General features: G+C 59.7%; 55 protein-coding genes and 1 pseudogene (1 of these 56 running past the window's edge). 16 read left to right on the top strand and 40 right to left on the bottom strand.

All coding sequences use genetic code 11. The features are described 5' to 3' along the window. Both VE23_RS00670 and VE23_RS00665 read left to right on the top strand, forming a co-directional pair. A protein-coding gene (locus VE23_RS00670) for a PAS domain-containing hybrid sensor histidine kinase/response regulator (RefSeq protein WP_049867068.1) crosses the window boundary here: on the top strand, window positions 1-2904 show its 3' portion. The gene continues 165 nt to the left of window position 1, outside the view; 2904 of the gene's 3069 nt are visible here — the last part of the coding sequence; its start codon lies off the left edge, out of view; the stop codon is at window positions 2902-2904. A 242-nt stretch (window positions 2905-3146) separates the two neighbouring features. Beyond that, window positions 3147-3482, top strand: coding sequence for a helix-turn-helix domain-containing protein (locus VE23_RS00665; protein WP_094248001.1), 336 nt, complete (start codon window positions 3147-3149; stop codon window positions 3480-3482). Window positions 3483-3545: 63 nt separating this feature from the next. Here VE23_RS00665 and VE23_RS27215 read toward each other — a convergent pair whose 3' ends face one another. The 11 genes and pseudogenes from VE23_RS27215 to VE23_RS00615 form a co-directional block, all read right to left on the bottom strand. Further along, entirely contained in the window at window positions 3546-4067 is a 522-nt protein-coding gene (locus VE23_RS27215; RefSeq protein WP_232313175.1) for an antibiotic biosynthesis monooxygenase, read from the bottom strand. A 6-nt stretch (window positions 4068-4073) separates the two neighbouring features. Then, window positions 4074-4451, bottom strand: a pseudogene (locus tag VE23_RS27210) (ankyrin repeat domain-containing protein); the annotation flags it as partial. 52 nt (window positions 4452-4503) lie between these two features. Beyond that, window positions 4504-5295 (bottom strand): ABC transporter ATP-binding protein, encoded by a 792-nt coding sequence (locus VE23_RS00655; RefSeq protein WP_048748308.1) that lies wholly within the window; start codon window positions 5293-5295, stop codon window positions 4504-4506. Then, complete coding sequence (locus VE23_RS00650; protein WP_232313173.1) at window positions 5292-6320, bottom strand: FecCD family ABC transporter permease; 1029 nt, start codon at window positions 6318-6320, stop codon at window positions 5292-5294. Before VE23_RS00650 ends, VE23_RS00655 begins: the two co-directional genes overlap by 4 nt. Further along, the gene (locus tag VE23_RS25550) at window positions 6320-7594 is read right to left on the bottom strand and encodes an ABC transporter substrate-binding protein (protein ID WP_049867067.1); all 1275 of its coding nucleotides are present in this window, start codon (window positions 7592-7594) and stop codon (window positions 6320-6322) included. The genes VE23_RS00650 and VE23_RS25550 overlap by 1 nt, the downstream gene beginning before the upstream one ends. Window positions 7595-7779: 185 nt before the next feature. Beyond that, window positions 7780-8682, bottom strand: a complete 903-nt coding sequence (locus VE23_RS00640; RefSeq protein ID WP_021879893.1) for a carbohydrate ABC transporter permease — start codon at window positions 8680-8682, stop codon at window positions 7780-7782. A 13-nt stretch (window positions 8683-8695) separates the two neighbouring features. Then, on the bottom strand, window positions 8696-9613 hold the full coding sequence (locus VE23_RS00635) for an ABC transporter permease (protein ID WP_373864558.1): 918 nt from the start codon (window positions 9611-9613) through the stop codon (window positions 8696-8698). 156 nt (window positions 9614-9769) lie between these two features. After that, complete coding sequence (locus VE23_RS00630; protein WP_021879895.1) at window positions 9770-11476, bottom strand: hypothetical protein; 1707 nt, start codon at window positions 11474-11476, stop codon at window positions 9770-9772. Between the two features lie 100 nt (window positions 11477-11576). Then, window positions 11577-13142, bottom strand: coding sequence for a response regulator transcription factor (locus VE23_RS00625; protein WP_049867066.1), 1566 nt, complete (start codon window positions 13140-13142; stop codon window positions 11577-11579). Continuing rightward, the gene (locus tag VE23_RS00620) at window positions 13120-14922 is read right to left on the bottom strand and encodes a sensor histidine kinase (RefSeq protein WP_048748304.1); all 1803 of its coding nucleotides are present in this window, start codon (window positions 14920-14922) and stop codon (window positions 13120-13122) included. The genes VE23_RS00625 and VE23_RS00620 overlap by 23 nt, the downstream gene beginning before the upstream one ends. Continuing rightward, window positions 14919-16493 carry a response regulator transcription factor gene (locus VE23_RS00615; RefSeq protein WP_048748317.1) on the bottom strand — a complete coding sequence of 525 codons (1575 nt, stop codon included), beginning with the start codon at window positions 16491-16493 and terminating at the stop codon, window positions 14919-14921. Before VE23_RS00615 ends, VE23_RS00620 begins: the two co-directional genes overlap by 4 nt. A gap of 234 nt (window positions 16494-16727) precedes the next feature. On the opposite strand from VE23_RS00615, the gene VE23_RS00610 reads away from it, so the two are divergent. Continuing rightward, the gene (locus tag VE23_RS00610) at window positions 16728-17264 is read left to right on the top strand and encodes a nucleoside 2-deoxyribosyltransferase (RefSeq protein WP_048748303.1); all 537 of its coding nucleotides are present in this window, start codon (window positions 16728-16730) and stop codon (window positions 17262-17264) included. Window positions 17265-17537: 273 nt separating this feature from the next. Here the strand turns inward: VE23_RS00610 and VE23_RS00605 are convergent, their stop codons facing one another. Then, complete coding sequence (locus VE23_RS00605) at window positions 17538-20663, bottom strand: beta-galactosidase (RefSeq protein ID WP_048748302.1); 3126 nt, start codon at window positions 20661-20663, stop codon at window positions 17538-17540. Window positions 20664-20762: 99 nt separating this feature from the next. Between VE23_RS00605 and VE23_RS00600 the strand changes: the two genes are divergently transcribed. Continuing rightward, window positions 20763-21869, top strand: coding sequence for a LacI family DNA-binding transcriptional regulator (locus tag VE23_RS00600; protein WP_069202408.1), 1107 nt, complete (start codon window positions 20763-20765; stop codon window positions 21867-21869). Window positions 21870-22115: 246 nt separating this feature from the next. Then, a complete protein-coding gene (locus VE23_RS00595; protein WP_048748300.1) occupies window positions 22116-23330 on the top strand; it encodes an MFS transporter in 1215 nt (404 codons plus the stop codon). Between the two features lie 176 nt (window positions 23331-23506). On the opposite strand, the gene VE23_RS00590 is transcribed toward VE23_RS00595, so the two are convergent. Beyond that, window positions 23507-24139, bottom strand: a complete 633-nt coding sequence (locus VE23_RS00590) for an O-methyltransferase (protein WP_049867065.1) — start codon at window positions 24137-24139, stop codon at window positions 23507-23509. 122 nt (window positions 24140-24261) lie between these two features. Here VE23_RS00590 and VE23_RS00585 point away from each other — a divergent pair, with 122 nt between their 5' ends. Further along, complete coding sequence (locus VE23_RS00585; protein WP_049867064.1) at window positions 24262-25431, top strand: THUMP domain-containing class I SAM-dependent RNA methyltransferase; 1170 nt, start codon at window positions 24262-24264, stop codon at window positions 25429-25431. Between the two features lie 115 nt (window positions 25432-25546). Here the strand turns inward: VE23_RS00585 and VE23_RS00580 are convergent, their stop codons facing one another. From VE23_RS00580 to VE23_RS00570, 3 genes are all read right to left on the bottom strand, one after another. Then, a complete protein-coding gene (locus VE23_RS00580) occupies window positions 25547-25816 on the bottom strand; it encodes a DUF1450 domain-containing protein (RefSeq protein WP_021880733.1) in 270 nt (89 codons plus the stop codon). Next, the gene (locus tag VE23_RS00575; RefSeq protein ID WP_021880732.1) at window positions 25806-26108 is read right to left on the bottom strand and encodes a HesB/YadR/YfhF-family protein; all 303 of its coding nucleotides are present in this window, start codon (window positions 26106-26108) and stop codon (window positions 25806-25808) included. Before VE23_RS00575 ends, VE23_RS00580 begins: the two co-directional genes overlap by 11 nt. Before the next feature lie 106 nt (window positions 26109-26214). Further along, window positions 26215-26448, bottom strand: a complete 234-nt coding sequence (locus VE23_RS00570) for a hypothetical protein (protein WP_021880731.1) — start codon at window positions 26446-26448, stop codon at window positions 26215-26217. Between the two features lie 299 nt (window positions 26449-26747). Between VE23_RS00570 and VE23_RS00565 the strand changes: the two genes are divergently transcribed. Further along, window positions 26748-27188, top strand: coding sequence for a GNAT family N-acetyltransferase (locus VE23_RS00565; protein WP_048748297.1), 441 nt, complete (start codon window positions 26748-26750; stop codon window positions 27186-27188). A 202-nt stretch (window positions 27189-27390) separates the two neighbouring features. Here VE23_RS00565 and VE23_RS00560 read toward each other — a convergent pair whose 3' ends face one another. From VE23_RS00560 to VE23_RS00540, 5 genes are all read right to left on the bottom strand, one after another. Next, window positions 27391-28287 (bottom strand): M14 family metallopeptidase, encoded by an 897-nt coding sequence (locus tag VE23_RS00560; RefSeq protein ID WP_048748296.1) that lies wholly within the window; start codon window positions 28285-28287, stop codon window positions 27391-27393. A 224-nt stretch (window positions 28288-28511) separates the two neighbouring features. Beyond that, window positions 28512-29321, bottom strand: coding sequence for a glutamate racemase (racE, locus tag VE23_RS00555; RefSeq protein WP_048748315.1), 810 nt, complete (start codon window positions 29319-29321; stop codon window positions 28512-28514). An 86-nt stretch (window positions 29322-29407) separates the two neighbouring features. Further along, complete coding sequence (locus tag VE23_RS00550; protein ID WP_021880727.1) at window positions 29408-30559, bottom strand: sensor histidine kinase; 1152 nt, start codon at window positions 30557-30559, stop codon at window positions 29408-29410. Beyond that, window positions 30556-31230, bottom strand: coding sequence for a response regulator transcription factor (locus tag VE23_RS00545; RefSeq protein WP_021880726.1), 675 nt, complete (start codon window positions 31228-31230; stop codon window positions 30556-30558). The genes VE23_RS00550 and VE23_RS00545 overlap by 4 nt, the downstream gene beginning before the upstream one ends. Window positions 31231-31524: 294 nt before the next feature. Further along, a complete protein-coding gene (locus tag VE23_RS00540; protein ID WP_048748294.1) occupies window positions 31525-32826 on the bottom strand; it encodes an alpha-glucosidase/alpha-galactosidase in 1302 nt (433 codons plus the stop codon). A 210-nt stretch (window positions 32827-33036) separates the two neighbouring features. On the opposite strand from VE23_RS00540, the gene VE23_RS00535 reads away from it, so the two are divergent. Next, window positions 33037-33903 (top strand): AraC family transcriptional regulator, encoded by an 867-nt coding sequence (locus tag VE23_RS00535; protein WP_049867063.1) that lies wholly within the window; start codon window positions 33037-33039, stop codon window positions 33901-33903. 122 nt (window positions 33904-34025) lie between these two features. Here the strand turns inward: VE23_RS00535 and pyk are convergent, their stop codons facing one another. Next, a complete protein-coding gene (gene pyk, locus VE23_RS00530; RefSeq protein WP_049869587.1) occupies window positions 34026-35444 on the bottom strand; it encodes a pyruvate kinase in 1419 nt (472 codons plus the stop codon). A 114-nt stretch (window positions 35445-35558) separates the two neighbouring features. On the opposite strand from pyk, the gene VE23_RS00525 reads away from it, so the two are divergent. Then, a complete protein-coding gene (locus VE23_RS00525) occupies window positions 35559-36338 on the top strand; it encodes a helix-turn-helix transcriptional regulator (protein WP_049867062.1) in 780 nt (259 codons plus the stop codon). A gap of 17 nt (window positions 36339-36355) precedes the next feature. On the opposite strand, the gene VE23_RS26870 is transcribed toward VE23_RS00525, so the two are convergent. From VE23_RS26870 to VE23_RS00505, 5 genes are all read right to left on the bottom strand, one after another. Then, window positions 36356-36766, bottom strand: coding sequence for a YtxH domain-containing protein (locus VE23_RS26870; protein WP_048748150.1), 411 nt, complete (start codon window positions 36764-36766; stop codon window positions 36356-36358). A gap of 1 nt (window position 36767) precedes the next feature. Next, window positions 36768-37280 (bottom strand): hypothetical protein, encoded by a 513-nt coding sequence (locus VE23_RS26865; protein ID WP_021880372.1) that lies wholly within the window; start codon window positions 37278-37280, stop codon window positions 36768-36770. Between the two features lie 145 nt (window positions 37281-37425). Next, on the bottom strand, window positions 37426-37845 hold the full coding sequence (locus VE23_RS00510; RefSeq protein WP_021880371.1) for a DUF86 domain-containing protein: 420 nt from the start codon (window positions 37843-37845) through the stop codon (window positions 37426-37428). A gap of 12 nt (window positions 37846-37857) precedes the next feature. Next, entirely contained in the window at window positions 37858-37983 is a 126-nt protein-coding gene (locus VE23_RS27575) for a hypothetical protein (protein WP_021880370.1), read from the bottom strand. A 47-nt stretch (window positions 37984-38030) separates the two neighbouring features. Then, on the bottom strand, window positions 38031-38318 hold the full coding sequence (locus VE23_RS00505) for a Dabb family protein (protein WP_021880369.1): 288 nt from the start codon (window positions 38316-38318) through the stop codon (window positions 38031-38033). A gap of 132 nt (window positions 38319-38450) precedes the next feature. Here VE23_RS00505 and VE23_RS00500 point away from each other — a divergent pair, with 132 nt between their 5' ends. Next, complete coding sequence (locus tag VE23_RS00500; RefSeq protein WP_021880368.1) at window positions 38451-38705, top strand: hypothetical protein; 255 nt, start codon at window positions 38451-38453, stop codon at window positions 38703-38705. Window positions 38706-38782: 77 nt separating this feature from the next. Here the strand turns inward: VE23_RS00500 and VE23_RS00495 are convergent, their stop codons facing one another. The 9 genes from VE23_RS00495 to VE23_RS26860 all read right to left on the bottom strand — a co-directional run bounded on the left by VE23_RS00495 (window position 38783) and on the right by VE23_RS26860 (window position 47001). Beyond that, window positions 38783-39463: an ABC transporter ATP-binding protein gene (locus VE23_RS00495; RefSeq protein ID WP_021880367.1), complete on the bottom strand. Its 681-nt coding sequence runs from the start codon at window positions 39461-39463 to the stop codon at window positions 38783-38785. After that, window positions 39460-40554, bottom strand: coding sequence for an ABC transporter permease (locus VE23_RS00490; protein WP_049867061.1), 1095 nt, complete (start codon window positions 40552-40554; stop codon window positions 39460-39462). Before VE23_RS00490 ends, VE23_RS00495 begins: the two co-directional genes overlap by 4 nt. A gap of 249 nt (window positions 40555-40803) precedes the next feature. Next, window positions 40804-41184, bottom strand: coding sequence for a cytochrome c oxidase subunit II (locus tag VE23_RS00485; RefSeq protein ID WP_048748152.1), 381 nt, complete (start codon window positions 41182-41184; stop codon window positions 40804-40806). Window positions 41185-41341: 157 nt separating this feature from the next. Further along, on the bottom strand, window positions 41342-41734 hold the full coding sequence (locus VE23_RS00480; protein ID WP_049867060.1) for a phage holin family protein: 393 nt from the start codon (window positions 41732-41734) through the stop codon (window positions 41342-41344). A 93-nt stretch (window positions 41735-41827) separates the two neighbouring features. Continuing rightward, on the bottom strand, window positions 41828-42982 hold the full coding sequence (locus VE23_RS00475; RefSeq protein WP_049867059.1) for a Ger(x)C family spore germination protein: 1155 nt from the start codon (window positions 42980-42982) through the stop codon (window positions 41828-41830). Further along, a complete protein-coding gene (locus tag VE23_RS00470) occupies window positions 42982-44475 on the bottom strand; it encodes a spore germination protein (RefSeq protein ID WP_084781199.1) in 1494 nt (497 codons plus the stop codon). Before VE23_RS00470 ends, VE23_RS00475 begins: the two co-directional genes overlap by 1 nt. After that, window positions 44472-45602 carry a GerAB/ArcD/ProY family transporter gene (locus VE23_RS00465; protein ID WP_049867058.1) on the bottom strand — a complete coding sequence of 377 codons (1131 nt, stop codon included), beginning with the start codon at window positions 45600-45602 and terminating at the stop codon, window positions 44472-44474. Before VE23_RS00465 ends, VE23_RS00470 begins: the two co-directional genes overlap by 4 nt. A gap of 368 nt (window positions 45603-45970) precedes the next feature. Continuing rightward, a complete protein-coding gene (locus VE23_RS00460; protein ID WP_049867057.1) occupies window positions 45971-46720 on the bottom strand; it encodes an SDR family NAD(P)-dependent oxidoreductase in 750 nt (249 codons plus the stop codon). 134 nt (window positions 46721-46854) lie between these two features. Beyond that, entirely contained in the window at window positions 46855-47001 is a 147-nt protein-coding gene (locus VE23_RS26860; protein ID WP_164762954.1) for a hypothetical protein, read from the bottom strand. 235 nt (window positions 47002-47236) lie between these two features. Here VE23_RS26860 and fabV point away from each other — a divergent pair, with 235 nt between their 5' ends. Beyond that, complete coding sequence (gene fabV / locus VE23_RS00455; RefSeq protein ID WP_048748156.1) at window positions 47237-48427, top strand: enoyl-ACP reductase FabV; 1191 nt, start codon at window positions 47237-47239, stop codon at window positions 48425-48427. 36 nt (window positions 48428-48463) lie between these two features. Here the strand turns inward: fabV and VE23_RS00450 are convergent, their stop codons facing one another. Beyond that, entirely contained in the window at window positions 48464-50206 is a 1743-nt protein-coding gene (locus VE23_RS00450; RefSeq protein ID WP_049867056.1) for a methyl-accepting chemotaxis protein, read from the bottom strand. Window positions 50207-50453: 247 nt separating this feature from the next. Between VE23_RS00450 and VE23_RS00445 the strand changes: the two genes are divergently transcribed. The 3 genes from VE23_RS00445 (at window position 50454) to VE23_RS00435 (ending at window position 53529) form a co-directional block, all read left to right on the top strand. Beyond that, on the top strand, window positions 50454-51452 hold the full coding sequence (locus VE23_RS00445) for an ABC transporter substrate-binding protein (RefSeq protein WP_049867055.1): 999 nt from the start codon (window positions 50454-50456) through the stop codon (window positions 51450-51452). 62 nt (window positions 51453-51514) lie between these two features. After that, window positions 51515-52525: a FecCD family ABC transporter permease gene (locus VE23_RS00440; RefSeq protein ID WP_049867054.1), complete on the top strand. Its 1011-nt coding sequence runs from the start codon at window positions 51515-51517 to the stop codon at window positions 52523-52525. After that, window positions 52522-53529 (top strand): FecCD family ABC transporter permease, encoded by a 1008-nt coding sequence (locus VE23_RS00435; RefSeq protein ID WP_048748160.1) that lies wholly within the window; start codon window positions 52522-52524, stop codon window positions 53527-53529. The genes VE23_RS00440 and VE23_RS00435 overlap by 4 nt, the downstream gene beginning before the upstream one ends. Window positions 53530-53599: 70 nt before the next feature. Here the strand turns inward: VE23_RS00435 and VE23_RS00430 are convergent, their stop codons facing one another. Genes VE23_RS00430 through VE23_RS27200 form a run of 3 tightly spaced genes read right to left on the bottom strand, consistent with a single transcriptional unit; the run spans window position 53600 to window position 55695 of the window. Next, the gene (locus tag VE23_RS00430; protein ID WP_049867053.1) at window positions 53600-54271 is read right to left on the bottom strand and encodes an MBL fold metallo-hydrolase; all 672 of its coding nucleotides are present in this window, start codon (window positions 54269-54271) and stop codon (window positions 53600-53602) included. After that, window positions 54268-54690 (bottom strand): MFS transporter, encoded by a 423-nt coding sequence (locus tag VE23_RS27205; protein WP_232316757.1) that lies wholly within the window; start codon window positions 54688-54690, stop codon window positions 54268-54270. The genes VE23_RS00430 and VE23_RS27205 overlap by 4 nt, the downstream gene beginning before the upstream one ends. Before the next feature lie 3 nt (window positions 54691-54693). Further along, window positions 54694-55695, bottom strand: a complete 1002-nt coding sequence (locus tag VE23_RS27200) for an MFS transporter (RefSeq protein WP_232316756.1) — start codon at window positions 55693-55695, stop codon at window positions 54694-54696. 217 nt (window positions 55696-55912) lie between these two features. On the opposite strand from VE23_RS27200, the gene VE23_RS00420 reads away from it, so the two are divergent. Both VE23_RS00420 and VE23_RS27195 read left to right on the top strand, forming a co-directional pair. Then, on the top strand, window positions 55913-56530 hold the full coding sequence (locus VE23_RS00420) for a TetR/AcrR family transcriptional regulator (protein ID WP_049867052.1): 618 nt from the start codon (window positions 55913-55915) through the stop codon (window positions 56528-56530). A gap of 83 nt (window positions 56531-56613) precedes the next feature. Beyond that, window positions 56614-57142 (top strand): MFS transporter (locus VE23_RS27195; protein WP_232316754.1); only part of this gene is annotated, 529 nt, incomplete at its 3' end.

The raw sequence follows: 57142 nt of genomic DNA, 5'->3' as shown, positions 1-57142 counted from the left end.
GGTCAAGGCCCCTTCCTCGGAGGCGGCGATGATCCGGAAAGCCTCCAGCGGCTGCTCAAGGCCGAATCCCCTTTGCGGCACGGGCTGACTCTGCTGAAGGCCGACGGCGCAGCCGTCCGGATCGACTGCCTGCTCACCCTGCTGGAGGAGGATGGCCATGCTACCATCATGGTCCAGGCCTTTCCCGATTCCCTGCAGGAATTCCCCATCGCCCTCGACGAGGACCTGTACGAGCTGATCGTCGAGAATACTCGGGATCTCGTGAGCTGCAGCACGCCGGACGGAACGATCCTTTATATCGCTCCTTCCTGCAAGGAGATTCTCGGGTATGAGGTCCATGAGATGATCGGACGCAACCGCAGGGAGTTCTACCACGAGCGGGAAGCCCGGGAGATGGCCAACGGAGATATGTTTGACGTGAACCGCAGCTTCGTGCGCCGGACCCGGCACAAGGACGGGCGCTTCATCTGGATGGAGTCCTACTTCAAGGTTCTCGACCTGCCGGATGGGAGGCAGCGCATCCTGACTTATGCGCGGGATGTGTCGGCCATGAAGCGCTATGAGGAAATGCTTCAGACCGTATTCGATATGGCGCGGATCGGAGCCTGGCAATGGGATGTCATCTCCAACCAGATGTCGTTCTCCGAGGAAACCCGGGCGATGTACGAGGGCAGGCTGCCGTTGTCGGCGCCCGCAAGCGACGCCATCATCGATGCGCTCAACATCGAATCCGACGCCTCCGAGGATATCAAGCAGTTTCTCCGCCTCGGCGCCAGCAATCCCGGCACGCCCCGGGAATGGGAATATCCGGTATCGCTGCCGGACGGTTCGATCCGCTACGTCTACTCCCAATGCGTCCCGCGGGTGGACGAATCCGGACGGCCGTACCATTATACAGGCTTCGTGCAGGATGTCACCGAGCAGAAGCTGTTGGAGAAGCGTCTGCAGGAAAGCGAGCAGCAATACAAATCCCTGTTCGAAAACAGTCCGCAGGCCGTATACTCCATGAATTTGCAGGGAGATTATCTGACAGCCAACGCCAACCTCGAAAAGCTGACCGGTTACTCGATGGAAGAGCTGATCGGCAACTATTGGGGGCCGCTTGTGCCGGAAGAGTATCTCGACAAGACTCTGCATCACTTCGGCTTGGCCTGCCAGGGAGAGCCTCAATCATACGATCTGAAAATACGGCACAAGGAAGGCCATGAGCTCGAGATCAACACCATCAACATTCCGATCATCGTGGACGGCGAGGTCGTCGGCGTCTACGGGCTGTCCCAGGACATCACCGAGCGGAAGCGCCATCTGGAGCAGATCGAGAAGCTCGGCTATCAATATACGCTGATTCTCAATGCCGTCTCCGAGGGAATTCTGGGCGTGGATGTGGATGGAGCCTCGGTATTCATGAATCCGGCTGCCGCCGCCATGCTCGGGCTGAGCCACCCCGATATCGCCGGCAGGTCCTACCTCGACATGATCGAGCAGACGAGGGCCGACGGAACTCCGTATCGCAGCGAGCATTCCCCGATCCACCAGGCGATCCGGGGCGGGCAGCCTTACCGCAGCCAGGAGACGGTGCTGTGGCGCCGGGACGGCTCCAGCTTCCTTGCCGAATGCAGCGTGACTCCGATCCTCGACCGCGGCGAGCATAAAGGCTCTGTCATCGTCTTCCGCGATATTACCGGGGAAAAGGAAATCATCCGCGCCAAGGAATCGGCGGAAGAAGCCGACCGGGCCAAATCGGAATTCCTTGCCATCATGAGCCATGAGCTGCGGACGCCGATGAATGGAATCATGGGCATGGCCGATCTCCTTGCCAGCACGGAGCTGGACGAGGAGCAGAACGGATATGCGCAAACCATCATCGAGAGCGGCGATGCGCTCCTGCGCATTCTCAACGAAGTGCTGGACTTCAGCAAGATCGAAGCCGGCAAAATGGAGCTGGATCTGGAGCCGTTCCAGATTCGGGAGACCGTCGCGGACGTTGCGGATCTGTTCCGAGCCAGCGCGCGAGCCAAGGGCATTTCGCTTGAGCTCGGCTTCCCTGCCGAATTGCCGTCCCTCGTCATCGGAGATTCGGGACGAATCCGCCAGGTGCTCGCCAATCTCATCGGCAACGCCGTCAAATTCACCGACGAGGGCTCCGTCACCGTGTCGGTTTCGCTGCAAGCTTCGGATCAGGCGTCCTGCATGGTGGAATTCAGCGTCAGGGATACCGGAATCGGCATCCCGCTGGACAAGCAGAGCCTGCTGTTCCAATCGTTCTCCCAGCTGCATCCGGCGATCAACCGCAAGTACGGGGGAACGGGGCTTGGACTTGCAATCTGCCGCAAGCTCGTGGAGCTGATGAGCGGGTCGATCGGAGTCGAGAGCGTTCAAGACGAAGGCTCGGTATTCAGCTTCGTTCTCCGCTTCGCTCTTCCTCAGACTGAGGACTCCGAGCTCTTGCAGACGGAACATTCCGGAGCGCCTCATCCGGAGACGCCGCTGGCCGCGAACTCTTATCCCGGCATCAAGGCGCTGGTCGTCGACGACAACTCCGTCAACCGCTCGCTGCTGAGGACGATTCTATCCAAGATGGGCTGTCTCGCCGATACGGCGGGCAACGGCGCCGAAGCGTTGTCCATCCTGGAGCGCCAAAGATACGATATCGTGTTCATGGATTTGCAGATGCCGGTCATGGACGGCCTTGAAGCGGCGTCCGCCATCCGCCGCCGGCTGCCCCTCGGCAGGCAGCCGGCCATCGCCGCCGTGACCGCCTTCGCCCAGGAATCCGACAAGAAGATCTGCGCGGATGCGGGGATGGACGACTTCATCAGCAAGCCGGTGTTCGCTTCCGAAGTCGCGCGCGTGCTCAGCCGGCTGGCGGCAGGCGAGATCGGCTCACGCGCCGGCGACGAATAGCGGCTTATCCATACCGTACAATCCCCTATGCATAGCTCCGCCCGCCGGCATTCAGCACAGCCCGGGCAGAGCTTGCACAGGGGATTTTCATTTGGCTGTGCCGAAAATCGCGCATTCAGGAAGGCATGCCTATCCCGGGCATCCCCCCATTCCGAATAGGATTGAACGATAGGTTCAGTTGGAATCGGGATACATGTAAGACCGTTTCAAAGGTTGTTATAGTTTGGTAGGGTGATGGAATAGTGGCATATGACTACTCGATTATTGGCAAGCGCATCAAGAAAGCCCGTGAGCAGAAGGGGATGACCCAAGAGGCTCTTGCCGAGCATCTGGATGTATCGAATGCTTACATAAGCAAAATCGAACGCGGCAAAACCCCGCTCAATCTCGACCGACTATCCGAGCTTTGCGTCGTCCTGGAGGAAACTCCGGAGTATCTGCTGAGCGGAGCCAACAGCAGCTCGCAAGATTTTCTCCGCCACGAGATCATGGATATGCTCGAAGGCTGCTCCCCCGAGAAAATCAGGTTGATCTCGCAGGTCATCCGGCCGATCATCCAGTATAAAGAAGATAAGTAACAGCAAAAAAACAGACCCGGATCGGAATCCGCGTCTGTTTTTTTGTTTCGGCCTCGTTCAGGCTCAGACAGAAGCATCTGCAGCGGCTGACGCAGGCAGATGGGAAGCGGCCACACGATAAATCGTCACTTTATTGCCGATTACCGGACCTTGAGCTGCCGATCCAAGTGCTCCTCCCTGTCCGTGGGACTGGCCGTGAGCATGACCTTGAGCTTGGCCGTGGGACTGGCCGTGAGCATGACCTTGAGCTTGGCCGTGGGAAGGGCCGTTGGCCGGAGCCTGCTCTCCGCCACCGGATTCTCCGTCCCGGCGCGAGTGCGCGCCGCGGAAGGAGTCGCTGGACGCCCAGGCTTCGAAGTCCGCCTTGCTCTCCCATGTCGTGCATACCCGGATTTCCTCGTCTCCATCCGCAGCTTTCCCGTGCAGCACATCCATGCGGATGAACCCTTTGAACGTATGCACCTGCTTCGGCTTGGCGAAACGTTCAAGAACAGCCTCTCCGAACCCAGCCTTCACCTTGATCACATTTTCGACAAGGATGGCTCCTGCTTCGGCTTCAGGCTCTTCGGAAGCAGCATTCAGCATCGACTTCAGGAAGTCTGCCGTCGCCGCCGCCTGCTCGCCGCCCATCAGCGCATGCTGCAGAAGCGTGATGCCATGCGGGCCTGCCGCATGCAGCTGGGCCGGATATTTCTCCAATGCCGCCTTGACGAGCGCGAGCTCGCCCAGCATGGCCGCTGCGAACAGATCGATCCGGGCTCCCTTTTCCAGCAGCCACTCCAGAATGTCTCTCCTACCGGTATGGGCAGCGGCTCCGACCGCCGTCTCCCAATCTCCTCCGCCCCAATTCATCGCCGCATGCAGCAGGTTCGGCTCCTGCTCAAGCAAAGCCTTCACCTGGTCAAACTCTCCATGCGCCGATGCTACAAACGCTCTTACGAGAGATGGATCCAATGCCGGTTCCTTCATTTACGACTCCTCCTGTTAGATAATTATATAGCGGCGATAGAGCCGCAAGCCGTTATGCCTTTTGCCTGACCGTCCGCACCGGCTGAAAGCTGGGAATCCCGTCTTCGGTGCGGATCCGCCCGGACACTCCGAAAATATCGCGGAAAAACTCTTCCCGGAACAGCTCGCCAGGAGTCCCTTCCGCGGCGATCTTGCCCTTCTTCACCGCCAGCAGGCGGTCGCAATAACGCGCTGCCTGATTGAGATCATGCAGCACCATGACGACGGTCGTGCCTCTCTCCTTGTTCAGCTTGCGCACCAGCTCCATCAGATCGAGCTGATGGGCGATGTCCAGATAGGTGCCGGGCTCATCGAGCAGCAAGATGTCCGGCGTCTGGCAGAGCGCCATCGCCAGCCAGGCGCGCTGGCGTTCTCCGCCCGACAACGCCGGGAGCGGACGATGCTGAAGCTCCTGCAGCGAAGCGGCTGCGATCGCCCAGTCGACGACATCCTCGTGAGCGGAAGAGCTTCCGTCCTGAAACCATTTCAGATGCGGATGCCGGCCTTTCCTGACCAGCTCCCGGACCGTGATGTCAAGCGAAGCATCCTGGTTCTGTGCCAGCATCGACAGCTTTCGGGCGGTTTCCTTCGGGTTCAGGGAATCCAATTCCGCGCCGTCCAGCAGCACGCTCCCTCCATGGGGCTTGACCAGTCTGGCGAGCATGCGCAGCACGGTCGACTTGCCGGAACCGTTCGGACCGACGATGCCGAGCCATTCCCCGGTCCGGATCTCGAAGTCGACGGCGTCGACGGCAGGCTGGCTGCGGTATCCGTAGCTCAGTCCGCGGCTTAGAATCACATTCATCGTTTCGCCCCCTTGCGCAGAAGGTAGAGGAAGAACGGAGCTCCGAGCAGTGCCAGCAGGATGCCGACCGGAAACTCGATCGGATCGAACCAGCTGCGCGCAGCCGTATCCGCCAAAGTGACGAGAGCGGCGCCGCCGACGGCGGATACAGGCAGCAAAATCCGGTAGTCGCCGCCGATGAGCAGACGTGCGATATGCGGCACGACAAGGCCGACAAAGCCGACCATGCCGGCCGTGCTGATGGCGGCGCCGGCCAGGAAAGCGGCGCAAGCCACGATCAGCAGCCGGTACACCTCGACGCGGACGCCGAGCAGCTTGGCGGCATCGTCTCCGAGCGCCAGCAGGTTGGCGGGCTTGATCAGCATCATCGCCGCTGCGATGCCGAGCAGCGCATAAGGAAACAGCGTGTCGACATGCGGCCAGCTTCTCCCGTTCAAGCTGCCCGACATCCAGGGCAGCACGGACTGCACCTTTTCACTGTTGAGGATCATCAGGGCGGACATTGCCGCTCCGAGCAGGGAATTGACGGCAACGCCGGCCAGAATCAGCCTCACCGGAGAAGCCCCTCCCTTCCATGCCAGCAAATAAACGACGGCGGATGCGGCCAGAGCTCCGACAAAAGCGGCGGCAGGCAGCAGCGCGATCTGCGCCGGAAACAGAATCATGATGGCGATCGCAGCCAGACCGCCGCCGGAAGAGACGCCGATTATGCCGGGGTCGGCAAGCGGATTCCGGAATACCCCCTGCAGCAAGGCTCCAGCAGTTCCAAGGCAGCAGCCGACCATCATCCCGGTCAGCACCCTCGGCAGCCTCAGATTCCATACGATCTGATAGGCTTCCGTATCCGCCGGATGGAGCAGCACGCTCCACACTTCCCGGATCGGAATATGGATGGCACCGATAACCAGGCCTGACAGCGCGGCCAGCGCCAGCAATGCGGATACGGCGCTGAGCACGGCGGCATTCCGCGCCCAAGCGGGGTTTCGGGAGCGCCTGAGCTCTCCCGGAGTCATTACCGCCGCCATCAGTCCACCTGCAGAAGCAGGTTGTTGATCGTCTCGATCGCTTTAGGCGCGCGGATGCCCGGATTGGCTGCGAACAGATCCTGCGGCAGCACCTCGAAGCGGTCGTTTTTCACAGCCGGCAGCGACTTCCAGGCCGCATTGCCTTCGAATTGCTTCTTGAAGCCGGCTTTCACTTCAGCGGCGTCGCCATGCGTGATCAGCAGGATCAGCTCCGGATTGGAGGCGACGATGCGCTCCATGCTCAGCTCTGCGTATTGGGGCATCGTGTCCATCTTAGGGAACTTGGAAGCGACGTTCTCTCCACCCGCAAGCTCCAGGAAGCTGCCGGGATAGCTCGTCGGCAGGGCGACGACAAAGCTGCCGGGAGCGCCGTACACTATGAGCGTTTTCGGCTTGGACGCCGGCTTTTTCAGGCTGCCGACGGATCTGTCCATGCCGGCCGTAATTTCCTCCGCCTTGCTCTCTTTGCCGAGCAGCTTGCCGTAGAGGCGGACGGAAGCTTTGATGTCCTCGAACGTGTTCTGCGAATTGAACAGCACCTGGGCGCCCAGCTTCTCGATCGTCGCCTGCTGGCTTTTCAGCGCAGGGCTGGCGATGACGAGATCCGGCTTCACCGATGCCAGCTTCTCGAAGAGAATGCCGTGCGTGCTGCCGACTTCTACGGCCGAGGCCGCTGCCGGAGGATTGACGGCGCCGAGCGCGGTCGGACGGCCGACTACGGCTCCGCCCAGCGCGTAGATCATTTCCGTATCCGCCGACGAGAGGGTGACGATCCGCTTCGGCTTCGCCTTCAGCGTGAAGCTGCCTGTGCTCGTTTTGAGCGTCAAGGTGCTGCTGATGGCGGCCGTGCGGCTGCCTTGATTCCAGCTCACCCACTTGCCGAATGCCTCGGACAGCAGGCGGAGCGGCACGAAGGTGCGTCCGTTCTGGATGACAGGGGCGGCGTCGAGAGCCACTTTCGAGCCGTTTATGTATGCGGTGGAAGAGCCTGCGGTCAGCTTGACGTTCACGCCCCTGCCGGAAGCCGTAACGGTTTTCGACGAGGCGTCCCACTGCGCGCTTCCTCCGAGGGATTTTACGATCGAGCTGTACGGCACCAGCGTCCTGCCGCTGGTGACGATCGGACTTGCATCGAGGCTGAGCTGCTTGCCGTCCAGAGCCACCTTGATGGCGGCGGGCGCCGCAGATACTTGAGCTGGAGCCGCAACTCCGGCTCCGGCGGATAGAAGCAGCGCCGAAGCCGCTGTTGTCAGCACCCATTTTTTATAAACCATGTAAACCCCTCCTGATTAATAATGAGAATCAATATCAATTACTACCCTATAATATTGATAACGATTATCATTGTCAATAGAAAGAGAGCAAAAAAAGAGCCGTAGAAGGCTCTTTATCTTGTTCCTCATGCCGCCGAACCCGCCGTCTACCTGCGGAGCCCTTCTCGGACCATCCGCTCTCTTCGCTACTCCTTCACGCCGCCGATTTGAAGTCCTTGCACGAAATACTTCTGCAGGAACGGATAGACCACCAGGATCGGAAGGGACGCGACGATGGTTATCGAAGCCCGAATCGACATGGGCGTCACCATATTGTGCACGGCCCCCTTATCCGCTCCGTTGGCGACGGAAGCACTGCTGTTCGAGAACATCGAAGAGGAAAGCAGCTTCATCAGCTCGTACTGCAGCGTACTGAGATTTTGCTTGGATGAAGCATACAGGAAGGTATCGAACCAAGCGTTCCACTGGCCGACCGCCACGAATAGCGCGACAGTAGCCAGAACCGGCTGGCAGAGCGGCAGGACGATCGAGATGAACGTCCGGAAATCGCCCGCCCCGTCCATTTTCGCCGATTCGATGAGCCCCTCGGGAAGCGTCTGGATATAGGTCCGGATGACGATCATGTTGAAGGCGCTGATCAGGCCGGGGATGATGTAGACCAGGAAATGGTTGAGCAGATGAAGGTCCTTGATCAAGAAATACGATGGAATGAGGCCCGCGTTGAAATACATCGTCAGCACGACGATGATCGTGATCGGCTTGGCGAAGACGTATTCCTTGCGGCTGACCGCGTAAGCCAAAATGGAAGTCAGAAACAGGTTGAGGACGACGGCGATGACGGTCCGCGCGACCGAAATCCAAAATGCATGATAGATGGCTCCGCCTGCGAATACGGCCTTGTAGTTCTGGCTCGTCCATACCCTCGGCCACAGATAGATGCCCCCCCGAATCGTATCGTTGCCGGCATTGAACGATATGGCCAGCGTATTCAAGAACGGGTAAAGGGTTACGATCGCCAGCAAGATCATGACGATGGCATTGAACGAATGGAAGGCGGCCGGCTCCAGCCGCGGCGATCTTGTTCTCATCGGGCTGTCCTCCTCAGATCAATCGGTTTTCGCCGAACCGCTTGGCGAGCATGTTGGCGGAGAAAAGTAAAACGATGCTGACGACCGTCTTGAATATGCCTGCTGCCGTCGCAAGCGAGTAATTGCCGATTTGCAGCCCGTATTTGAGTACGAAGATGTCGATCGTCTGGGACCAGTCGACGACGACTCCGTTGCCCAGCAGGTACTGCACCTCGAAGCCGGCGTCCAGAATCCAGCCCAGGTTCATGATAAGCAGGATGATGATGATCGGCCTGATGCCCGGAAGCGTGACATGCAGCATTTTTCTATAGCGGTTGGCCCCATCTATTTCGGCCGCTTCGTATAGGGATGGATCAATGGACGTAATAGCGGCCAAATAGATGATCGCGTTCCAGCCTATCTCCTTCCACACATGGGAAGCACCGACAATTCCCCAGAAGTAGTGCGGCTTGCTCAGCCACATGATCGGCTCCTGAATGAATCCAAGCTTCATCAGGAGGACGTTGACAATGCCTCCGTCGACCGAGAGCGTCGTCGCGACGATGCCGGTGACGATGATCCAGGAAAGAAAATGAGGCAGATAGGAAATGGTCTGGATCGTCCGCTTGAACCAGCGGGTCTTGACCTCGTTGAGCAGGACTGCAAAGGCGATTGCGGTCACGAAACCAAGCACCATGTTGATGACGCTCATGGCGATCGTATTGCGCAGCACGAGCAGAAAGGTATCGTCTCCGAACAAAAACTTGAACTGGTCGAAGCCTACCCAGGCCTGCTCCCCGAAGCTCTTGGCCGGACTATAGTTCTGAAACGCCATCGTCCAGCCCCAGATAGGGTAATACGAAAATAAAAAAACGTAGGCCAGTATGGGCAGCGACATCCACATAAGCTGCTTTTGATCGCGCAGCCGCCTGAAGCGGGAAGCCCGGAGCATGGGCGCCGTTTCGGCATGGTTCAATTGCATGTGTCCTTCCGGAATTTCTTCCATTTCTCCGCACCTCCGATGCTGCCTCGGCCTGACGAGGATTAGCGATGGCAGCCGGCGGCTTACGCGCCGCCGGTTGCCACAGCCTTTCCTGCCTTGGCTGGGCTAGTTGCTGGCCCAGTTTTTCATGCGCCACTGTATCTGTTCGTTGATTCTGTCCTCGTAAGCCTTCACATTGATTTTTTTGTAAGCGTCCACATAATCGTCCCAAGCACGGTCGAATTTATCCGTCTTGGACATGATGGCGATCGGCAGGTACTTGAGGGAAGCATCCGTCATCTGCTTGTTTGCGACCGCAGCCGGCGATCCGTCGATCAGGTCGATCTGCCATGCCGGATAGTAGACCGGATTCGGGGGAGGAGGAGAGAAGAAATCCATCCAAGTCTTGAAGCCGTAAGCATCGAGCAGCTCTTTGTCCTCGGCCTTCAGCGAATCGTAGTATTCGCCAGGCTGGTTGCCCGCGCTGGTGGCGTTGCCATCGGAGAAGGTGCCTTCAATCTTGGGCAGAGCGCCGAACAGCCCGTCGGCACGATTGGCCAGCTTCCAGGTCGGGTCTTCCTGCTGCTTGCGCTGTTCAGGCGTACGATAGAACTTGCCGTCGTCTCCGACTTTGTAATCCACGTCTTTCTCGCCCCATGACAGCGTTTTCTGCCAATCCTCACTCATGAGAGCGTCCAGGAACTTGATGATCCGCACCGGATCCTTGGCGTCCTTGCTGATTCCGAATCCGTTGTTGAGATTGGGAAGCGCGCTGTCCCGATAGTACTCTTTGATACTGGAATCATACGTGAGCGGGAATCCCACATAAGTGCTGCCGATCTTGCCCTGCGAGACCAGCGTATCCTCGGCGGTCTGGAAGTTCCAATGCTGGTCGAACATGCCGAGCACGCGGCCCGAGGCGATTTTGGCCAAATATTGGTCATAATTTTGCACGAAAGCCTCTTTATCCATCAGGCCCTCGTTGAACAGACTGTTCAAATCCTTGTAATAGCGCTTGGAAATGTCTTTGTCGGCGAATACCATCGCGACTCCGTCATCCACGACAACGCCGCCGTCGTTCGGATGTCCTGTCAGATGCTCCGGCGGATTGAGGAGCGGGAACGTTCGCCAGTCGTATGCCAGCGTCGTATAGCCGATCGTCGGATTGCCGTCGATCTTGGGATGTTTGGCCGCATAATCGCGGATAAGCTTGAAATATTCATCCGGCGTTTTCGGAGTGGGGTATCCCGCTTCCTTGAGCACATCCTTCTGAATCCAGAAGGCCGGACCCGAGTAGTAGGTGCCAAGATCCTGTCCTGAAACAATGCCGTAGTTAGGCAGCCAATAGATATGGCCGTCGCTGGAATCCTTCATCTTGTTCCAGGCGCTGGCGTAGTGCTTCTTCAGGTTCGGAGCATACTGCTCGATAAGATCCTCCAGCGGAATGACCGCTTTGGCCGCAACCAGCTTCGTATCGGCCGTAATCAGATCCGGGTATTCGCCGCCAGCAATCATGACGCCGATCTTCTGCTGCGCGTCTCCTACCAGAAATTCCATGTTGATCTTGACGTTGAGCTCCTCCTGAATCTTCTTGTAAATCCGGTTGTCCGGAGCAGGCGCCTGGTTGGGTGTCACGATGAACATGGAGATGTCCAGCGGCTTCGCATTGTCCGTGGCCGCAGGCGGCGAAGCGGAATCCGTTCCGCCATTAGCGGAAGTCGAGGCCTGGTTCGTTCCGCCCCCGTTTGATTCGCTGCAGCCGGCGAGCGCCAGGCTCATGGCAAGGACGATCGCAGCCGTTCCTCGCAGAGCATTGGTTGGGATTACCCCCATCTATTTCTCCTCCTTCGGAAATCTTGAATCCTTGCTTCTTCAGTATGGAGAAATGTATGCGGTTACATAATAAGTAAAATTAAGCATTGCCCCCCCAGAATTAAAGGCGTCCATCTCCGGCAAGTCCGTTATTCCGCTCCCGGCTCCTGAACTCAGCCGGCTTCATCCCTAGCCGCTTCTCGAATTGCTTGAGGAATTGCTGATACCCCCTGTATCCGACCGATTCCGCGATCGACGACAGCGGCTCATCCGTTCCCTGAAGTCTATTTACAGCCTCATTGATGCGCAAATCATGGATGAAATCAAGGATTCCGATGCCGAACTTGCGGGAGAAGGATTGTCCCAAGTAGACAGGATTGACAAACAAGCGCTCGGCGATTTCCTTGATCGTGCTGGGCTCGGCATAATGAAGGCGCAGATAATCCGCCGCTTTCCGGATGGCGCCCCCGCTCCGGCGATCCAGAAGGGAAGCACAGGCGCTCTGGCATTGCAGGCAGAACTCCACCAGCAAAACCCCCGCATCCGATAGGTTCAGCCCTTTCCTGAGCTTTTGATCCATGCCCCAATTCAATAGAAGCTCATCGGAATCCCCTCCCATTTCCTTGTAGAGCGAGGCGCAGCGAAGCACGACCTGAATCAGGAAGATCGAAATCAGCTCCGGAGCGATCCGATCGGATTCAAAGGTCCGCAACGCGCCCAGTATTGAATCGGACAGCGCTTCTCCGCGGCCGCTCTCCACGATGTCGACGATGCCATCGGCCAGTTTCAGAATCTCGGGATCGAAGGTAAGGGTCCGATCGCGGATCTCGTCATAATACACGATATCCGTTTTTCCGAAGAACAAAAAGCGCTCGGCTTCCGCTGCTCCTGCCGCAGATTCCACAAGCTCCTCCAGCCGCTTCACGCCGCAGCCAACCGCAATTCTCGGCCGCCCTTCCGATCGTTCCCGCAATAAGGCCAGCAGCCGATCTGCAAAAGACCGGACGGCAGGCTCAGCCGGATGGCGCCAGCCGAGCACGAGGCCGAACGCATCCGGGTCTCGATCGATCAACCGGCAGAATGGGGTGCTCTCGGCAAGGTTCCGAGCCGTCTCGCGAGCGCAGCCTCTATCCGCTTCGTCGGCATCGACGTGGATGTACGTCCATCCCTCCGCCTCTCCCGCCCAGGAGGATGCCACTGATTTCGCCTCGTCCACTGCTTCTTCGTCGCCTCCGAAGACCAGCACGGACAGAGAATGGTCGACGGCATAGCGGCCCGCGCTCTCCTGAATCCGGACTTGCCGCTCCTTGTCCCGGATCATGCTCAGCACGCCGTCGAGCACCTCGCGGGCTTCGCGGTCGAGGATCGGCTTGACCAGATAGGACGTAACGCCGAGATGCAGCGCTCTCCTGGCGTAGTGAAAATCGTTGTAGCCGCTTGTCAGAACGAATTGAGTGTCCGTATTCCCCCGCTGCCGGGTCTGTTCGATCATCTCCAATCCATCCATCAGCGGCATCCGGATATCCGTCACAACGAGGTCCGGCGGATCGCGGCTTATATGTTCAAATGCATCCTGCCCTGTATGATAGATGCCCGCTACCCGGAAACCGAAGCCTTCCCAATCGATCATAAGCATGAACCCCTCGGCAGCGATCGGCTCGTCATCAACCAAAAGGACGGTGTACACGGCTTATGCCCTCCTCTTCATTCGAAAGCAGCCTGGAAAGCGGAATATGGAAGCCGGCGTCCGTCCCGAGGCCGGGAGAGCTCTCCAGAATAAAGCGGACATTCGCATGATAGAACAGCTCCAGACGGCGGTAGACATTCCTGATTCCAATGCGGCCGTCCATCGCATTGTCGACGCGGACATTCTCCATCAGCCGCTTAAGCTTGTCTTCTTCCATGCCGATGCCGTTGTCTCTCACGTGCACTTCCAGAGCGAGCTCGGTCAGCTTGGCGGCGATCGAGATGGTCCGCGCTTCTTTCCTCGCCTGCAGCCCATGCTTGCAAGCATTCTCCACCAGCGGCTGAATGCTCATCCGCGGAATGAGAAGATCCATCGCTTCCGGATCGATATGGAACGAGTAGTTGAACAGGTCGCCGAAACGGAACTTCTCGATCTGCAAATACATCGAGGTGAACTCGAGCTCTTCCCGGAGAGGCACGAGCCCGTCAGCTCCGCTGAGCAGCTGACGCATAAGCACGGACAGGTTCTTGATGATTCCGGTTACCCCCGTATAGCCGTTCTTGACGCATACAATCAACAGAGCGTTCAGCGTGTTGAACAAAAAATGGGGATTCATCTGGCTTTGCAGCATGGAAAGCTCTGTTCGGACCGTTTCCAGCTCCATGTTTTTCTGCCGGATTTCCAGCTTATAGACGTCGTTGATCAGAGAGGTTATTTTCTCAATCATGACATTGAACGTCCGGATCAAGCCCCCGATCTCGTCGCGCCCTTCCTGGATGTCAATAAGATCGAATCGCTCGTTGCGCACCTTCTCCATATGCCTGGACAGTTTCTTCACACGGTAATGATAAGAGCGGAAAAGGATGAAAATGAGCAGTGACGGGATAAGGGTGCTCAGCACGGCCAGCCAGACAATAGAAATAAAAGCATCATGAAGAAGGCTGTCGATCCGATGCGTATCCGCCACGCCGACAAGCCTCCAGTTCTTTACATAACTGAAGTCTCCAATCGCGTGGTTCATGGTGTAGCCGGCGGCCGGCCGGGCCGAATCGGCTCCTTCGGCCTCCAACCCCGGACTGGAGGCGACTGTACGCCCTTTTTCATCCAGCAGGCGCAGCTTCAGGCTGTCGATTTCCCGGTTCAGAATGCTTTCGATCTTCTCTATATTGAGGTCGATGCGCACGAATTTCATATATTTGCTGTAGGAGGAGAAGGTGTTCATTCGGCTGACCACACTGATTCTCTGACCCGGATTAAAACCGCTTTTCTCGTCATAAGCGACTGTGAGGATGTTGACTCTGGACCGATTCAGCTGCTCCAGCCACGGGAGATCCTTCGAAATGCTTTCAATGACTTGATAATTGGTTCCGCTCTGGATGGACAAGTTGTTCGTATAGACGCGGACCTGCAGGATGTTGTCGGACTTGTAGCGCGTCATCCGGTCGCGGAGAAAGCTGTTGTACACTTTATAGTATTCAATCGGGGATTCGTACTCTCGGTCGAGCGCCTCGTAGATCGAATCGTCGCTTGCAATCGACCGGTCGAGCGCGACGCTTTCCTCGATCATGCCCAGCAGCTCGCCGGATGCCCGCTCCATCGATTTTCTCAGGTTTTCCTTCTCGCGGAGCTGGATGTCTTCCGAATTGCGGTAATAGAAGAACACGTTGATCGACATGATTGGTACCAGCACGCACAGCAGATAAATCAGCAGGAATTTGAGCTTCAAGGGAATATCGTTGATTCTGTAGAAGATTCTGAGCCTGTCGATTCTGCCCTTCATCTCGACCACCTGCTCTTGTAAGCGGAAGGAAGCTCTCCCGCAATCGCCTTAAATTTGGCGGTAAAAGTGTCCGTGTCGCGATAGCCGAGGGATTTGGCTATGCTGGCCATTTTCAGATCCGTTCGCCGAAGCAGCCGCTGGGCTTCCTCGATCCGCAGCCGGTGAACGTAGTCATGGAAGTACAATCCGGCCTCTCTCTTGAATTGCTGGCCGAAATAGACCGGATGAAATCCCAAAGCCCCGGCTACTTCCTGCAGCTTGATCCGGGATCGGAACTCCCGCTTCAGCATGGCTACGGCTTCCTCGACCGCCTTGCGCGCATCGCTTGTTGTCGGCTTGGCCGCTGCGAGATCATGGGCGATTATGGCGCAAATCCGCTTGAGCGCAGCATCCGCCTCCTCTGCCGGGATCAGCTCAGGACGTTCGCGCAAAAGCAGGCTCTGCTCTGCTGCTGCGCGGCCTGCGATCGGTTTCACGGCTGCTTCTCCAAATGCGCGGAGCAGCTCTCCCCGCACATGATCCAGAACCATTCTCCTCCAGCCTCCCCGCAAGCCCGCTTGCGCCAGCAAATCGCTCAGCCTGTCAACGGAGCTGTCGATAGCTTTGAAATCGGCGGCTTGGATGGACCGGACCAGCGAGTCGGTTCGAATCGTGACCTCCTCCAGCGTGCACGGCCCGGGCTGGAAGCAGCCTGCGTGACGGAACACCCCTTGACGTTGTCCGGGGAGCCTTCTTCCGCGCATGTTCTCGATCTGCCTGTAAAGCTCGGGCAGCAAGGACAGCTCCGCGGCTCCGCTGCAAAACAGCGCCGTCTGCCGGAGCAAGTCCTCCAGACCGGTGGAAGCATCCGCCAAAAGGCTTTCGAAACCCTCCTCCTCCGTCTCGGGTCCGATGATGAGCAGACCGATCCGTCCAGGCCCGACTCTGAAGCTCCAGGCTCCGAGCTTGTTCTTCCGGAACGCTTCGGCGATCGGTTTCAGCCGGTTCTCCAGCGCGGTCCCAATTCCCGTATTGTCGCGAGGACCGGCCGCATCTTCGGCGACAATCAGGCGGCACCGGCTGTGCTTTTCCGCTCCCAGAAGACGGCTTGCTTCCTCCAGCGCATCGGCCGCTCCGCCTCCGAGCAGCCGGACGATGATGGAGGCGGCAGCCGCGGCCGTGTCCTTGTCCCTGGCCGCTTCCCTTCTTCTCTCTTCCTCCAGAGGCGGTGCGAGCTCGGCCAGCAGACGGTGGATCTCGTCCGGAAGCAGCGGCTTCAGCAGATAGTGTTCCACTTGATAACGCATGGCCTGCTGCGCATAGCTGAATTCAGAATACCCGCTGACGATGACGGTTTTGACGCGGATCCCCTTGTCCTCCTGGAGCGTGCGGATCAGCTCCAGACCGTCCATCAAGGGCATCCGAATATCGGTCACCAACAGATCGATCTTCCCGCTCTCCACAAAAGAGAGCGCTTCCAATCCATCTTCGGCCATTCCGCACAGCTCGTAGCCGTGCCCGGTCCAATCCACGATCGACCGCCACCCATCCAGCATCATCGGCTCATCATCCACAACCAGAACCTTGAACACGGCTGCCACCTGCCTGTCCTAATTTATCCTACGGCATCAGGAGACTTCATCAGTCAGCTCATTATAACCACGGGGAAAATAAAATCACAATCCATCTCTTTAACGAGCAGGCATTCATAGGCATGGAAATCCGCCCCATCTCTTGCCTGCCCCGCCTTTCCAGCCAACTGTCTTCTCTTGAGAGAGGAATTTCCCTTATAATTGAACCAGAAAAATAGAGGAGAGATGATTCCGATGGCAAACTCAGAGGCGGCAATTCCAAAAGCATACCTGGCAGGCTTCGAGGTGTTCCGGCCCGATGCGGCCGAGGAAGGCAGGCGGCTGAAGGCGCTCTGCTCCGAATACGGCTTCCAGGGCATCTTCCCGCTCGACAAGGACATCAAGCCGCTTCCTTCGCGCTCGGCAACGGCGCAAGCCATCTTCGAGGGCAACGTCCGGCTTGTGCGGCAGGCGGATCTCGTCATCGCCAACCTGAATCCGTTCCGGGGTCAGGAGCCCGACGCCGGCACGGTCTTTGAATGCGGGCTTGCATACGCCCTGGGCAAGCCTCTGTACGCCCATCTGCTGGACGCACGGACGATGGAGGACAAGCTCCGGGAGGATACGGATTCCGACACCGGCTTGTACCGCGACGGCATGTCCATCGAAGCGTTCGGACTGCCGGTAAATCTGATGCTGGGCGTCCCCGCCGCCATAGCGGAGGGGACGCTTGAGGACGCGTTGAAGCTGGCCGCCGCGGACTTTCGGAGCCAAGCCGCATCTTCGCAGTAACGGAGGAGCCGATGCCTGACGGGCGCGGATGAGCCTTCCTCCACAGCGTTTCCCGGCCGGTTCAGCCGTTTAAGAATGCCTTTGTACGCAAAAGAGCCTCTGCCAGCTGAACCGGCGGAGGCTCTTTCCGTATAGCGATGTTGTTCATGGGACGGACAATACCTTGCTGTCCGTTACGTTGCCGCTTATCCGCAGGCTTGCAGCCAGGCGGCCGCCAGGCGTTCGGCAGCGGTCCGGTTGCAGCCGGCAGCCGGCAACTCTAGCGGGTCCGTCTCAGCCGTTTTGCGCCTGGATTTCGACCTGATCCGGACGGTAGACGCTGACGATGCGGCCTTCCCGGTCCGCCGCGAACAGCACCGAGCGCTCGGCTTCCAGCGTGAAGGAATAGCGGCTGCCCGTAACGGGGTCCTTGATGGCGATCTTGGCGTCCAGAGCATATTCCGATACGAAAATATAGACGGCGCCATGGGCGAAATCGAGCTTGCGTCCGTATACGCCCGCGAGCTCTCCTCCCTGCTCCCATTCCAGCTCGGCCGATACTCCCGCAGCTTCGAGAGCGCGGTCGTACACGGCCTCGAGAGCGATATAGCTCTCGGCCAGCTCCAGCGGAAGCGGACACCAGAGGAGGCGTCCATTGCCGATCGCGATCTCATGAAGCTGGGAGGCCGCCTGTACGGGACGTCCGTCTTCATCCAGCAGCGTCTGCTTGTTTAGCTTGGCGATGGCGTCGCCGGCGAAGCCGATCTGCAGCAGCTCGCCGTCCAGCTCCAGCGCTTCCTCGCGGCGGATGTTGGCCAGAACGGCCGGGCCGGTGAGCGCTTCGGCGCGGCTGCTGCGATGCCAGTAGGCATCCAGGTTCAGCGGGCCGGTGACGAGCAGCGTGCCTCCCGTCGTCTCCGCCCAGCGGGTAAGATCGCGGAAAGCCTCGTCGCTGAGCGCATGTGCCGACGGCATCAGAATCAGCTTCGGCTGCTCGTAGGCCGCATCCTTCAGCACATGCAGGTCATACTCCCCTAAGGAGCGGAACGGCACATTCATGCGGTGGGCGAGCGAGCGCGTCAGGCGCGAAGTGATGTCCTCGGCCAGCGAGCGGTTGGAGAAGTCGTTGCTGTACGGATAGACGACCGCGACCTCCTCCAGCTTGCGGTCCTCGAACAGATGGCCCGCTTCGCGGATGAAGCGTCCGAAGTCGTAGGACACATCGGCCTCCGGCTTCTCGGTGCCGTCGGCGCGCAGGGCGCCGATATGAGACTCGTTGATATTGTGCATGTAGAAGTTGATGTTCCAGATCCATTGGACCGCTCCGGCGCCGCCGGTCGAGAACGCATAGGCGTACTTGCGCTCGAGGATGCTGTGCAGCTCTTCCTCGGTGCGCTTGGCGAAGCCGTCCGGAGTCTCGATATACATGATGCCGGTCTCTTGGATGACGTTCGGCTTATAAGGCGTCTTCGCGAAAATGCCGTCAAGCACGAGCTGGTCGTTCTTCCACCACGAGTGCACGGTCGTGTAGTCGACCGCTTCTTCATAGAAGAGCGGGGACGGACGCTGCGCCTGCAGCCCCTCGTCCTGGCCGACCGTCACCAGCTGCTTCGGCTGGACGGCCTGGATCGCCGCGCGCAGCTCGGAAGCCCAGCGGTTGTGCATGTCCTGCGAGAAGAGCAGGTAATCGAGCCACTGGCCGCTGCGCTTCTCGTACAGCTCTGTCGTGGAGAAGCCGATATCGCCAGGCGTCGGCGGCATGATGCCGTCGAACGAAGGCAGCTCGGCTTCGGTCATGTTCCATCGCTCCTGCAGCTTGACGATGGAGCCGTGGCGCTTTTGCAGCCATTCGCGGTAAGCGGCCAGCTCAAAGCGGTCTCCGAGCGTGCTCGCGGCGTTCCACAGCTTGTTCGGATCGAACATCGTCGGCTCGTTGATGAGATCCCAGTGCACGTGGGCGGAATGCTTGTGACGCGTAACGATGGACGTGATGAACCGCTTCTGGGCTTCCACGCTGCGCGGATCGAGATAAGGATTCTCCCCTTCCCACAGCTCCGGCGTGAAGGCGAAGAAGTTGAAGACGACCTCGAGGCCGTGGCGCTTGGCCGTCAGGAACAGCGCATCGACGGCGCGCAGCATCTCTTCGCTGACATGGCCGTCCACGAAGGCCATCTTGCGGAGAGCCGTCCAGAGGCCGGTGCGGATCGTGTTGATGCCGGCCTTCGCCATCTGCGCCATGTCGCGGTTCCACACGGACGCGTTCGGCAGATGGAGGTATTTGCGCGCGACGTCGCTCGTCATGTAGGTCATGCCGACGATCGGCAGCGGCTTGCCTTCCTTGACGAAATAATCGCGGTTCACCGTAATCATCTCGCCCCGGCGCAGCAGCTCCTCGTCGCGTCCCCAGAAGCCCTGGGAAAGGCGGCGGATCTCGCCGCTCTGCTTGCCGGTCAGCTCCGCTTCGACGCTGTAGTAGCCCGGTTCCGCCTGGAACGGCAGCGGCACGCGCTCATAGTCGGCCAGCGCTCCGGAAGACAGCTCGAAGCCGCCTTCGGCTACGACGCGATCCCCTTGCCCTCCCTCAAGACGGACCTCATACCGCACGCTCCACTCGCTGTCCCCTTGCACGTTCAGCCGCTGGCGCTGGAACGTCAGCACCGGCTTCTCGCCGATCTCGAAGCAGGCGTAGTTCGGCTTGAGCCACCATTCCGTCACGCCGCTGACGGCGAATGCCGCCCAGCGGGCAAGCGCCTCGGCGCCTTTCCCGCCCTCCCAGAATGCCGCTCCGGCTTCGCGGTTCGCAAGGATCCAGCGTCCGCCGGCGAAGTCGCCCTTCGTATTCTCGATCAGCACGACGGGAGCGCAGCGCTCGCGGCCGTCCTTGTCGAGGCCGGTCAGCAGCGGATAAATATGGGCGTCCATCGGACCGCCCGAGCCGTTCTCGGCCGGATGGTCATGCGAGCGAGTCACATGAAGAGCCAGCCCGTAGGTCGGAGCAGGCGAGAAAAGCCCCTCGTCGCCGGACAGCAGCGGAATGGCGCGGGAGGATTTGAGCTCCGTCACCAGGCCTGTCTGGACTTCAAGCGCTTCATGGATGCCGATTGTTTGGTGATACGACGTCTGCTCCGCCTCGGGCAGCCAGCCCTCGGCTGTATGGAGAACGGGAATGCGCAGCGGTATGCCGCCGATCGTCACGAGACCTCCGCCGCGCTTCACATGCTCCAGCAGAGCCGGCCATGCCTGCTTGGGAAAGTACGGTCCATGCAGCATGACGAGCGCTTGCGGCCGTTCTTCCCTTAATTTGTCGGCCAGCTCGGCCGCTCCGGTCAGCGTGTCCTGCAAAGCGCCGAGGTCGGCGCTGCCAGGTCTAGGACCGGCAAAAGGAAATTCATTGTCATAGAAGGTCAGCCATTTTTTCATGATTGAGCACCCCGCGGTTTTGATTTATAATAGGTTTGTTAGGTTTGTTAGGCTAATAACCATCAGAAAGCAACCAAACTTTAGAGGGTGAAGGCTTTCATGTCAAGAGGAAAAAAAATCACGATGCAGCAGATCGCCGATCGGCTGCAAGTGTCCAAATATACCGTTTCCCAATCATTGTCCGGCAAGTCGGGCGTCAGCGAAGCGACGCGCCAGAAAGTGCTGGACACGGCCAAAGCGATGGGCTACAGCCCTCCAGAGGCGCGCCTTTCCCGCTCCGCGCCGCGCGCGGCGGAGTCGCCGGGCACGGCGGCCGGCATTCAGGCCATCGTCGATGGCGGGGAACAACGGGCGACAGATGCCCCCGGCCATGAGCGGTTCGTCGTCATATGGATGTCGCGGGGACATTTGGAAGAACCTATGTACTGGCAGCGCGTCCTGTCCGGCATCCAGGAAGGCTGCCGCTCGCGCGGCTGGGGAACCGTCGTCCTCTCTCCGATGGGTGAAGGCCGGCAGGAAGATATTTTGCCTCCCTATCTCAACCGTTCGCTGTGCGTCGGCGGTCTCGCTGTCGGAGCGTTTCCCCTGCGGCATCTCACCGCCATGAAAAGAACCGGGATTCCGGTCGTGCTCGTCGACCATCAGGAGCCGTTCTCCGGGCTCGACAGCGTCGCCAACGACAACATCGCCGCCGCGCGCATGATCGCCGGCGCCCTGCTCGACCATGGCTGCAGGCGCTTCATCTTTGTCGGAAGCGAGAAGTTCTCGGTCAGCTTCCGCGAGCGCTGGCTCGGGTGCCGCTCGGCGCTGGAGCAGATGTTCTCCCTGCGCAAGGCAGGCGAGCTGCGGCGATGGAATGTGCCTTACTCCAGGGAGTGGGAAGGCGATCTGGACGCGCGGCTCGGGAGGCTCAAGGAAGAGGACCTTCCCGACGCTTTCCTGTGCGCCAACGACGACATCGCGATTGCCCTGCTGAGCATGCTGCGCGCCCGCGGCGTGGCGGTGCCGGATCGCTGCCGCGTCGCCGGCATCGACAACATCGAAGGCTCGACGCGCAGCCAGCCGCCGCTGACGACGGTCGATCTCGGCAAGGAAGTGCTCGGCCAGAGAGCCGTCGAAGCTCTGGAACGCCGGATTAAGATGCCTCATTCCTCCGTCGAGAGAGTCGGCCTCGTCCCCGGCCTCGTGCTTCGCAGCAGCGTCTGAATGCAGCTCGCATCGCCTGGCGACGGCTCCGCCCTATGAAGATCCGGCTTCCGGCCGTTCCGGGCATCGGCTTCTCATGCAACGCTCTGCAGCTCCCGGCCGCTCCGGGCATCGGCTTCGCGAGCAGCGAAGCAATGACATCTCATCCTTCCCGTCCGTCATGTCCTGCGCATCCTTACGCATCTCCAAATCGAAGGCCGGATCCTCCCATGGATGCGGTCCGACTCATCAAGAAGGTGAACCGCCATGGAAGCATGGATGAAAAATCTGATCGTCCTCTGGGTCACGCTCTTTCTCGGCATGGCCGGAATGACGATGATCACCCCGTTTCTGCCGCTGTACCTGCAGCAGGATCTTGGCATCAGCAATCCCCACAGCGTCGCTCTCTGGGCCGGGGTCATCTTTGCCGGCAACTTCGTCACTTCGTTCCTGTTCCAGCCGCTCTGGGGCAAGCTGTCCGACCAGTACGGGCGCAAGGTCATGCTGCTGCGCTCCGGCTTCGGCATGGCTTTCGTCATCGTGCTCATGGGCTTCGCCAACCATCCTTGGCAGCTGCTCGCCCTGCGCCTGCTGAACGGCACGATATCCGGCATGAATCCCGCCGCCGTGTCGCTGATGAGCTCCAGCGCGCCGCGCGAGCGGATGGGCTTCGCGATGGGCACGCTCCAGTCCGGAGGCATAGCCGGCACCATCCTCGGTCCGCTGATCGGCGGGCTGCTGGCCGACGCCGTCGGCTACCGGCCGATCTTCTACATAACCGGAGCCATGCTGTTCACCGCGACGCTGCTCGTCCTGTTCGTCGTCCGAGAGTCGTTCGACCGGGAAAAGGCGGCCAAGGTCATCCAGCCTTCCGTCCTCCAGGGAATGAAGGAGCTGAGCGGAATTCCCCAGCTGATGGCGCTGTTCACCGTCACCCTGCTCATCCAGTTCGCCATGATGAGCCCGTCGAGCCTCATGCCTCTGTATGTGCAGGAGCTGCCGGGAAGCAAAGGCAATCTGGCCTTTTTGGCCGGGATGGTGACCTCGGTCACCGGCCTGTCGAATCTGGTCGCCTCCCCCGTGCTCGGCCGGCTGAGCGACCGGATCGGCCAGACCAAGGTGCTCGCCGTATCGCTGCTCGGGGCTGCCGCCATGTTCATTCCGCAGGCGTTCGCTGGATCCGTCTGGGATCTCTTGATTGTCCGCTTCCTGCTCGGCCTGTTCCTCGGCGGCCTCATCCCGTCCGTGAACGCGTTGATCCGGGTATACACGCCCGAGGGCAAGGAAAGCCGGGCCTACAGCCTCAACAGCAGCACGCTGGCGCTCGGCAATATGCTGGGGCCCATCGCCGGCGGCCTGCTCAGCGGAGTGATCGGCATCGAAGGCATCTTCCTGCTCAGCTCCGTGCTGCTGTTCGCCAACGCCTACTGGGTATGGCGGATGCTGCTGAAGCCGGGCAGGAAGCCTGCCCGGCTGGATTGAGCGATGCAGGGATGGCATCCGCAGCCGGAGCCGTCGATTGATGGCCGGCATTCAGCGGCCGTATGCGGCCGCGCCGACCTCCGCATTCCCCCTCATGCGCGAACGCGTGAAGAGCGGAACGGCCAGTCGCGGCGGACCCGCCCCGACCTGCCGCCGCTTGCATGGATGATTGGCGCCTACGGATTGACCCGCACGACCGCCAGCCCGTCATAGGCGGGCAGCAGCGTGCCGGTCAGCCTGCGATCGGAGGCGACCCGCTCGTTGAACTCGCGCATCGCGAGCACGGAAGGTCCGCTCCGCTGGAGATCCGCGACGCGGCCGCGCAGCAGCGTATTGTCGGCTACGATGACCGCGCCGGGATTGGCCAGCCCGATCGCCGCGTCCAGATAGCGGACATATCCGCCCTTGTCGGCGTCGATGAAAAAGAAGTCGTAGCGCCGCCCTTCGGATGTCAGCCGCTCCAGGCTCTCGCCTGCGTCGCCGACGAGATGGGAGACGCGGCTTCCGAGCCCGGCCGCCTCCAGATTCTCCTTCGCAGTGTCTGCGTATTCCTGCAGCAGCTCCAGCGAGGTGAGGCTTCCGCCGACGCCCAGTCCGCGCGCCAGGCAAATGCCGCTGTAACCGCCCAGCGCTCCGATCTCGAGCAGCTCCTTCGCTCCGGACATCTGCACCAGCAGCGTGAGCAGCCTGCCGTAGCCGGTTGGGACGGATATTTCGGGCATTCCTTTCGCCCTGATGCTCTCCAGCACCCGCGCGAGATCCTCATCGGGCGGAAACAAAGCTTCGATATAAGCTTCCATTTCGTTCATTGCGGCTCAATCCTTTCTGTCGGTGTACTTGCTTGCGATTATCGCCTATACTTGATTGTATGACGACCTGCGGCCGGATACAAATTCCGCCCGCAGGCAAGAGATGGAGTGAACGATACACGATGCAGCTTGAACTGATTGCCACTTCGCCCATGGGGCTGGAGGCAGTGGTTGCCAGGGAACTGAAGGATCTTGGCTATACCGATGTCAAAACAGAAAACGGCCGCGTCACCTTCAAGGGCGGCCTGGAGGATATCGCAAGGACGAACCTTTGGCTCCGCACGTCGGACAGGGTGCTCGTCAAGATGGCCGAATTCCGCGCCATGACCTTCGAGGAGCTGTTCGAGGGCGTGCGAGCGCTGGACTGGCCCGACTGGATCCCCGAGGACGGGGAGTTCCCCGTCAATGGACGGTCCCAAAAATCGCAGCTGTCGAGCGTGCCCGCCTGCCAGTCGATCGTCAAGAAGGCGGTCGTCGAGCGGATGAAGGAGCAGTACGGCACGGAATGGTTCCGCGAGGACGGGGCGCGCTATGTCATCGAAGTGAGCCTGCTGAACGACATGGCGCTCATTACGCTGGATACGACGGGACCGAGCCTGCATAAGCGCGGCTACCGCAAGCTCGTCACCGAAGCCCCGATCAAGGAAACGATGGCGGCGGCGATGGTGCTGCTGTCGCGCTGGAGCCCGGAGCGCCCTCTGTACGATCCGTTCTGCGGTTCCGGCACGATTCCGATCGAGGCGGCCATGATCGGCTGGAATGTCGCTCCGGGATTGCGCAGATCGTTCAGCAGCGACGCCTGGGACATTATGGGCCAGAGCCGCTGGGACCTTGCCCGCGAGGAAGCCTTCGATTCCGTAAGGGATGACGTGAAGCTGGAAATCGCCGGGTCGGATATCGATCCCGAAGCGATCGAGGTGGCCGAGGCCGCGCTCAAAAAAGCCGGCTTCGCCCGCGAGATCAAGCTCCAGACGATGCCGATCGCGCGCGTTCAGCCTCAAGGGCATTACGGCTGCATCATCACGAACCCGCCTTACGGCGAGCGGCTCGGGACGGAGAAGGAAGCCGACAAGGTCATCCGCCAGCTCGGCTTCATCGATGCGGTCAAGAAGGACTGGTCCGTATTCGCCCTCAGCCCTTCCAAGTCGTTCGAGCAGAGCTACGGCCGCAACGCGGACAAAAAGCGCAAGCTGTACAACGGGCGCATCGAATGCCAGCTGTACCAGTACCTGGGGCCGCTGCCTCCGAGGCCTCGGCTCGAAGGCGCTCCAACGGCGAGCTCCGTCGAATAACGCGAAACACCCTCTCCCTTTATGTTCGGGCAGAGGGTGTTTTTTTGTCCGGCAAATAAAAAAAGCCGGCGTGCAAATCCGGGAAGATACCGCTCCTCCCGGATAGCCGCCGGTCTTATTTCTTGATGTAGGGCTTCACTTTCTCGATGACTTCGTCCTCGGTCGGAGCCGCGATGTAACGTCCGTTGATGAAGACGAACGCTCTCTTGCCGCATGGACCGCAGTAGGACTTGCAGCCGATTTTGATGTCGGCGGCCGGATCGAGCTTCTGCAGCTTTGGAATGATCGTTTTCAGACGCATGAAGTTGCATTTCTCGCAGACGCGGATGTCGTTCTTCGATGCGGGCTTATCCTCCTGCCGGGCGGGCAGCGTCTCAGTGGTCACCGTGGTTTCCTTTGGCCGGATTCGTGACGACGAATCCTTCTTCCGGGGTGTAGAGATAATCGATCTTCACGCCGTCCAGCAGCTCGACGCCCTTCTCGAGCAGCACGTCGATGTCCTTGTCCGTCGATACGAGCTCGTCCTTCTCCGTCGGATCGTCGATGCCGAGCCCGTAGTGGGCATGATCTCCGTGGGAGTGGGTGATGTAGACGCGCAGCTTCTTGCCTTCATGCTCGGGCTTGTCCAGCTCCAGCTTCAGCACCTTCGCGGCATTGCGGGTAATTTTGCAATTCATGGCGGTTCCTCCTGGCTATAAAGTAAAGCTTGCCCGCTGCAGGCGCGGCAAGCTTGTCGACTGCATCTCTCTCATCCAGTAATTCTATCGAAAGACGGCCAAAACATCAAGACGCGCCGTACTTGTTTTCCATTCCTTTGGCGAACCAGCTGGCCGCCATCATCGTCACCGCGATGTCGTCCACGGGCATGAACGGCATGACGTCCGGAAGAACCCAGTACAGTCCGACAGGAATAAGAAACAGCAGCTTATCCGTCAGCTTGACGTTCTTGGAGCGCAGCAGCCGGAATACCCGGACAAACACATGTCTCCAATGGTTGAGCGATAGAAGCTTGCGCAAGGCTCATTCCCCCTATGGTTCTATCTTCCCCGGATCCGGCGCGAGCCAAACCCGGCGAAGGGTTATACGAACCGGCAGCCGCAAAGGTTGCGGATCGGCAGCCGCAGCGTTGCCGGCCCGGTGCACGGACGTCTTCCGAAGGGACCGCTCCAAAGAGGTTTTTCCTTTCTTTTATCCCGAATAAAGGGTTTGTGCCGCAAGGATGGCGAATTACACATAGTCGCGACGGAGAAGCATCTCCGCAAGCGCAGAAATGACATCCCCGCAAAGGATGGCCGAAGCGGAAGGAGCGTATCCGGATGGAAATTCGAACTCCCACGAACGAAGAACGGGAAGAAATCATGAGGCTCTCGCCGCAATCCACCTTTGAAGGCACGATGGGCCGGTCCAAGCCGTCCGAAGCGAAAATGAAGCTGATGGTCGGAGAGCTGCTGGCGAAAGGCTCCCGGTTTTTGATTGCGTCCGAGAACCAGGAGGTGCGGGGCTGGATTCTGTTCGGAAAAAGAACGGATGAGTTCTCCGACCAGGAAATCGGCTTCATCTACGAGCTCTTTGTCCTTCCGGAAGCGAGAGGGCAGTCCATTGCGAGCCGCTTGATGGAGCGGGCCGTCGAACAGATGAGACAAGAGAGCTGCTCCGAAATCCGTCTCAACGCGTACGTGGAAAACCGCCATGCGATCCGGCTGTATGAGCGGCTGGGATTCGCAGCCAGAAACATAACGATGAGCTTGCCATTATAAAAAGCAGAGAGCGGCTCGGATATCGAGCCGCTCTCTGCTTTTTCAGCTTCAATCAGCAGCCGGCATCCATTCCTCTTCAATCAGCAGCCGGCACAAGAAGCCGGCTGCATTCATTCCCATCAACCGCCGTCAACGACCGGCTGCCATTTCATTCTTTTGCCGCAGGCAGGCTGCCGCTTCCCGTTCCGTTCCACGACGGCGCCTATTCTCTCTCCATCGCGATCCGCAGCACCTCGTCCAGCAGCAGGCTCACGCGGAAGTACATGCCGCTCCACTGCTCCAACGGCAGAGGATTGACGCCCAGGCCCGCTTCCACCGTAAATCCCGGCCTGCGGAAGCGCCGGATGAACCAGTCCTTGAATCCGGCATCGCTGTCTGTCAGGGCGACGGGAGCGTAACCGCTGGCAGCGCCGAGCCTTGCCGCCATCTCCTCCGCCCCCGGAGGCTCGAAGCCCCGGTAGTTCCAGTAGATCTCTTCCCCCTGGGTATGCAGGGCGACGACGATATCGAAGGATTCGCGTTCCGTAAGGGCAGCCACCGTTCGAGCCTCTGGCTCGCTGAGCGGGCATTCCCCCGAATAATCCCGCGGACCTGGGCCAGACACTCCGCGGCGCTGACGCTCCTCCTCCCAGCCGGCCGGAAACTGGTCGTTCAGGTCGACGCCGCGGATATTCGCCTTCCAGCCGCTGAAGTCGAGGCTGCCGCCATTCCATTCCAGGAGCTGGCGTCCGTAAGGATGGCCGTCCGTCACGCCCTCGAGCACAAGCTCCACTCCATCCGGATTGACCATCGGCAGCAGCCATACCGTCGTTTCCGCGGCGAAACGATCTCCCGAAGCTTCACGTGCGGCCAACGCCTCCGCATACTTCATCAGAATGAGACTTGTCATCCATTCATTGGCGTGGAAGGAAGCGTTGATCTGGACGTAGCGCGGCCCGCGTCCGAAGCGCAGCGCCTCGATCGGCTTGCCCATGACGCTCGTGCCGGCAGGCACTCTCGGGAGGCAAGGGTAGCGCCTCTTCAACGCATCCAGATCGGCCGCCAGAACGGCCGGTCCGTACAGGCATGGACGTACAATGTCGTTGTCTTGGACATTCATGGAGGATCCCGCCCTTTATGGAGATACGACCATTGTATGCGGGAACTTGCCCACCTAACACGCCTCCGGCGGGAACCGGGCAGAATGCGGCTCCAACGACGGAGCGGCGAGATATTCCGCCATGGGCTGTACATTTCTCCCGCAAAGTTTCGCTCATCCATGACGGTCCAAGCCCGAACAGCCCCCTGCCATAAAGGCAAGGGGCCGCGAAGCTGCCATCCGTTCTACCCGATCTTCGGAATTTGCCAGACGACCGGGGTCAGCTCGATCTGCTCGCCGAGCCATTGCTGGGCGATCCGCTTGAACATCTTGGGCTCGCCGCTGCAGAAGAACTGGTGGATCGGCAGCTCGGGCCCGTGCGCGAGCTTGCCCGATTCCTGCAAAATCGTGCTCATCTCGCGGGCCGTCTCGTTGTCGGAGCTGATCAGCTTGACGCCGCTGCCCATCACTTCCTGAATCGTCTCCGACAGGAACGGATAATGGGTGCAGCCGAGGATGAGCGTGTCGAGCGGTATGTCCTTGAGCTTCTCCATCGATTCGCGGACCGTATCCATCGTCTCCTTGGAGCGGAAGTTGCCCTGCTCCACCAAAGGCACGAAAAGCGGACAAGCCAGGCTCACGACATGGATATTGGGATTGAGCCGCTTGAGCGCGTCCTCGTATGCGCGGCTGCGGACCGTTCCGACCGTCCCGATGACGCCGACGATGCCGGTCTTCGTCTGGTTGATGGCCGCTCTGGCGCCGGGGTTGATGACGCCGACGACCGGAACGTCCACCATGGAGCGGATATCCTCGAGCGCCGCGGCCGTTGCCGTATTGCAGGCGATAATGATCATTTTAGGCTTATACTGCATCAAATAGGAGACGATCTCCTGAGTGAACCGGACGACTTCATCGGACGGACGCGGCCCGTAGGGCGTTCGTGCGGTATCTCCGAAGTAGATGACCTTCTCGCGGGGCAGCTGTCTCATCACTTCCTTGACAACCGTCAGCCCGCCTACTCCGGAATCTAGGATGGCTATGGGTCTTTGCACGTACACACCGCTTTCCATGAACAAAATGAGGGTCCGTTTTTGACTATGACAGCATATGAATGCCGTCTTTCAAACGTACCTTCATCTTAGCGGATTAGACAGGCCTGTTCAAGCCGAGGAGCGGCCGGCTTCGCCGGCTGGGCGCTCTCGGCAGGCCTCGCTGGACGCAAGGAGCCCGGTGGCGTCCGGGACAGCGGCAGGGTGACGGTGAAGACGGCTCCTTCCTCGGAATCGTTGTGCGCTGCAATGGCTCCGCCGTGCATCTCCACGATCTTCCGGCTGATGGACAAGCCGAGGCCGCTGCCGCCGCCGGTCCGGGTCCTCGACGGGTCGGCCTTGTAAAAGCGCTCGAAAATATGAGGCAGGCTGGCGTTCGGAATGCCGGTCCCCGTATCCTTGAAGGTGACGACCGCCTCCTCGCCCGTCCTCCGCAGCGTAATCTGGATGGACCCGCCGTCCGGCGTGAACTTGACGGCGTTATGAAGGAGATTGATCCATACCTGATCAAGCAGGTCGGCGTCCGCATCACTTTCGGCCGGGTCCATCTGCGCCTCGACCTCCAGGCTTTTGGCGCTCCACTGGGGCTCGCCGGCCAGGATGACCCGCTGCAGCTGCTTGTCGAGCCGGACCGGCACGGGATGGAACGGATGCTTGTCGGAATCGAGCGAGGCCAGCTTCAGCATGCTGTCCGACAGCCGCGATAGGCGCACGCTCTCCTGCTCGATGATATCGAGATAATGCTCCCGCTGAAGGGGAGTCAGCTCGCTGTCCTTGAGGACGCGCGCGAACCCGCCGATCGACGTGAGCGGCGATTGGATCTCGTGGGAGACGTTGGAGATGAACTCCTGGCGGAGAATCTCCATCTTGTCGAGATCGGCGGCCATGTTGTTGATGCCTTGAACAAGATTTTCCATATACCCTTCGTTCATCTCCCTCGGCACCTCGATCGACACGCGGAAGTCCCCCTTCGCAATCGCGGCCAAGGCATCCAGAATCGCTTGAAAGGCTTCCATCTGCTTTCTGCGCGCGAACCGTCCCCATAGGTACAGAATGCCTCCGAACAGGATGAAGCCAGCCCCGGATTTCAACAGCTGGCCGACCAGTGGAGCGGGCTTCCATGCAAGCCACTCGAAAAAATAAAACGACGCCGTCCAGCAAAGCACGAGCAGCACGGAAACTCTCGCCATCGTGAAGACAACCATGAGCCTGAACCTGCTTTTCGAGCCCAGCCTTTTCATTGTTTCTCCTCAAGCCTGTAGCCGAGCCCGCGGATCGTGCGGATCTCCAGATGCTCCGCCTCGGACAGCCGCTCGCGCAGCCTCTTGATATGCACGTCGACCGTACGCTCGTCTCCCTCGTAATCGAAGCCCCAGATCTGCTCGATCAGCGAGTCGCGGCTGAGCGTCTTGCCCGGGTAGCTGGCGAGCAGGAAGAGCAGCTCGAATTCCTTGAGCGGAAGGGTGGCTTCCTTGCCGCCGATCCGGCATTGGAACGTCTTGCGGTCCAGCTCGAGCTCCCCGATCCGGATCTGCTGGGAAGCCGCGATCCGGTAGCGCTTCAGCAGCGCCTTCACCCGCGCGGTCAGCTCGAGGGAATCGAACGGCTTGACGAGGTAATCGTCCGTGCCGAGCTCGAATCCCTTGATCTTATGCATCGTTTCTCCCTTGGCCGTAAGCATGAGGATCGGCATCCCCTCGTAGTTCTCTCCCAGCCGGCGGCACAGCTCCCACCCGTCCATCTCCGGCATCATGATATCGAGCACGACGAGATCGGCTCGCCTGGAAGACAGCTTGAGGAGAGCCTCGCGGCCGTCGGCCGCTTCTTCCGTCGCATAACCTTCCTTGCGGAGCAGATGGGAGACCAGCTCGCGGATATGGCTGTCGTCGTCGACGACAAGGATGTGAGTCATGTCGGTTCCGCCTTTCCAATAGCGCTTATAGGCATTTTATCGGTTTCATTCTCACTCCGTAAACCTGATGGCGCCGCATCAGCGGCTGGGCTTATCTTAACCGTCCTATATGAACTGAATATGTACACGGCAGCCTGCGCGAATAAAAAAAACAGACCCCCGCTGCGATCGGGGATCTGTCGCTTTCGAATGAGAGGCGCAGCGCTTTCGCGCGGGCCAGAGACAAGAAGCCTGTGATGCAGGCAAGAAAGGCCATGCATGCGCCTGTACAGCAGCCTGCAGCCTCCGCCGCCGTCAGCGGTATTTCGGCAGCCAGTCGCCATGGGCTTCGATCAAGTCGTCGCACAGCGCGATGATGTCGTCCATGGACAATTCCGCCGACGTATGCGGATCCAGCATGGCGGCCTGGTAAATATGCTCCTTGCGGCCGGTCGCCGCCGCCTCCAGCGTCAGCAGCTGTGTATTGATATTGGTCCGGTTCAAAGCGGCCAGCTGCGGCGGCAGATTGCCGACATGCGTAGGCTGGACTCCGCCGCGGTCGACAAGGCAAGGCACTTCCACGCACGCCTCGCTCGGCAGATTCGGAATCAGGCGGCCCGTGTTCATGACGTTGCCGCCGATCCGGAACGGCACGTCGGTCTCGATGGCTTCGATGATATGGGAAGCATATTCATGGGTCCGCTCATGCGCCAGCTCCTGCTTGCCGAGCAGCTCCTCCCGCAGCCGGTTCCAGTCGGCGATCTGATTCACGCAGCGGCGGGGATATTCATCTAACGGAATGTTGAAGCGCTCGATCAGCTCCGGATAATTCTTTTTAATGAAATACGGATGGTATTCCGCGTTATGCTCGGAGGATTCCGTCACGTAATAGCCGAATTTCAGCATCAATTCGTAACGGACCATGTCATGGTGCTTCTCCTTTTGCCGCTCCGCCGCTCTGCGTCTGATCTCCGGATACAGATCCTCCCCGTCGCGGGTCGCCTCCAGCAGCCACGCCATATGATTGATGCCGGCGATCTTCGTCTTGACGCCCTCGGCGCTGATTCCGAGGTCCTTGAACAAATGGGGCACGCACACCTGGACGCTGTGGCAGAGGCCGACCGTGTTCACCCCGCCGTAGGTGTTCATGTAATTGGTCAGCACCGCCATCGGATTCGTGTAGTTCAGGAACAGCGCGTCCGGGCAAACTTCCCGAATGTCCTCGGCAAATCCATGCATGACCGGAATCGTCCTCAGGTTGCGGAAGATGCCGCCGATGCCGACCGTGTCCGCGATCGTCTGGCGCAGGCCGTATTTCTTCGGAATCTCGAAGTCCGTAATCGTGCAGGGATCGTATCCGCCCACCTGGATGGCGTTGATGACATATTTGGCTCCGCGCAGAGCTTCCTTCCGGTCGGAATAAGCCTTGATCCGGCAGCTGCTTCCGCTGGTCGTCTTGATCGCGCCGAGGAGCTGCTCCGATTCCTTCATCCGCTCGGGATTGATGTCGTACAGAGCCAGCTCGAATGACTGCAGAGACGGCGTCTTCATGACGTCGCCGAGCACATTTCGCACGAACACCGTGCTGCCTGCGCCGAGGAAGGTGATTTTGTCCATAGGCTGCATCCTCCTTGATTACGTTCCATTTGTGTGCCTGCCAGCCCGGCCTGAGACCTTGATCCGGCTAGAGCGGCTAAGGGCCGGCACCTCGTCATCATTGTAAAATAACGCTTTCAGCAGCGGTATGGAACGTTGGCGGCAATGCATGGACATTTGTCGTCGTTTCCGCTACTGTGGGATCAGAACAAGCCAAGGAGGCTCCGCCCGATGCCAGCCACTCCGGACCACTACGATTTCAAGGTCAGCGACAACCCGGGCTCTGTGCCTGCGGCCGAATTGACGGTTCTGTTCAGCGGGGAAGGCAGCCCGATACCCGGTCATGAGAACGGTCCCGGCATTCATGATTACGTCCTCATCCATACCGTTACAGGCGGCAAGGGAACATTCCGCTGCGGGGACAAGGACGCTGCGCTGTCTTCCGGCGACAGCTTTGCGATTTTTCCAGGCGTCTTGTTCCAATATACGGCGGACAGCGAGGATCCCTGGCAGTACAACTGGGTCGCCTTCCGGGGACATGCCGCCCTGCATCTGCTCGCCGAGGCCGGGATTACGCCGGAAAAGCCCGCCATTCTCGGGCAAGGAAGCGGCAACGCAGCGGAGCTGTATGCCCGGCTGCGTGATTCCCTCGCATCGGGAAACAGCGCTTCCCTGATGGACATGGAGGCGAGCGGCTGGCTCCGGCTGCTGCTGGCCGAGTTCGCCCGCCTGCAGCCGGATGCCGCTACGCCGTCGGCCCGCTCCACCGCCGCAGCCCGCCGGCAGGCGGAGCAGGCTGCGCGCTGGCTGCAGACGCATTATGCCGAAGCCGTGTCCATCTCGGAGCTGGCCAAAGCTCTCGGCTACCATCGTTCCCATCTGTCCAAGGTGTTCCGAAGCGTCACCGGCCTCTCTCCCATGCAATATCTCCAAAATATCCGCCTGCGCCGGGCGATGGCGCTGCTCGGCACGGAGCTGAGCGTGGAGCAGGTGGCGGCGTCCTGCGGATTTTCCGATCCGCTCTATTTCTCCCGGCAGTTCAAGCGCAGCGCCGGCTGCTCGCCTTCCGCCTACCGGGCGCGGCTTGTGAACCCATGAACAAAACAGGCAGCCCCGAAGCGATCGCTTCGGGGCTGCCTGTCGGAATGCGAAAAGCAGGTTCTGTCAGACCTGCTGGATCTCTCGACGAGATCCTGTTGCTGCGGAGACAGGTTTTGCCTCTAAACCTGCTGGATCTTGATGAGATTGGTCGCTCCGGAGCGTCCGCTCGGCACGCCGGAGGAGATGACGACATAATCGCCTTCATGCAGCAATCCCGTCTTGCTGCCGTCGACGATCGCGGACTGGAGCAGCTCGTCCGTGCTCGTCGCGCGCTCTCCGAGCACGGGAATGACGCCGCGCAGCAGGCTCAGCTTGGCCGTGACGCGAGGATCCGGCGTGATGGCGATGATAGGAGCCTTCGGCCGGTACTTCGATACCATGCGCGCCGTGAATCCGGATTCCGTCGGCGTCAGGATCGCCTTGGCATCGAGATCGATCGAGGAGCCTACGGCCGCCTGGCTGATGACCTCGGTCGTCGTCGTGGCGTGGAGCGCCCGGCGCGACTGGAATTCAAGCCGGTAGTTCAGCATGGACTCCGCCTTGACGGCGATCGAGGCCATGCGGCGCACCGATTCCACCGGATACTTGCCGGCAGCCGTCTCGCCGGAGAGCATGATGCAGTCGGTGCCCTGCTGCACGGCGCCGGCGACGTCGCTCACTTCCGCGCGTGTAGGGCGCGGGTTGACCTGCATCGACTCCAGCATATGGGTGGCGACGATGACCGGCTTGCCTGCAATGTTGCACTTCGTAATCATTTCTTCCTGAAGGGCAGGCACGTCCTCGACCGGAATCTCCACGCCGAGGTCGCCGCGGGCGACCATGATGCCGTCCGATGCCTCGATGATGGCATCCAGGTTCTCGACGCCTTCGTCATTTTCGATTTTGGAGATGATCTGGATATGTCCGGCGCCGTTCTCTTCGAGAATCTGGCGGATCTCCATGATGTCTTCCGCTTTGCGGACGAACGAGGCGGCGATGATGTCCACGTTCTCGCCGATCCCGAAGTGGATATGCTTGACGTCGCGCTCCGTGACGCCGGGCAGGCGGGTGCGCACGCCGGGCAGGTTGACGCCTTTGCGGGGCTTCAGCATGCCGCCGCTGACGATCTCGCAGCGGATCTCGGTGCCGCCGGATTCCTTCACCTTCAGCTCGATCAGGCCGTCGTCGATCAGAATCGTGCTGCCTTCATGCACATCCTCCGGCAAGCCGGGGTAGTTGACGGAGATGCGGGATGCGTCGCCTTCGAGCTCGATCGTGGTGAGCACCAGCTCGGCGCCCGTCTGCAGGTGGACCGATGGGGCGGAGAGCTTGCCGATCCGCACCTCGGGTCCTTTGATGTCCATCAGGATGGGAACAAGCTGGCCGCCGACAGCGGCCGAAGCCTCGCGGACCGAGCGGATGCGGGCGGCATGATCCTCCAGCTCACCGTGAGCCATGTTGATGCGGGCCACGTTCATGCCGGCCTCCATCATTTGCTTGAGGGTGTCGACCGACTCGCTTGCCGGACCGAGCGTACATACGATTTTTGTTTTGCGCAGCATAATTGAAGTCCTCCTAGGTGTTTGCTTCCTCCATTGTACCTGTTGAAGAAGACCAAAACGACGTCCTATAGTATAATAAAAAACCTATAGTACGATAAAAGGAGCCAACCGATGGCGCAATTGCCCAACAACTGGGATATCAACCGGATTCAAGGAAATTCCGAATCGCTGATCAGCCGCCGATCGGACGATCGGAATGCATTGCTGCTGGCCAGCTACGGCAAGTTCACGCTTGAAATAGACGGGGAGCCGATCGGGACCGCCCGAGGAGACCTCATCTTCATTCCCGCGGCGGCAGAGGCCAGGTCCGTCGCTCTGCCGGGAGTGTTTCATGAGATGTATGTCATCTGGTTCAGCATGGAATCATCCCTGGCCTCCGGCTTTCCCCTTCCGGAGAGATGGGATCGGACAAGGCCTGCCGCCTATGATCTGCTGCTCGACCGGATCAAGTCGATGCTCGGCGAAAGCAAGGAGGGACTGCCCTACTCGCGCTTGCTGGGAACGGGGCTGCTGCTGGAAATAGTGGCTTTATGGGGAAGAGAGCGGTCCAAGGGTGAAGCCAAGGCAGCCGGAAGCCGCCATATCGACAAGATGAAAGCTTTCCTTCAGGATCATTACCGGGAGCATGTGACTAAGGAAGAGCTTGGCGAATGCATCGGCCGCACGCCGAATTATGCCGCTTCGCTGTTCCGAAGCGGCACCGGTCAGACCATCAGCGGTTATGTCCATTCCTTGCGGATGAAAACGGCGGTGTATATGCTGCAGGAATCGCTGCTCACCGTGGAAGAAATCGCGGCCTATCTCGGCTATGCCGAGGTATCCTACTTTCAGCGGGTGTTCAAGCGCTCCTACGGAGAACCGCCGTCTATGTACGCCAGCCGCATCCGCTAGGATGAGCTGGAGGCTCCTCAGATTTTGCCGGAGCCGTCTTCTTCGGCATCGATCGACTCAATGTGTTCATTAATGACGAAATCCGAGACGTCCAGATCGTCGTGCGAAGCCGCCGATGCGATGACCGCGAGCTCGCGATCTTCGCCGCGGTCCCAGAACTTGATTCCGGATGCCAAGGTTTCGGCCGTTTGAATGGCTTTATCCTTCAGCGCCGTTGCTCCGGCAGCCGTCTGCCTTGCCGCTGCCGCAGCCTTGTCGCCGATGATCTCGCCGATTTCAACCGCCGTGTCGGCCGCCTTGGCCGCATACTCGCCGATGTCGGAGCGCAGCTCGCGGCCCGACTTCGGAGCCAGCAGCAGCGCCGTCACCGATCCGACGATACCTCCCGCAATTGCGCCCCATGCAAATCCATATTTCTTCTTCGCCATCTTAATCGCTCCCTTCCTCGTTAGGGTTCCCATTGTTCCGTCCGGAACATGCAGAGATTCCAAGCTTTTCGCGGCGGCTGCGCCAAAACATCCATCCTTCGAGCGCGACCTCGGCGATGCCGATCGCCTGATCGATCTGCTCCCGGTATTTGCCGGCCGCCTGCTCCACGCGGACTGCAGCCGATTCGGCCGTGTCCGCAGCCGCATGGGCGAGCTTTCGCGCCGCGAGCTGCGCATGGTTCGCTGCGTCCTGCAGCTTGAGAGCGGATTCCAGCACCGGACCGAGCAGCATCAGCTGCCTCCTCGCTTCCTCGGCCGCCTCTCTTGCGGGCCGCAGAGCATGGCGCGCATCGCTCAGAAGCTCGTCAAGCTGCTCCAGCGATTTGTTTCCTGACGACTGGGCTTCTTCCATCCACGCTTTCAGACGGCGAAGCACCCCGACGAACTGCCATGCAGCCGCAGCGACCGCGATTGCCGCCACGGCGGCGCCCAGCGCCGCGATCCAAGCTGCCATGCCTCCACCTCCTGCATGTTCCGGTTCCGGGCGGGAGCCCATTGCCTGAGATCAGTAGATGCGGCGTGGGCTTGGCTTGACACTTCAATCTCAAAATAAAAAAACCGCCCATTGAAAGGCGGCTTCAAAACGGGCAGTCGCGATGTTATTGTTCCTTGGCGAGATAAATCTCCACCTGTTCCCGGAAGCTTGCCAGCCAGCCGGGAAGCTGCGCCGTGAATGGATGCAGCTCGCTTCGCGGCCAGTCATAATATTCCTGAACGAGCTTGCGGCGCAGCGAGGCCAGCTCCGCCAAGCTGCGGGCAAGCCCGGCATCGATGACTTCCTCGCCGCCGATGATTTCGACAATATCCTCGTAGCTGCTGGCATCCCTCATGATATAACCGTCGATGAGGCAGCTGCCTACGTCGGTCACGGTTTCGATCGCCAGATGGAGAGCCCTTTCCTGGGCAAGCCCTTGAAGCAGGGTTCCCTGCCAGCCGGCCGCCAGCTCCCTCAGCGCCTGCTCAAGCTCCGGCATGGCGCCGAGCCTGAGACGGATGTCTTGCACGTTGACGTAATACATGAAGCGCCTCCGTTATCGGTTATTCTTTTTTCTGCCGCGCCGTTTCAGCCAGACGATCATGATGATGCTGCTGACGATGACGACGAACAGATAGACGATCATCTGATAAAAATCTTCCCCAAGCGATTCTTCCTGCATAGTTACGCACCTTCCTTAAGAAGCCGGAGCTCCTCCTGCTTGTTGGTTCAGCCTATGTAGTCCACGCTCACGGAAGATTCGCGGGCCTCGTTCATGTGCTCGATGACCTTCTGGTGAACGGGATGCACCTGGTATTCGCCAAGAGCTTCCAGGGAATCGAACCTGGTTACGAGCGCGATATCGTACGAACGCTCGGAATGGACGACATCAACGCCTACCTCCAGATGCCGGAGCACCTCGATGCGGCCTTCCATGCCGCGAAGGACGGAGGCCGTGCGCTCCACGCTGTCTGCGCTGCGGTCTTTGAGGCGGAAGAACACGATATGGGTCAGCATAGTAGTGAAAACGCTCCCTCTTGATCATGAATCGGCGCGGAACTTGCATCACCTGCATGTCCCGAGCCCTTTTGACCCATAATAACTCAAGCCGCATCATTCGGCAATGCCAGCAGAAGGGAGCAAGAACAGGTGCGTTATCCCGTCACGATCGCCGCGGTCCTGATCAGCCTTGCCCTATGCCTTTTCAGCTCAACGGGGTATGATCCCCATAACTTCTTCTTTTTCATGTTCAGTCCTGTCGCCTGGATCTCGGATGTCTTCTACGATATCCATGCCACGCCGGTCTTGATCATGTACATCCTCACGATCGCCTGTTATGCGGCCATCGGGTATGCCTGCGACCGGATCATCCAAGCCGAGCGCCGCAAAAGAAACGCTGCCTGAAAATCGGAAAGCCCTTGGGGACGCCTGCTTCGTGCAGGTTCCGCGAGGGCTTTTTCCGTTCGCCTGCCGATCCGGGCTCAAGCCGGCTGCAGCCGGCCGTTCTCCAGCTTCAGCACGCGGTCGCAATACTCCAGCACCCGATCGTCATGGGTGACCATGATTCCCGCCTTCTTCTGCGCCTTCACGCCGTCCCGCAGCATGCGGACGACATCCCTTCCGCGCTCGGCATCCAGGCTTGCCGTCGGCTCGTCGGCATAGATGACCGAAGGATCGTTCATCCACGCGCGGGCGACGGCTGTCCGCTGCCGCTCGCCCCCGGACAGCTTCTCGGGATAGGATCTGCTCCTGCGGGCCAGCCCCAGCAGCTCCAGCAGCTCCTTGGCCCGCTTCGAGGCTTCGGCGGCCGGAGTTCCGGCCAGCTTGGCGACCAGCAGCAGCTGCTCCTCGACGCGCAGGTACGGAATGAGGTTCGCGGATTGAAACACGAAGCCGAGCTTGGTGAGCCGCAGATCCGCCAGCTGCCCGGCGTCCATGCCGCCGAGCGGCCGCCCGTCTACGCTCACCTCGCCTCCGGTCGGAGACAGCAGCGCTCCGGCGATCGAGAGGAAGGTGCTTTTGCCGGAGCCGGAAGGTCCGGTCACGGCGACCAGCTCCCCCTCTCCGACTTCCAGCGACAAGCCGTCCAGAATCGTTACGCTTGATTCGCCGTCCTGGAACGTCTGGGTCACATTTTCCATAAGCAATCTCGGTTTCATCATGCCGTCCTCCCTATCGCATCCAGCGCGTCGGTGCGCGCCACCTTAATGACAGACAACAGCGAGCCGACTATCGAAGTAGCTAGAAACAAGGCGCAGGTGAAGGCCGTCGTGCCGGCATCGAGCTGGAACGGGACCGTGGAGGGCATCGCCGCACGCATCGCCCAGATGAGCAGCAGGCTCCCCGTCAAGCTGGCCGCGGCAAGCAGGAGCACCTGCCAGAGGACGCTTGCCGACAAATAGCCGGTTCTGGAGCCGATCGCCTTCAAGATGCCGAATTGGCTCGTCTTCTGGATGGTCATGACATAAAAGAACACCGCCAGGACGAATGCCGATATGACGAACAGAAACGCGATCATCATGACCAGCGTGCCTTGCTCCTCGGAATAGCCGGGAATCGCCTGGATGATCTGCTTCTTGGCGAGCAGCTCCGTGCCGGGCAGCTTGCCCTGCAGCGCTTGCGCATCGGCCTGGCTGCCGCGGAAAGCGATCGTGTTGTAGCCGCTTTCCCGTCCGGACTGCTGCAGCTTGCTCCATTCCGCGGGGCTGACGAACGCCGCCGGCGTATGGCTGTAGGATTCATCCTTCACGAAGCCGGAGACGGTCCAGCTGCGGCCCGTTACCGTGTCGGTAAGCTTCGTCCCGAGCTCGACTCCCGATTCCGACAGCTTCCGGTCCACGAGTATGGCGCCATCCGTTCCTGCGGCCGGCTTCGTCCCCTCGACAACGGGCGGCGCCAGCCATCCTTCCGGCTCCACGGACATGAGCGCGGCATCCAGCTTGGCCCCCGTCGCCTCGTTCTGAAGCGAAGCCATGCGCACGCCAAGCAGCTGGACGGCTTCCTCCCCGGCTGCCTCCTTGGCCGCTGCCGCCTGCTCCGGCGTTATCGCCGATCGGGCGAGCCGGCTGTCCGAGCCTTTCTGGACAATAAAGTAATCGGCCTTCATATTCACGACCGAGGATGCGTTCGCATAGGACAATCCTTGCGCCAGCCCGGTCACGAACAGCACCAGAAAAGATACGAGCAGCATGATCGTCGTGATCAGCGCGTACTTCAGCTTGGAATGCCTGATTTCCCGCAAAGCCAAAAACATGAACATCTCCTCCTTCTCATGCCTTCAGCTTAGAGCTGCTGCGTGAACGGAGCGTGAACCGGAGATTACAAGCAGCCGCACGGCTCCGGGCTGAGCAGCCGGACGCCGCTTCCGCCCGGGCAGGCCGATTGAGTCCGAGCAGAAGGCTCAGCGGCTTCGCCGGCCGCATCTCGGAGCGATCGCCAGATCGCTGAAACGCAAAAAAAAGCGTTCCTCCTCTTAAGGAGAAACGCTTTTCCCATCTGCATGCTACTCGACGACGAGCTCGGATACCATGTTCGCATGTCCGGTTCCGCACATGACGGAACAGTGCATTTTGTAGCGGCCCGGCTTGTCGAAGGTAACTTCCTGCTCCATCTTGTCGCCTTGCAGGTCGATGCCGAAGTCCTCGATGGCAAGGCCGTGCATGCCGCTCTTGTTGTGCAGGACGAGCTTGTACTTCTGGCCGGCCTTGACTTTGTATTCCTTCTGGTCGAACACGAAGTCCTGCGATGCGGTTACCTTCAGCAGCTCGACGCCCTCGGGCAGTCCGGCGCTTTCGTCCTTCGGAGGCAGCGGAAGTCCGAGCGTCAGCATGTACAGACCCAGCAGGGCTGCGATAATCAGCATTGTCGACATTACGTATTTCATGCGTTCCTTGCTCCCCTTCATGCTTAGATGAGATGCCCATATTTGACCATGACTGCTTCTATAATACCTAAGAACAGGAAATGATCACAAGCTTTAACCGTTTTCAATTTTATTTTATCCCGAAATGTTTGACAGATTCATGAACATTCCGTGGCGATCATGAATCTTTTTTGCGGAAGATTTCAATGAAAGCCTTGATCCTTCCCGGCAGCGGCAAGCCGATCCGGCCGTAATTCTCCGTGATGGACAACAGCTCGTTGCCCGTATAAAAGAAGATCGCAGCCGTCATGACGGCGTTGCCTCCCATAAGCTCGTCTATCCGGTGCGCGATGAGGATGACGAGCAGCGTCAGTCCCTTGCGGGCCAGCCCCCACCAGCCGACGAGGCTGCTCAGACGCCTGCCTTCGCTCAGCGAGGCCGCCATTCCGGAAATATAATCGACCGCCATGCAGACGAGCAGCAGCGTCAGCGATTGATGCCAGGCGCCGAACGCAAACCCGATCATGGAGCCGATGATCGCAACAAGCGAGCCCGTGGAAGAATCTTTCATTCCTGCTCCCCCCTCTATCAGCATTTGATAGATTATCCTATGCCGATAACAGGGGGATGCGATGGTTGTCCGCCTTTTTACCGCTGGCCAGGCTCAGGTCAGATCGAATTTGCCGGTGTGGACCAGGTCGAAATGAACGTCGACCTTCAGCTCGCCGGGAATCGGGATCCATTCGCCGGCTTTGGTCAGCTGCTTCCACAGCTTGTTGTGATTCCGGTAGAGGAATTCTTCCAGCTGCAGGATGTCGACGTGCTTGCTGCAGCCGATCGCGAACGTCCGCTCGATTTCAGCCTTTATCTTCTGTTCGACCTGACGGGATATTTCCCGCTCCGTCATCGGGCCGGTCAGCTCGATCAGATGGCCCTTCGCGCGGATATCCAGCTTGATCTCGGGATTCTGGCCCGCTTGCACGAGACGGTAGGCAGGCTTGGAGGAAGTGATGTTCACGGTTGCGATATTCTCTTGCCGCCCTCCGTCCTTGCCCGAATTCAACCCGGTGTAGATATAATGCTGCTGGAAGGTCGGATCGATCCAGCGCATGCCGCCGATTTCATCGACATCCATGAACGGCTTCGCTTTTTTCAGATAGAAGGGGACGATGCCCTCATACTGCTGGACCAAAAGCTTCTTCTCCGATTCCTGCCAGTCGCTGGCATTGGTTCCGATGACGGGAAGCACCGCCGTGAACCCCGGTTCTTCCATCGCCTTGACAAGCTCCTGCATCGTAACCGGGCGGATCAGGCTGTTTTGGTTGAACTGGATCTTGGGGTTGTACATGATGCTCAGCAGAGGCGAGCGGCCGAAAAAGGTGTCGGTGTTGAACAGCTTCTCGAACGGCTCTCTAGTGACGAATACGAGCGAAGTGTACCGGGAAGCCCTTTGCCGGTTGTTGGCATCCAGGATATCCTCCATGCGGGACAGCGCCCGTTCTTGAACGACCAGCACCTTCATATGGTCCAGGTTGACCTCGAACTGCGACGACTTCTGCAGATCGCCCAATGCGGTGAGCATCGTCTTTCCTTTTCCATTGCCGACCCATACGGTAGTCCCGTTTGTACTCATCGGATCCTGGGATTTGGCGACCGAGCTCATCTGCATGAGCTGCACGGTCATCCTGTACTGGCCGTCCGCATAATCGATCCCCAGCGCCGTCACATAGCCTTGATCGGTCAGGTCGACTTCATCCCAGCATCCAGCGGTCAGCAGAGACAAGGCGGCAAGCACGGCAAGCAGCAGCCCGGCCCTCATCAGAATCGGCCTCCCTTTCTCCGCCGCTTGACCCAAGGCAGCTGCAGGAATGCCTGCGGCATCAGCCTGAACCTCATCGTAGCGAGGGGAGCCATATAAGGCCTTCCGAACGATTCCAGCGAGCACAGGTGGATGACGATCGCGAACATCGAGAGGAAAAAGCCGAGCATGCCCATGAACGAGACCATGACCAGCACGAGCAGCCGCAGCACTGTGACCGTCCCGTTGAGCGTCTGGTTCACAAGGGCGAACGTGGACACGGCCGTCACGGCCGCGACGACCAGCATCGTGGGCGAAGTGAGCCCGGCGTCGATCGCCGCATTGCCGACGATCAGCCCCCCTACGACCGACACGGTCTGGCCGACCGCCCGCGGGAGCCTGACCCCTGCTTCCCGGAACAGCTCGAACATGAGCAGCATGAGGAACATCTCCATGGTGGTCGATACCGGGAGGCCGTTCCGGGACGTGGAAATGGTCGCGAGCAGGTTGAAGGGAATCTGATCGGTATTGAAGGAGCAGAGAGCGATCCAGAAGCCCGGCAGGAAGATGCTGAAAAAAAGCCCCAAGAAACGCAAAAGCCTCTCTAAGGAAACATAAAAATAAGGCATATGCAGATCTTCGGGAGACTTGACGAGGAAGGCCAGATCGGTCGGCCCCATGATGACCGCAGGATTGCCGTTGACGATGACGATGAACCGCCCCGACATAAGCGAGGAGGCGGCATAATCGGGACGGCCGGTATAGGTCGTCAGAGGGAACAGCGTAAATCGCTTGTCGGAAATCAGGGATTCGATCTGGGTGCTGCTGTCGATGGAAACGACGTTCTTCGCGATCTCCTGCAGCCTGCGCCTCGCTTCGGCGATCATCTCCTCGTCCGCGAGACTGGCCATATACATCAGGGCGACCTGGGTTCCCGATCTGGAACCGATCGTCATGATCTCGCACTGGAGATCAGGCGTCTTGAGACGGCGGCGGACCAAGCTGATGTTGACGTTGACGCTTTCCACAAAGCCGTCCCTCGGTCCTTTGAGCGACACCTCCATGACGGATTCGTCGGGCTGCCGCTCCGTCAGGTTCCCGATGAAGGAGGCGTAGATTCTGGCCCCTTCGTCCAGCACGATCAGGACGGCGCCGCTGAACAGCATTTCAAAAAGATCCTGGCCGGCGTCCGACTCGTCGCTGATCATCATGAGATTGGTGTCGGAGCCCTCCTTCAGCCTGCCTCCGTCCGTCTGGAGAGCGGGCAGCAGAGACTGCTGGAGCAAGGAAGTATCCACCATCTGGGTGCAGTAGAATAAAGTCGCGGGAAAGTGCTCGCCGTTTTCGAGAATGAAGCTGGTCTCGATATGGACGACATCCTGGCAGCCTTCGAGCTTTTCCTGCAGCTGCCGCAGCGTCCATTTGGAGCCGGAGGCTGCAGCAGTCCCGTCGTCGGCAGACGACGAGGACGTCCTGCTTTGGGAATAGGCACTATTCTGGGTCTGCTGGCTCATGACGGCCCTCCATTTCCTTCCGCTGGCATCCCGGCCGCAGAGGTTTTCTTGTCGCTGCGCGCGTCCATGACCGTCAGCAGCCAGATGATCATGCTGATGGCGACGACGGCAGCACCCGCGATGGGAAAGTAATACATCATGATTTTGCGGTAAAGCACCATATTGTCGCTGATTGCCTGACACAAAGGAACGAGCAGGACCAGCAGGACGATCGCGAATCCCCACTTTTTGCCCTTTGAACGAAGGGACAGCATGTCGGCCATGAGGAACAGCGACAGCGACAGCCGAATCATCGCTCCGGATATCCATTGGTAAATGGCGAAGAAATCCAGATGCTCGATGAACTTGCCGATCTGGACGAGCCTCCACTGGGAAAAGGCCGGGTACCTCATCTTCTCCGCTTCGACCGGCCCGAACTGGGTAATGGCTCCCGTCAGCGGCCCCAGCGTCAGGAGCGACAGGATCGTCATCAGCACGAACATGTGGATCCATTTGAACTTTTTCTTCAGATGATGCTGATAGAGGACGAGCGTATAGAGCTCCACCAGCGCGCAGACGCTGAGCAGCGCCCCGTACCACACGGGAGTCCAGCCATGCTCCAGATACGGCTTCAGATAGGAATAGTCCTTATGGGGCAGATTCGCCGTCATCACGAAGTCTCCGAGAAGCAAGACAAACGGGAGCAGAACGGCCGAGGCGTAGGCGATCGTCCGGAGGCCGGTGCCAACCGCATACAAGACAATGAGGATAATGGCGCTTGAAATGACCCAGGTCGGCGTCTTGGGCAGGTAGGTCGTCTTCGACCATGAGATCGTGTCGACCAGCGTATTGAGCGTAATTCCGAACAGCATGACGGCGAGCGGGAATTTGAGCGTCCAGGAGCCGGCTCTGCCCATAACCCTCTCCAGCATGGACTTCAAGGATCCGTTCAGCCGCTTCATCGTGCCGTATACGGGAAAGCTGACCCATAAAACGGCGATGATCCAAGCGATCACCGGACACATCCAGCTGTCCCGCTTGGCGGTGTGCAGAATAAGAGGCACGATGAGGACATGGTTGACGAGGCCGACAGACAGGATTTGGATCATGACAGCCGGCAGCAGGCCGAACAAATTCGTTTTTTTCATCTCCGCACCTCTTTCGAGGTTAGATTATCCCTCTGGCGGAAACTTTATCCACTGAAGCCTGGAGCCCCTCTGCTACAGCCATTGTCCGCGGATCGCAGTGGGCCGAATTAGTCCCCGGGGAAAAGAAAAAAGCCGCCCCCGGCTGGAGGCGGCTGAAAAACAAGCGAAAGGCGCGGAATCGTTCTGGAGAAACGAATGGGGTCGCCTTTGTCACCGGATTTCGACCGCAACAATGGCAAGGATCAGAGAAATTCGGGGACAACGGCGATCGGAAGAATGATCCGCGAACGCAGAAGACAGCTTTTTCAGCGGCCTCCCCTGCTGGCCCCGCTTCTTGCGCGTCGGCATTCAGGTACGGCTGCGGCCGCTTATTCGATGTAGATCATTTTGCGGGTCATGCCCCCGTCGACCGTCACATTCGTACCCGTGACGAAATCGTTGTCCGGATCGGTCAAGTAGAAGCATGCACGGACGACATCTTCCGGACGTCCTACCCTTCCCGCCGGATGCTGCCTGTGGTCGGCTTCGCTCAGCTTGGCCGTGCTGCCGGTCTCGATCCAGCCCGGGCTCACGGAATTGACCCGGATGCCCTCCCCGCCGAGCGACAACGCCAAGGCGTGCGTAAGCGACAGGATCCCTCCCTTGGAGGCGGCGTACGCTTCGGAGGAAGGCTCCGACATGAACGCGCGCGTCGAGGCCATATTGACGATGGAGCCTCCCCGGCCGTCCTCCTTCATCAGGAGGGCCGCAGCGCGGCTGCAGAGGAAGGTGCCGCGCAGGTTGCTGTTCAGCACCTCGTCCCATTCCTCCACCTTCAGCTCCCAGATGGACTTGAAGGCGCTGATGCCGGCATTGTTGATCAGAATGTCGACTCTTCCATACCTTTCCTTGATTCCTGCGAACAAAGCGGCGATGTCCTCAGGCTTGCCGAGATCGGCCGTCCATGCCGAGCAGCTTCCTCCGCTTGCCCGGATCAGAGACGCGGTTTCATCGGCGCCGGCCCGATTTCGGTCGACAAGCACGGCATCCGCGCCTTCCGCAGCGTATCCCAGCGCGACTGCACGTCCGATTCCGGAGCCGGCTCCGGTCACGACGACCGTCTTTCCTTTGAATCTCACCCTGCATCCTCCCCTTTCGGCGTTCCTGCCTGCCTATCATACTTTACCTTGGGGAGCCGCCGTCAAACCTGCAAAAAAGCCGGACCCGGCTTCCGCCCGGTCCGGCCCCCATTCACGCTTGGCGCTTGCCCCGGTCAGCCTGTCGAAGGGCTGTTCGGCACATGGCCTTTCTGGTTCCTGTTCTCGTTCGTGGAAGCGGCAAGATTGTTCTCGGCTTCCTTGCTCCGCTCCGCGTATCCTTTCTGCTTGTCCTCGAACGAATGCTTTTTGTTGCGCGACATGGCTCATGCCTCCTTTCTCGCCTGGACCTGCACCCGCTCCGCTGGCAGGCGGCCCGACAGCGGCACGGCCTGCAGACAGCCGGACTGGCAGGCGGCCAGCCAGGCAGCGAAGCCTGCTTAGAATGCCCATGCCGGACGGAAGTCATGACGGCGTCGGCCCTTTTGTTTCCCTTTTGGCGCCAAACTCGTTAAAATATAGACCGTATTCATTATCGGCACAGAGAGGAAGCGTTCCATGATCATCAAACCAAGAACCCGCGGCTTCATCTGCACGACAGCCCATCCGGAAGGCTGCGCCAAACAGGTCCAGGAGCAGATCGACTACATACAAAGCCAGCCGAAGTGGGAAGGCCCCAAGCGCGTGCTCGTGCTCGGCGCTTCGACCGGATATGGCCTGTCTGCCCGCATCGCCGCCGCATTCGGAGCCGGCGCCGACACGATCGGCGTCTTCCGCCCGAGCGCCGCTACCGACAAGCGCACCGCGTCCGCCGGCTGGTACAACTCGGCCGCATTCGAGCGCAAGGCGGCCGAGGCTGGACTGAAGTCCATCAGCGTGACGGGAGACGCCTTCACCGACGAGACGAAGGACCGCGTCCTTGACGCCATCGCCAAGGAATTCGGCCAGGTGGATCTCGTCGTCTACAGCGTCGCGGCTCCCCGCCGTACCGATCCCGATACGGGAGAGACGTTCAACTCGGTGCTGAAGCCGATCGGCGCTCCTTACAGCAACAAAACCGTCAACTTCCATACCGGCGAAGTGACCGACGTAACGATCGAGCCGGCCGAAGGCGACGACATCGCCCAGACGGTAGCCGTCATGGGCGGAGCCGACTGGCAGCGCTGGATCGACCGGCTGCAGGCTGCCGGCCTGCTCGCCGAAGGCGCGGTGACAATCGCCTATTCCTATATCGGTTCGGAAATCACGCAGGCCATCTACCGCGACGGCACGATCGGGCAGGCCAAGGACGACCTGGAAGCGACGGCGCTGCGCCTCGGAGATCAGCTCTCCCCGATCGGCGGCCGCGCTTACGTTTCGGTCAGCAAGGCGCTCGTGACGCAGTCGAGCTCGGCGATTCCCGTCGTTCCCCTCTACGTCTCGGCTCTCTACAAGATCATGAAGGAGAAGGGCCTGCACGAGAATACGATCCAGCAGTCCCACCGCCTCTTCGCCGACCGCCTCTACCATCCGGCCGGCACGCCGGTCGACGAGAAGGGCCGCATCCGCATCGACGACTGGGAGCTGCGAGCGGACGTGCAGGAGGAAGTGGATGCCGTCTGGAACCGCGTCGACACCGATTCCATCTACAGCCTGACGGATCTCGAAGGCTACCGCCGCGAATTTTTCCAGCTGTTCGGATTCGAGACGGAAGGCGTCGATTACGACCAGGATGTCGACCCCCAGGTCGAGATTCCGGGCGCCAAATAAGAACAAAAAAACGCCTGCGAAGGCGTTTTTTTTCATTTACGACTGAGAATGGGAATCCTCGTCTTCAAGAACGAAAACGCTGATCTCCCCAAACAGACGGCCCGACAGGTCATGGATATCTCCCGCCTGGCCCGCGATTCCCCGGATCGCCTCATGCTGCTCCGTGCTCAAGGCGCTCATCCGCTCCACTCCCGCTGCGGTCTGCCCGGCTATGGCGGCGACGCTGCGGACCGCTTCGGCCAGCTCCTCGTTGCTGCTGCGCGTGCGCTGCACCTGGCCGTGGACATGATGGATGCGGGTGCCGATGTCTTCCATGGAACGGCTGATGGATTCGAAGGCGTCGAGCGTGACCGCGACCTGTCCTTCCTGCTCGTCAAGTCCGCGCTTCGTCTCCAGCATGGACTCCCGGAAGCTCGCCATCCCTTCCTGGAGCCTTTCGATCAAGCCGCCGATATGGAAGGTCGACTGCTTCGTCTGGGACGCCAGCTGGCGGACCTCCTCCGCGATGACGGCGAAGCCTCTGCCGTGGACGCCGGCTTGGGCCGCTTCGATAGAGGCATTCAAGGCCAGAATTTGCGTCTGGGCCGATATCTGCGCGATCAGCCGCGTCACGCCGGTAATTTCCTCCGACTGGCGGCTCAGCGTATCCAGCTGCCTGTACATCCCCTCGATCGATTCGCCGGAGCGTCTCGCCGAACCGCCCAGCTCTCCCATCGCCGACAGCCCGTTGCCGATATTGGCGCCGGACTGCTTCCTTGCCGACATGACGGCGTCCATCGCCTCCAGCATCTCATCGAGCTCATGCTCGAGCCGCCCGATAAGCAGGGCGCTGTGCTCCGACAATCCGGACTGCTGCTGCGCACCGGCGGAAATCTCCCCGATGGAAACGAGAATGTCCTCGTTGGCCTTGGCCGTCACGCCGGCAGAGGAGCGGAACGACTCGGAGTAGTCCGTCATCGAGGCGGCCACTCCGCGCGTCTGGCCCAGCATGCTGCGGACCTTGGACACCATATCGTCGAAGTGCCGGCTAAGCTCGCCGAGCTCGTCCCGCCTGCGGGAATTGATCCGCACGCGCATATCCCCGGCCGCCAGCGCCGCGACCGCCTTCTGCAGCCGGTTGACCGAGGAGGCGAACGAGCGGATCAGGAAGAAGGCGACCAGAACCGTGAACAGGAGGACGATGCCGAGTCCGTACAGGGCGGCATCCGATGTTTGGCTGAGCAGCTCGAACGACCGCTCCTGGGCCGACCGCGCGTTCCGGTCTGCTGCCGCTCCCAGCCGCGAGGTGATGTCGAGCATGTTCTGGCTTTCCGCCGACGCTTTCGTATGGAGCTGATCGACTTTTTCGAGGACGGCGAGCGGATCCATGTCGGGATCGTCGAGAGCCTCCACCATGCCGGCAAAATCCTTCTCGTACTCGCCGACCTTGCTTTTCAGATTGGATAGATCCTCCGCAGCCGTTCCTCCTTCCGGAAACGACAGCTTGTCCAGCTCCTTGTGCAGGGCGGCGCTCATCGTCCCGAACGGCTTGGCCGTATCCGTGTCGCTCGTCTGCTTCAGCTGGCTTTCGGCCGCGTTCATTTCCTGCAGGAACTGATTGATCTTGGCCGTCGTGATCCGCTTCTCCATCTCCGTCTTCAGCTGCGTCATGGAATTCCTGACGCCGCCCTGCATGCCGTCCTGATAAAGGACCGCCGCCAGGAAAAAGAGGGCAATAAAGAGGAAGCTTGCCGCCAGCTTCATTTTCATGGACCTTGCAACCGCGCTTATCTTCTTCATCTCGTCAGCCCCCGCATGATGCCAATTTATGCTAGTTCCGCATCTATCCTAGCAGAGGAAAGTTAACGAACATGAGGATTTTCATTAACTCCCTGTTAACGTTGGGACTTCCGGAGAAGGACTTCAGTCCTGCCTCGATCGGTTGTTTATCCTCGTTATTTTGTATTGACAACCTCCTTCCGCTCGTTTTATAGTGGGAAACGAACTAATACTGATAATCATTATCAATTAAAAAGGGGAGTTCATTTTGAAAAAGCTTCTAGTTCCTGCCCTGCTGGCCCTGGTCCTTGTCCTGAGCGCATGCGGCAGCACAACCTCGGAAAATGCAGGCAGCGGCAATGCAGGCAGCGCAAATACAGGCAGCGCCAACGCCGGAGCCGCTCAAAACACCGCCTCCGGAACGGAAACTGCGGCCGGGCCGGCAGCGACAGGAACGATTACATATCAATCGGAAAATGGTCCCGTCGAAGTGCCTGCCAATCCGCAGCGGGTCGTCGTCCTCGCCTCCTATACAGGCAACGTGATTGCGCTCGGGGTCAACCTGGTCGGCGTGGACAGCTGGTCCAAAGACAATCCCCGCTTCCAGGATAAGCTAGCAGGCGCTCAGGAAGTCAGCGCGGACAGCCTGGAGAAGATCGTGGAGCTGAACCCCGATCTCATCATCGCGGCGTCGACGGACAAGAACATCGACAAGCTCAAGGAAATCGCTCCTACCGTCACGTTCACCTACAACAAGGTCGACTACCTGACCCAGCATCTGGAGATCGGCAAGCTGCTGAACAAGGAAAAAGAAGCCCAGGCCTGGATCGACGACTTCAAAGCGCGCTCCAAGGCTGCCGGCGAGGAGATCCGGGCGAAGATCGGAGAGGACGCGACCGTCTCGGTCACCGAGAACTTCGACAAGCAGATCTACGTATTCGGAGACGCATGGGGACGCGGAACGGAGATCCTCTACCAGGAAATGAAACTGAAGATGCCGCAAAAGGTCATCGACAACGCGCTCAAGGAAGGCTATTACGCCTTGTCGATCGAGGTGCTCCCGGAGTTCGCCGGCGATTATATGATCATCAGCAAAAACCCGGACACCGACAACTCCTACCAGGAATCCGCAACGTACAAAAACATTCCGGCCGTCAAAAACAACCGGGTGTTCGAAGCCAACGCCAAAGAATTCTACTTCAACGACCCGGTTTCGCTCGAATACCAGCTTGAATTCTTCAAGCAGCATTTCCTCGGAAACGAATGAAAGCCGGAAGGAACTCTATCTGGAGTTCCTTTCCTCTATTTCGGGTAAAGGAATGATCATCGATGTCCAGTCCAATCCGCCGCAGGCTTCCCTTCGGGTATAAGCTTGCCGCCTCCCTGCTTGTCCTTGCCTCCGCCTTCCTCGCCTCGATGCTGCTCGGAGCGGCCGACATCGGCTTCCGCGAAGTTTGGCTGGCCATGACCTCCAGCGAAACGAGCAAAAACATCCTGCTCATCCGCGAATTCCGCCTGCCCCGCGAGCTGGCCGCGCTTGCCGTAGGAGCCGCGCTCGCCGTATCCGGCGCCGTCATGCAGGGAATGACCCGCAATCCGCTCGCGGATCCGGGCCTGCTGGGACTGACGGCCGGAGCCAACGCGATGCTGGCCATCACGATCGCCTTGTTCCCTCAGGCCGGCTACTTCGGCATCATGCTGAGCTGCTTCGCCGGAGCCTCCTTCGGCGCGCTCGTCGTCTTCGGAATCGGGGCCGTGCAGAAGGGCGGCTTCTCGCCTCTGCGCATCGTGCTTGCGGGAGCGGCCGTATCGGCTCTTCTCTACGCGGTCGCCGAGGCGGTCGGCCTTTATTTCAAAATATCGCAGCAAGTATCCCTGTGGAACTCCGGCGGCGTCATCGGCACGACCTGGAAGCAGCTCGGCGCGATTACGCCTTTCATCGCCGCCGGCATCGTGCTGGCGCTGCTGTTCTCCAGACATCTGACGATCATGAGCCTGAATGAGGACGTGGCGACCGGGCTCGGCCAGAACATCGCCCGGATCAAAATGCTGCTGTACGTCGTCGTCATCATCCTGGCCGGCGCGTCGGTCGCCCTGGTGGGCAACCTGGCGTTCCTCGGGCTGCTCGTGCCGCATATCGCGAGAAAGATCGTCGGACCCGACTACCGGTTCGTCATCCCGATATCGGCTGCAGGAGGAGGAGCGCTCATGCTGGTTGCCGATACGCTCGGCCGTACGATCAACGCTCCGTACGAAACATCGATTACGGCCATCGTGGCCATGATCGGCCTGCCGTTCTTCCTCTGGATCGTGAAGAAAGGAGGGCGTGCATTCCAATGATCGCCCCTTCGATTATCCGCAGGCAGCGCATCATCGTCGCTGTCCTGATCGCGCTCGCCGCAGCCGTCATGTTCATCAGCGCCGGATGGGGCTACTCCAGCCTCGGCTACAAGCGCCTGCTCCCGGTGCTGTTCGGCCACGGAACCGTCAAGGAAGATCTGATCCTCTCGATCCGGCTCCCGAGAATCTTCATTACGTTCCTGGCCGGCATGGGCCTCGCCCTCTCCGGCGCCATCCTGCAGCGGGTGACCCGCAACGATCTGGCGGATCCCGGCATTATCGGCATCAATACCGGCGCCGGCCTCGGCGTCGCGCTCTTCTTCCTGTTCGCCCCCATCGAGCCCGGCTCGTTCGTGTACTTGATCACGTTCGTCTCCTTCGCCAGCGCGATGGCCACGGCTCTGCTCATCTACCTGTTCTCCTACCGAAGAGGAGAAGGCCTCCAGCCTGTCCGGCTCGTGCTGGTCGGGGTCGGATTTTCCCTGTCCCTCTCCGGCATCATGGTCGTCATCATCTCTTCGGCCACGCGCGAGAAGGTGGACTTCATCGCCAAATGGCTCGCGGGCAGCATCTGGGGAACCGACTGGATCTTCATCTGGGCTCTCCTGCCTTGGCTCGTCATCCTGATTCCGTTCACTCTCTACAAGGCCAACCAGCTCAATCTGCTGGAGCTGAGCGAGACGGTAGCCGTCGGCATCGGCCTGCCCGTGAACCGGGAGCGGGTCAAGCTGCTCATCGCCGCCGTCGCCTTGGCGGCCTCCTCGGTCGCTGTCACCGGCGGCATTTCCTTCATCGGGCTGATGGCGCCGCATATCGCCAAGACGCTTGTCGGGCCGCGCAACCAGCTGTCGCTGCCGATCGCCATCCTTACCGGCGGCGTGCTGCTGATGGCGGCCGACATGATCGGCCGCAACATGGCCGATCCGGCCGGCATCCCGGCCGGAACCGTGGCCGCGTTCATCGGAGCCCCTTACTTCATCTATCTTCTGCTCAAAAAAGCCTGATTCATGAAAAACGGGACGGTCCGAATGGACCGTCCCGACCGCGAAGCCGCCCGGATGCATCCGGGCGGCTTTAGTTGTTGTCTCCTGCATATGGCTTCATCAGGGCATCCCACTGATCCGCCGGCTGGAGGACGGTATCTCCGTGGCAAACTTCCAGCTTGGCCGGACGCAGCTCCTTGAGGATGGCGCTGCTGCGCATCGCCTCGTCCGGATCCGGCGTGAACCTGGCTTGGAGAACTTTGCCCTTCCGCGAGTTGAACAAGTCCCCCGCCAGCAGGACATCATCGCCTTCATGATAATAAACGACATGGCCGGGCGAGTGGCCGGGCGTGAAATACGGCTTCAACTCTCCGATTGGCGCCAGTGCTCCCGATGCCTCTTCGTGCAGCGCTGTCAGCGTGCCTTCAGGGACGCCGGCCGAAACCTTGTCTTTTTTCGGATAAGGCGTCTGCCCCTCGGCATAAGGAATTTCCCGGCTATGAGCGTATACGGGAACTTGCTTCGCTTCGAGAAGCTTCTTGAGCGAGCCGACATGGTCGGCATGGCCATGCGTCAGCAGAATCCGCTGCAGCGGACCCGCCTGAAGCCCGTCCAGCAGGCGGGTGATGTTCTTCGCCATCCACGGCACGCCTGCATCCACCAAGGTCACACCGTCCTTGCCGACGACCGCCCACACATGGACCGGGATGATCATCCAGGCTTTCAAGCTCCAGATATGCTCCGACACTTGCTTGACATTCATGTCGCGGATCTCTCCTTTATCGGTTCGTACAGCTTGCAATAGACCCATGCCGCATTCAGCAGCAGCAAGACGCCGGTGAGGAAAAAGACGTACCGGATGCCCAGCCACGCCGCAATCTGTCCTCCCAAAACCGATCCGGCAAACACGCCCAAATATCCGGCCGACATGGAAAAGCCGAACATCCTGCCCGTCAAGGACGGAGGCGTGATTTTCTTCAACAGCACGTTCATGGACGGCGTCAGTCCCGCCGCGGTCAGGCCGAGCAAAAACCTGAGCCCCATAAGCTCCCAGGGATTGGCAACGAACGCCTGCGGAATGAAGAGGACGCCGGCGGCAATCAAAGCGGCCAGAATGATCTTATGCGCCCCGATCCGATCGGACAGCCTGCCGAGTCTCGGAGCAGCGACAATCGTCGCCACGCCTCATGCCGAGAAGGTGATTCCGGCCATCAGGGCAATGTGCCCGCTGCCTCGGGCCAGCTCCGTCATGTAGACGGTAAGGATCGGCTCGGCGGAGTAAAGCGCCACGGTGAGGATGAAGAAGGTCACGAACAAGGTGAGCGTCAGGCCCTTCTCGGGGATCGAGCTCCATATCCCGCCCATCTCCAGCCTCCGTTTCTCTTCCCGGACAAAGGATTCCTTGACGAAAAAAGCGGTGGTGAGAAAAGCGACCAGCATCAGCGCGCCGGTAATGAAAAAGACGTATCGCAGCCCGAACGACTGCGCCATGAAACCGCCGATCATCGGGCCGAGAAGGCCTCCGGACACATTGGCGGTGGAGAGCGTTCCGAGCGCCCAGCCCGCATGCTCCCGATCCGTCTGCGCCGCGATCATCGCGGTACAGGCCGTGCTGTAGCCGGTTATGACTCCCTGCAGCAGCCGCAGTCCGATCAGGACCGGCACATTCGTCGCGAAGCCCATGCAGAAGATGACGACAGCCATGCCGAGGCTGGCCCGCAGCAGCATCGGCTTGCGCCCGACCTTGTCGGCTGCCGCGCCCCAGATCGGCGAGAAGACAGCGGATAGAATAAAGGTAACTCCGAAGGCCCATCCGGACAGCCGCGCGATCGAGGCCGAGCTGTGCACGCCCATATGCTGAATGTAGAGCGGTATGATCGGCGCGATCTGGCTCATCCCCACGCCGGTGACGAACATGCCGAACCAGCAGAAGATCATATTTCGTTTCCATAACGGCATGACCAAGACTTCCTTTCCGTCCGCCTCGCCCGGCAGAGGCTGAACCGATTCATGAATTTGCGAGAACGGATCGGATTCGCCCCTATCGGTCGCTCCCGCATAGACCGAAAACCCCTTGTTGCGCATGCTGATTTCCGGAGCTCCGCTGCGGAAGGCGAGCTTTACGAAAATAACCGGAATCCCATGGCTGCGGGCCGCCGCTATCGCCAGCTGAAAAGGCTCCGGCACTTACGTCTGGCCGGCGAAGCGGGACACGATGCCGTTCTGCATGTCCATGACCGGAAGCGCGGCGTTTGAGGATGGCTGCTGCATGTTTACTGCACCTCTTTCGTTGGTTATGATGGAAGGGTGCCTATAAACGGAGAGCTCTCCTCTTCATGTTAAGCGGAGACATCTCCGCTTGTCAATGAAGCCTTCTCTATCTGGATTGAGGATGGGATCGAAAATGAAGGATGATAAAATACCAGCCCCTCGAATGGAAAGACGGGACGCCGCCGAGAACCGGCTGCGGATATTGGATGCCGCCCAGCGGCTGTTCGACGAGCACGGAGTCGAGAATGTCAGCATGAACCAGATCGCCATCGAAGCCGGAATCGGGCCCGGAACGCTGTACCGCCGCTACCGCAACAAGAGCGAGCTGTGTCTCGTTCTCATCAAGGATACGGTGGTGCTCTTGTTCGAAGAAATGGAGGCTTTCCTCGAGCTTCATGCTTCCGCTCCTCCAAGGGAGCGGCTTCAAGGGGTTCTCGCTCTCTTTTTGAGGTTCAGGGAAAAGAAGGTCCAGCTTCTCGCCGGTGTGGAAAATCCCGCTTCCTCCGGAAGAGGCTTTCAAGCCAGAGCGGCGAGTCCTCTCTACGAGGAGCTCCATGGGCTGCTGGTCAGGCTGCTCGATGAAATGGCGGCCGCAGGGCAGCATCAGCCCGACAGCATCTTCACCGCCGATCTGCTGCTGACCGCACTGAGCAGCGATTTCTATCTGTTCCAAAAGACGACAAGGGGCATGTCGTCGGAAACGTTCCTGGAACAGCTGTTCCTTTCGTTTCTAGGATTGAATGCAGGGTGAAGCGAGCTGGCGAAGAATAAGACTTCCTTCTAAAATAGGATATACGAAATCAGTATAGAAAACCTGGAAAGGAATCCTTGACCTTGTCATCCGCTTCCGCTTCATCGCCGCAGCCCGTCAATGATCGTCTGATCATGACGGTATGGACCTGCGGCCTCTTTATCGTCATCATGAACACCACCATGTTCAATGTCTCCATGCCGAGCATCATCCGGGATCTCCATATTACGGCGGATCTCGCTTCCTGGATCATCTCCGGCTACTCGATCGGATATGCCCTCTCGACCGTGATCTACAGCCGGCTCTCGGATTCCGTACCGCTCCGGCGGCTGCTCGTCATCGGCCTGACCGTGCTCGGCATCGCCTCGATGACCGGATTGTTCGCCCGCAGCTTCGCGATCCTGCTCGCCGCCAGGCTGCTGCAATCGGCCGGCGCGGGCGTCATGGCTGGCCTCGGCCTGATCATCGCCGGACGATATGTGCCGGCTAACCGCAGAGGCAGCGCCATTGCGATGATCTCTGCAGGCAGCGCGATGGCCTTCGGGATGGGTCCCATCGTCGGCGGCCTGATTACGGAATACTGGGGCTGGAACGGCTTTTTTGGCTTTACCC

The organism is Paenibacillus sp. D9 (assembly GCF_001188365.1).
Classification (GTDB): domain Bacteria; phylum Bacillota; class Bacilli; order Paenibacillales; family Paenibacillaceae; genus Paenibacillus_O; species Paenibacillus_O humicus.
This window is presented reverse-complemented; position numbering and strand designations above follow the sequence as displayed.

Excerpts from the sequence above, each read along its gene's own strand:
- VE23_RS26870 (WP_048748150.1), bottom strand. The coding sequence starts at position 36,766 with ATGGCGAAGAAGAAATATGGATTTGCATGGGGCGCAATTGCGGGAGGT.
- VE23_RS00525 (WP_049867062.1), top strand. The coding sequence starts at position 35,559 with ATGGCGCAATTGCCCAACAACTGGGATATCAACCGGATTCAAGGAAAT.
- VE23_RS00430 (WP_049867053.1), bottom strand. The coding sequence starts at position 54,271 with ATGAATGTCAAGCAAGTGTCGGAGCATATCTGGAGCTTGAAAGCCTGG.
- VE23_RS00605 (WP_048748302.1), bottom strand. The coding sequence starts at position 20,663 with ATGAAAAAATGGCTGACCTTCTATGACAATGAATTTCCTTTTGCCGGT.
- VE23_RS26860 (WP_164762954.1), bottom strand. The coding sequence starts at position 47,001 with ATGTCGCGCAACAAAAAGCATTCGTTCGAGGACAAGCAGAAAGGATAC.
- VE23_RS00450 (WP_049867056.1), bottom strand. The coding sequence starts at position 50,206 with ATGAAGAAGATAAGCGCGGTTGCAAGGTCCATGAAAATGAAGCTGGCG.
- VE23_RS00635 (WP_373864558.1), bottom strand. The coding sequence starts at position 9,613 with ATGCTCCGGGCTTCCCGCTTCAGGCGGCTGCGCGATCAAAAGCAGCTT.
- VE23_RS00440 (WP_049867054.1), top strand. The coding sequence starts at position 51,515 with ATGTCCAGTCCAATCCGCCGCAGGCTTCCCTTCGGGTATAAGCTTGCC.
- VE23_RS00630 (WP_021879895.1), bottom strand. The coding sequence starts at position 11,476 with ATGGGGGTAATCCCAACCAATGCTCTGCGAGGAACGGCTGCGATCGTC.
- VE23_RS00560 (WP_048748296.1), bottom strand. The coding sequence starts at position 28,287 with ATGAATGTCCAAGACAACGACATTGTACGTCCATGCCTGTACGGACCG.
- VE23_RS00490 (WP_049867061.1), bottom strand. The coding sequence starts at position 40,554 with ATGTTTTTGGCTTTGCGGGAAATCAGGCATTCCAAGCTGAAGTACGCG.
- VE23_RS00495 (WP_021880367.1), bottom strand. The coding sequence starts at position 39,463 with ATGATGAAACCGAGATTGCTTATGGAAAATGTGACCCAGACGTTCCAG.
- VE23_RS00655 (WP_048748308.1), bottom strand. The coding sequence starts at position 5,295 with ATGAATGTGATTCTAAGCCGCGGACTGAGCTACGGATACCGCAGCCAG.
- fabV (WP_048748156.1), top strand. The coding sequence starts at position 47,237 with ATGATCATCAAACCAAGAACCCGCGGCTTCATCTGCACGACAGCCCAT.
- VE23_RS25550 (WP_049867067.1), bottom strand. The coding sequence starts at position 7,594 with ATGGTTTATAAAAAATGGGTGCTGACAACAGCGGCTTCGGCGCTGCTT.
- VE23_RS00600 (WP_069202408.1), top strand. The coding sequence starts at position 20,763 with ATGTCAAGAGGAAAAAAAATCACGATGCAGCAGATCGCCGATCGGCTG.
- VE23_RS00610 (WP_048748303.1), top strand. The coding sequence starts at position 16,728 with ATGGCAAACTCAGAGGCGGCAATTCCAAAAGCATACCTGGCAGGCTTC.
- VE23_RS27215 (WP_232313175.1), bottom strand. The coding sequence starts at position 4,067 with ATGCTGAATGCTGCTTCCGAAGAGCCTGAAGCCGAAGCAGGAGCCATC.
- VE23_RS00505 (WP_021880369.1), bottom strand. The coding sequence starts at position 38,318 with ATGCTGACCCATATCGTGTTCTTCCGCCTCAAAGACCGCAGCGCAGAC.
- VE23_RS00620 (WP_048748304.1), bottom strand. The coding sequence starts at position 14,922 with ATGAAGGGCAGAATCGACAGGCTCAGAATCTTCTACAGAATCAACGAT.
- VE23_RS00435 (WP_048748160.1), top strand. The coding sequence starts at position 52,522 with ATGATCGCCCCTTCGATTATCCGCAGGCAGCGCATCATCGTCGCTGTC.
- VE23_RS00575 (WP_021880732.1), bottom strand. The coding sequence starts at position 26,108 with ATGAATTGCAAAATTACCCGCAATGCCGCGAAGGTGCTGAAGCTGGAG.
- VE23_RS00650 (WP_232313173.1), bottom strand. The coding sequence starts at position 6,320 with ATGGCGGCGGTAATGACTCCGGGAGAGCTCAGGCGCTCCCGAAACCCC.
- VE23_RS00540 (WP_048748294.1), bottom strand. The coding sequence starts at position 32,826 with ATGGACAAAATCACCTTCCTCGGCGCAGGCAGCACGGTGTTCGTGCGA.
- VE23_RS00565 (WP_048748297.1), top strand. The coding sequence starts at position 26,748 with ATGGAAATTCGAACTCCCACGAACGAAGAACGGGAAGAAATCATGAGG.
- VE23_RS00550 (WP_021880727.1), bottom strand. The coding sequence starts at position 30,559 with ATGAAAAGGCTGGGCTCGAAAAGCAGGTTCAGGCTCATGGTTGTCTTC.
- VE23_RS27575 (WP_021880370.1), bottom strand. The coding sequence starts at position 37,983 with ATGCAGGAAGAATCGCTTGGGGAAGATTTTTATCAGATGATCGTCTAT.
- VE23_RS00545 (WP_021880726.1), bottom strand. The coding sequence starts at position 31,230 with ATGACTCACATCCTTGTCGTCGACGACGACAGCCATATCCGCGAGCTG.
- VE23_RS26865 (WP_021880372.1), bottom strand. The coding sequence starts at position 37,280 with ATGGCAGCTTGGATCGCGGCGCTGGGCGCCGCCGTGGCGGCAATCGCG.
- VE23_RS00595 (WP_048748300.1), top strand. The coding sequence starts at position 22,116 with ATGGAAGCATGGATGAAAAATCTGATCGTCCTCTGGGTCACGCTCTTT.
- VE23_RS00510 (WP_021880371.1), bottom strand. The coding sequence starts at position 37,845 with ATGTATTACGTCAACGTGCAAGACATCCGTCTCAGGCTCGGCGCCATG.
- VE23_RS00590 (WP_049867065.1), bottom strand. The coding sequence starts at position 24,139 with ATGAACGAAATGGAAGCTTATATCGAAGCTTTGTTTCCGCCCGATGAG.
- VE23_RS00640 (WP_021879893.1), bottom strand. The coding sequence starts at position 8,682 with ATGAGAACAAGATCGCCGCGGCTGGAGCCGGCCGCCTTCCATTCGTTC.
- VE23_RS00470 (WP_084781199.1), bottom strand. The coding sequence starts at position 44,475 with ATGAGCCAGCAGACCCAGAATAGTGCCTATTCCCAAAGCAGGACGTCC.
- VE23_RS00535 (WP_049867063.1), top strand. The coding sequence starts at position 33,037 with ATGCCAGCCACTCCGGACCACTACGATTTCAAGGTCAGCGACAACCCG.
- VE23_RS00485 (WP_048748152.1), bottom strand. The coding sequence starts at position 41,184 with ATGAAATACGTAATGTCGACAATGCTGATTATCGCAGCCCTGCTGGGT.
- VE23_RS00480 (WP_049867060.1), bottom strand. The coding sequence starts at position 41,734 with ATGAAAGATTCTTCCACGGGCTCGCTTGTTGCGATCATCGGCTCCATG.
- VE23_RS00475 (WP_049867059.1), bottom strand. The coding sequence starts at position 42,982 with ATGAGGGCCGGGCTGCTGCTTGCCGTGCTTGCCGCCTTGTCTCTGCTG.
- VE23_RS00465 (WP_049867058.1), bottom strand. The coding sequence starts at position 45,602 with ATGAAAAAAACGAATTTGTTCGGCCTGCTGCCGGCTGTCATGATCCAA.
- VE23_RS00585 (WP_049867064.1), top strand. The coding sequence starts at position 24,262 with ATGCAGCTTGAACTGATTGCCACTTCGCCCATGGGGCTGGAGGCAGTG.
- VE23_RS00420 (WP_049867052.1), top strand. The coding sequence starts at position 55,913 with ATGAAGGATGATAAAATACCAGCCCCTCGAATGGAAAGACGGGACGCC.